The sequence below is a fragment of the Streptomyces sp. NPDC097595 genome (assembly GCF_044761525.1).
Lineage (GTDB): Bacteria > Actinomycetota > Actinomycetes > Streptomycetales > Streptomycetaceae > Streptomyces > Streptomyces drozdowiczii_A.
In genome coordinates, this window is record NZ_JBIWCN010000002.1 from 339440 (window position 1) to 397110 (window position 57671).

The window sequence follows — 57671 nt, forward strand, 5'->3', positions numbered from 1 at the left end:
AGGTCAGGAACCGACGCTCACCGTGAACCGCCTCGGGTTGCCGTCATTGGCGGCGCCCGAGACGTCCGGCTGGCCGTCCGGACGCACGTCGTCGTACGGGAAGGCGTAGCCGATCGGGCTGTTGGCGTGGACGATCCGGGACCAGTGGTTGGTCACCGCGCCCTGGTAGTAGTCGGACACCGAGGTGCCGTTGGGCTGGTCCGGGTGGCTGAGCATGATCGAGCGGTTGAAGCCCGCCGCCAGCCGGGCCAGCAGGGCCTTCTTGTCGTCGTTGTCCGCCGGGTTGTTGGTGAAAGGCCCGTGGTTGCAGGTGAAGATGTCCTTCGACACCGGCTTGCTGAAGGTGTGCCCGCCGTCGAAGGTCAACGTGTCGCCGCTGACCCGGCCCGTGCGCACGCCGCGCCCGCCCTGGAGGTCGATGCGCAGGTCCGTCGAGCGGTACTTCTCCCAGACCTGGTCGATCTGCGCCGTGAACAGGTCCCGGAACGGCATCTGGTCCGGCCGGTCGAAGTAGGGCGCCATCAGGTTCTGCGGGGAGATGACCCGCAGCACGCTGCCGTCCGCGCCGCGGGTCACCAACTGGTCCCAGGGCTGGCCGTCGGAGGCCGCCTGGGCGATGAGGCCGTCGGCGATCTTCTGCACGGCGCCGTCGGGGAGCGGGGCGACGGTGTGCGTGGAGTCGCCCTCCAGGGTCAGGCCGATCGGGAGCGCGGTCACCAGGTCGACGTAGCTGATGTTGGCGTACAGCTGCTGCGGGTTGAACGTGAACTCGCAGAACGACCAGGTCCGCCCGTAGTTCGGGTCCGTCGAGGTGGCGAACGCCGGCTCGACGAGGGAGGGGCCCGGGTTGAGGTAGAAGTCCAGGGTGTCGTCCCGGACGAAGTAGACCCGGGCGCCGTACATCTGAGGCAGGGTCAGCACGACGGGCGCGCCGCCCGCCCCGTTCAGCGGGATCGCGCAGTCGACCGGCAGTGGGGTCTGCGGCGCTCCGGGGGAGTCGGGGTGGTAGACGCTGCCGTCGGCGCGGAGCAGGACCCAGCGGTCGGTGCCCTGCTCGTGGCCGGTGACATAGGCGTTGACGCGGCCGGGCAGCGACTTGTTGACCAGGGCGAGTTCGCAGGTGGCGGCGGAGGCCGACGCGCTCGGGCTCAGCGCGCTGCCCCAGAGGGGGTACGTCAGTGCGGTGGCGGTGGCGGCGGCTCCGCCCGTCAGGAACTTCCGGCGCGAAATCATGAGGCGACTCCGGGGGTACGTGGGGGGCGCGGACGGATGGACCGTGCGGGGGGAGGTGGAGCGGGGGCGTCCGCGGTGCGCACCACTTTCTCGATGCGCGGCACGGGCGTCAAGACTTGTGACTGAGAGCGCTCTCAAAAAGAAGAACTCTTCACAACTCGACGCTGGTGAGGGGCACTTGCCTGGACACCGCTCGACGCCCGCACATCGCGTGATCAGAAACTGAACACGGCGCCCCGGATGTCCCGGTCCTGCCCCACTTGGGCTTACTTGGACTTACGGAAGGCGGTTGTTGGACTGGCGGAGCCCTCGGGGCCGTACGTCGTTGACGGTGCGCGGAGCCGACCACTACGCAGTGCACATGTCACCAAGCCGTATGCCGGTGGGCGTCGCAGCCGCCGCCTCAGCAGCCGTCCTGGCCCTGGTGGGGACCGCCCTCCCCGCCGTGGCCGCCACCCCCTCACCCGCTGCCGCCGTGCCCGCGGGCAGCCCCGTCCTCTCCTCCGCGCAGCTCGCGGTCGCCGTCGCCGCGGACTTCCCGCGCGTCCTCACGTACACCGACCGCGGATCCGGCAAGCAGCTCACCGGCTCCACCCGCCCGGTCACCGCCGTCACCCTGAACGGCACCGCGCACCCGGTGAAGCTCAAGGGCGCCCCGAAGGTCACCGGCTCGGCCGCCCGCTACACGCTGACCTTCACGGACCTGCCCGGGGTCGAGATCGACGCCACGCTCTCCGTGTCCGGCCGCGCCACCACGTTCAAGGTCACCGCCGTCCGGGACACCGCCGCGTTCCGGGTGTCCACGATCGACATACCCGGGCACGACCTGGTCTCCGTGGCCAGCACGGACGCCGGGGCGGCCACGGCCTTCACCAAGCTGGACACCGACTCCACGAAGACCGCCGACGTCTTCGGATCGGTCACCGAGGACACCCCGGCCGAGTCCGCGCCCACCGGCGCCACGTACGCCATCGTCAACACCGGCTCGCTCGCGGCGGCCGTCGAGTCCAACTCCTCGTACGACAAGCCCGCCGGCGCCACCGGCGGGGACGACGCCCGGTTCTGGCACCAGGCCCGCAAGGAGGACGACGGCTCGACCCGGGTCGCCGTCTGGTCCGGTCAGTGGACCTACCGGGGCGAGGGCGCGGCCGAGCCGGAGAGCGGGGACGCCCTGCCCTGGGCCAAGGTCGTCGTCACGCCCGACGCCAACGGCGACAGGACGGTGGACTGGCAGGACGGGGCGGTCGCGTTCCGCTCGATCGGCGTGGTCGCGCCGGGCAGCGAGGACGCGGCGGACCGGGTCATCACCCACATCCCGTTCAACTTCGCCAGCCAGGCCACGCACCCCTTCCTGCGCACCCTGGACGACGTCAAGCGGATCTCCCTCGCGACGGACGGCCTCGGCCAGCTCGCCCTGCTCAAGGGGTACGCCTCCGAGGGCCACGACTCCGCCCACCCCGACTACGGCGGCGACTACAACAAGCGCGCCGGCGGGCTGAAGGACCTCAACGCCCTGCTGAAGGACGGCAAGAAGTGGGGCGCCACCTTCGGCGTCCACGTCAACGCGACGGAGGCGTACCCGGAGGCGAAGGCGTTCGACGAGCAGCTGGTCGACAAGACCAAGCCGGGCTGGAACTGGCTGGGCCAGAGCTACTACATCGACCAGCGCCGCGACATCAACAGCGGGGACCTGGCCAAGCGCTTCCAGCAGCTGCGCGACGAGACCGGCTCCAACCTCTCGATGCTGTACATCGACGTGTACTACACCCACGGCTGGATCGCCGACAAGACCGTCCAGGCCCTCCAGAAGCAGGGCTGGAACGTCTCCAGCGAGTGGGCCGACAAATTCGAGCGGGCCTCGCTCTGGTCGCACTGGGCCAACGACCTGGACTACGGCGGCGCCACCAACAAGGGCCTCAACTCGAAGATCATCCGGTTCATCCGGAACGGCGAGAAGGACGTCTGGAACAACGACCCGGTCCTCGGCCAGAGCGCCATCGACGAATTCGAGGGCTGGACCGGCGAGACCGACTGGAACGCCTTCTACGACAACGTCTGGCAGCGCGACCTGCCCGCCAAGTACCTCCAGCAGCAGAAGATCACCCGCTGGGACGGCAACGACATCGCCTTCACCGGCGGGATCTCCGGCACCGTCGAGGACGGGAAGCGGACGTTCTACGACCACGGCCGCAAGGTCCTCAGCGGCACCGACTACCTCCTGCCGTGGGACGGCGGCAAGAAGCTGTACCACTACAGCCAGAAGGGCGGTACGAGCAGCTGGGCGGTGCCCTCGAAGGGCGCGTACACCGTCTACGAGCTCACCGACAACGGCCGCGTGAAGACCGGCACCGTCCGCCCGGTGAACGGGAAGATCACGCTCAAGGCCGAGGCCGGGCAGCCGTACGTCCTCTACCCGCACCAGGCCCCCAAGGCCGCCGACCCGAAGTGGGGCGAGGACACCCTCGTCGCCGACCCCGGCTTCAACGACGACCGGCTGGGCGACTGGACGAGGACCGGCACCGCCGTCCGCGACACGGACGCCCAGGGCCGCAACAGCGCCGAGCTCTCCGGCAACGGCACCGCCGCGCTCTCCCAGCGCATCGGCGGCCTGAAGCCCGGCGCCCGCTACACCGCCTCCGCGCTCATCGAGGTCGAGCCCGGAAAGACCCGGCACACCACGCTCTCGGCGGGCGGGAAGTCCGTCGCCGTGGACCGCTCCACCGCCAAGGACTACGTCGCCGCGTCCGACTGGCACGGCACGTACTTCCAGCGCGCCAAGGTCAACTTCACCGCCCCGGCCAACGGCCGCACCACCCTGCGCATCGAGGCCGCCGACGGCAGCACGGCCACCGTCCGCGCCGACGACGTCCGCCTCGTCGCCAACGCCCCCGCCACCAAGAAGAACACCGTCGTCCACGAGGACTTCGAGGACGTCGACCAGGGCTGGGGCCCCTTCCTCAAGGGCGACGCGGGCGGCTCCACCGACCCCCGCACCGTCATCTCGCAGCTGCACGCCCCGTACACCCAGGCCGGCTGGAACGGGAAGCCGATCGACGACGTGATCGGCGGCAAGGAGTCCCTGAAGGCCCACGAGGAGAACACCGGCCTTGTCTACCGCACCGCCCCCTGGACCGTCCCGATGACGGCGGGACACCGGTACAAGGTCGAGTACGACTACCAGTCCAGCCACGCCGGGGCCTACGAGTGGGTCGACGGCTACGACCGGATCACCGCCGACGGCAAGCCCGCCTCCGTCGAGACCCGGACCACCGCCATCGGCGCCCAGCACGACACCGGACACTTCACGGAGACCGTCACGGCGGGCTGCGGTGACACCTGGACCGGGCTGCGCAAGCGCGGCGACGCCCCGGAGGGCGCCGACTTCGTGCTCGACGCCTTCACCGTGACCGACCTCGGCGAGGCGCCCGCCGGTGAGCGGGCCGCCTGCGGCACCCTGACCGTCGCCGCCGGCACCGAGACACTTGAACCGGGCACCGCCAACCCCGTCGAGGCGAGCTTCACCAACTACGAGTCCACCGCCGCGACCGGCGTGAAGGTGGCCCTCGCCGTCCCCGAGGGCTGGCAGGCCGAGCCCGCCGGAGCCGTCGCCTTCGACTCCGTCGCACCCGGCGCGAAGGTCACCGCACGCTGGCGGGTCACCCCGCCGGTGGACGCCGCGTACCGCACGTACGCCCTCACCTCCGAAGCCACGTACACGACCGGCGACGGGCCGCGGAAGCTGGGCGCGCAGACCTCCGTACGCACCCTGCCGCCGCCGCCCACCCGGGACAGCTGGGCCAGCGACCTCGACTGGACGGCCACCACCAACGGGTGGGGACCGGTCGAGCGCGACCTGTCCAACGGCGAGACCGGCACCGGCGACGGCACCGCCCTCACCATCGGCGGCACGGTGTACGAGAAGGGGCTCGGCAGCCACGCCCCGGCGACCATCCGCTACTACCTCGGCGGACAGTGCACCTCCTTCACCGCGGAGGTCGGCGTGGACGACGTCCAGAAGACCGCCGGCAGCGTGCAGTTCTCCGTGCGGGCGGACGGCACCGAGAAGGTGAAGTCACCGGTGCTCCGGGCCTCCGACGCCGCCTGGTCGCTCACGGCGGACGTCACCGGCGCCAGGTACGTCGAGCTGATCGCCGGTGACGGCGGCGACGGCAACGGCAACGACCACGCCGACTGGGGCAGCGCCCGCTTCCACTGCGGAGGCTGAGTATCCCCGGGGCCCCGCTCCCTTTGTGTCCGCACTCTGGGAAGCGGGGCCCGTCCGCGCGTACGCTCGTGGACCATGGGGGAGTTGAGAGCGGACTGGCGGCTGCGACTGCGCCGGGACGACCCGAAGGAGCCGGTGTGCGGGGCCGGGGTGCTGATCACCCAGGACCGGGTCCTGACCTGCGCCCACGTCGTCGGGGCACCGGACACCCGGATGTGGGTCGAGTTCGCCGAGAACCCCGGCATCCCGCCCGTCGCCGCCCGGGTCGCCCCGGACGGCTGGTTCCAGGGCCGCGAGGACATCGCCGTCCTCGCCCTGGAGAGCCCTCGCCCCCAGGCCGAACCCGCGCCCCTCTCCCGGCGCCTGGAACGCGGCGCCGAGGTGTGGCTCGGCGGCTACGCGGCGCCCTTCGACGCCGACGGCATGTGGCTCGCCGGACGGATCAGCGGCCTCCACGGCACCTGGGTGCAGCTCGACGCCCGCACCAACGCGGAGGTGGTCCGCCCCGGCTTCAGTGGTGCCGCCGTCCACACCGGGCACGAGGGCGAACGCCCCGAGAGCGTCGTCGGCCTCGTCGTCAGCTGGCGCGGCGACCTGGAAATGGGCCTGCCCATGGAGAACGACCTCGCCTTCTCGTACATGATCCCCGTCGACCGCATCGCGGAACTCGTGCCCCTGGTCGCCGAGTTGAGCGGCCCTGACGGCTGGGACCACGCGCTCACCGCGCGGCTGCGGCGCTGGTTCGCCGGGGCCGACCAGCCCTCGGTGCGCTTCAGCGTCATCCCGGAGGGCGGCGGCCGCGACCGCACCCTGCGCCACCAGCTGCACCGCGCCCACCTCGTCCACCAGGGCGGCCGCGGCACCCCCGACGCACTGGTGGACACCCTGGTCGCCCAGCTGCGCCCCCCGCTCCACCAGCGCAACCGCTACCGCGACTGGCTCCTCGAAGGCGGCGACGAACCCGAACGCTCCCTCGCCGGACGCCCCGCAGCGGGCCCGGTCCTCGCCGTGATCGGCCTGGACGAGGAGCCCGACCCGGCGGCGCTCGTCCGCGTCCTCGCCCGGGTGCGCGCCCTCGGCTTCCGGCTGCTGATCGTCGTACGCGGCACGGAGGGCCCGGCGCCCGGCGCGGTCGAACGCGATCTGCTCGTACCGGCGCTGGACGAGCGCGCCGAGGAGCTGCTGAGGAGGGCGGAACAGATGGAGCGCACCTGGTCCCGCCTGGACGGCCTGACCGACTCCGCCTCGGCGCCCCCGCGCCCCGCCACGGCCCCGGCGGCGCGCCGGCACCGGCTGGGGGAGCTGCGAGGGCTGCGCGAGCCGCACGCCCGGCTGGTGGGGCTGAAGCAGCTGTTACGCGATTTACGCGCCGACGTCGCGGGGGCGCCGGGCCGCCTGCCCGGGCAGCGCCCCGGGCCCGTGGGCCGCCCATGAGGATCCCCTGCCCGCACCGCCGCTTCACCGGCGGCCCCTGCACCGGCGCCGTCCTGCCCACCGGCTACTGCGACACCTGCGGCCGCGACGAGACCGCCCCCGGCCTCCCGCCGCTGCCCGTCGCGCCCGAGGACCACGGCCCCGCCGGACTCCTCGAACTCCCGCTGCTCGACCCGGGCAGCCCGGCGGAACGGCTGGCCGCCGCCGAGCACCCCGTGCGCATCGTGATGACCTGCTCCGTCAAGTCCTGCGACACCGCGTTCGTCCCGCCGCACACCGCCGCGCCGCCGCCGGACGAGGGGTACTGCCCGGTGTGCCGGGCGCCCTACTCGTACCGCCCCGAGCTCACCAAGGACGGCCCGCCGCTCCAGGACCAGTACGTCATCCGGGGCCCCGTCGCGCACGGCGGGCAGGGCTGGGTCTACCTCGCCGAGGACACCCACCTGGAGGACTTCGTCGCCGTCAAGGGCCTCCTCAACCGCTACGCCGAGCGCGGCGCCGCCCAGGCCGGTGAGGAGCGCCGCAGCCTGGTCGCCATCCGGCACGAACGCATCGTCCAGATCCGCGACTTCATCTCCACCGCCAACGCCGACGGCACCGTCTCCGGCGGCTACATCGTCATGGAGGACGTCGGCGACCGCACCCTGTCCGCGCTGGTCGAGTCGGTCCGGCGGGGCGCCTTCGTCCTCGACATCGAACACGTCGTCACCTACGGCTGCCAGATCCTGGAGGCGCTGTCCCATCTGCACGGGATGGGCTTCCTCTACGGGGACATGAAGCCGTCCAACGTGATCCACCACCTCGACGGCATCAAGGTCATCGACCTCGGGGGCGTCCGCAAGGCGGGCAGCGTCGACCCGCCACCCGTGATCACCCCGTACTTCGCGGCCCCCGAGACGGACGGCACCAAGCCCCTCACCGTGGCCCACGACGTGCACACGGTCGGCGTGACCCTCGACGAACTGGCCCGCTGGGCGGTCGGCGACGACGTCCCCGGGCTCGGCACCAGCTCCTTCCGGCTCGTCGTGGCCCGGGCCACCGCCGAGGACCCCGAGGAACGCTTCGGCACCGCCGAGGACATGGCCGGACAACTGCGCGGGGTGCTGCGCGAGATCCGGGCCCTGCGCGGCAAGCGCGACCAGCCCGAACCCTCCGCCTACTTCACGCCCTCCACGGAACTGCTCGGCGCCCGCCTGGGCTCGGTCCCGGATTACGCGCACTGGCTGCGCCGCCCGCTGCACAGCCGCCGCGAAGCGCCCCCGGCGCCCACTCTGGACCCGGGGACCCCGACCCCGACCGAGATCGCCCGCCGCCTGCCGGTGCCCCGGCCCTACCCCGGCGACCCGCAGGCCGCCCGCTTCGGCGTCAGCAGCTACGACCCCGCCCAGCCGCTCGCCCAGCCCGCCGAGGGGGAGCGGTCCGTCGAAATCTGCCTGCACAACGCCCGGTTGCTGCTCGGCCAGGAGGCCCCCGAGGCGCTGGCGGCGGCCCAGGAGCAGGTCGAGGCGGCGGCCGCGATCCCCGGGCCCGGCCCGGTCCGGCAGTGGCGCCTCAGCTGGCACCGCGGCCTGGTCGCGCTCCGCGGCGCGGACGTGCGGGAGAAGGAGCGGCAGGCGCTGCTGCGGGCCGCCCACGGCCACTTCTCGGCCGTGCACCGCGCCCTGCCCGGCGAGTACGCCGCGAAGCTCGCCCTCGCCTACTGCGCGGAGCAGGCCGGGCCCGGCGCGGGCCCGTCCGCGTACGAACTGTTCCGCGCGGTCCACGCCCGCAACCCCTCCCACGTCGGCGCCGCCCTCGGCCTCGCCCGGCTCGCCCTGGCCCGGGGCGACCGGACCGCCGCCGTCCAGGTCCTGGACCTGGTCCCCGACGAGTCCCGCGACCACGCCGTGGCCCGCGTCGCCGCCCTGCGCATCCGGGCCGCCCGGCTGGCCTCGGGCGACCGCCCGCTGCCCGGTCTCGGGGAGATCGACGCGACGCTGGCCGCGCTGGCCGCCCCGGTCGTCGCGGGCGACGAGGCGGCCTGGCTGCTCCGCACGGAACTGTACGAGTGGAAACTCGACGCGGTCCGCTCCACTGCCGACCCCCCGCCCCCGCAACGGACATGGTGGCGCGGCGGCCTCCCGCCCCCGCCCGTCCCCGGCGAACGGGAGGTCCGCGCCGAACTGGAGCAGTGCTACCGCTGGCTCGCCCGCCAACGCCGGAGACCGGCGGAGTACGAACGGCTCATCGACCTGTCCCACGCGGTGCGCCCGCAGACGCGGTTCTGAGGGGGCGGGCCCCACCCCCCGCCCGCGCCCCGACGCCCTACCCCTGGAGATCCGCTCATGGCCGCTCCCGACCCGACGCCGACCGGGCTGCGGTTCGCCGTGTCCGTCGACGTGCGGCGCGACCAGCAGCCGCACCACGACACCCGGATCGACGCCCATGTGCGCGTCAAGGCCACCGGCACCGGGCCCCGCGACCAGCGGCCGGCCACCGAGCTCGCCGTCGTCCTCGCGCTGGACGTCGGCCCGGCGCGCCGCCGCGACGCCGCCGCCGCGCTCGCCGCCGCCCTGCGCGCGCTGCCCGACGGGCTGTCGTTCGCGGTGCTCGGGGGCGCCGGGGACGACGGGCCCGGGCGGTGCTACCCGCTGCGCGGGCCCTGGGCGCTCGCGGACACCGACGAGAAGCGGCGCGCCGCGTTCAGCGTGGGGCGCGTGGCGCCGACCCACGACGACCGGCCGCCGCCGGGGTACGGGGCCTGGCTCGCCGCCGCCCGGGCGCTCTTCGGACAACGCCCCCTGCCCGTACGGCACCTGATCCTCGTCACCGACGGCGGCGGGCACGACCCGGCCGGCGAGGCGGAGTTCGGGGCCGGGATCGCCGCGTGCCGGGGGGAGTTCAGCGCGGACGTGCTCGCGCTCGGCGTGGACTGGGACCCGGCCCCGCTGCTCGCCCTCACCGAGGGGCTGCACGGCACGGCCGACACCGCGCCCGACCGGTTCGCCCCCGCCGTCACGGAGGCGCTGCGGCGGCTGCGCCGGGTCCGCAGCCCCGAGCTGCCCGTCACCGTCACCGGCCGCCCCGCCGTGACCGGGGTCGCGCTCAGCGAGCGGCAGCCCCGGCAGCACGCCCTCGTACCGGCGGCCGCGCCGGAGCACCCGCACCGGTACGACTTCGCCACCCACCAGTGGGAGCCGGGCACCCGGGACTACCTGCTCGCCGTACGGGCGGACGCGAGCGCCGACCCGCTCGGCGTGCTGCTCCAGCTCGCCACGGTGTCCGTCGGCGGGGCCACCGCCCCGCTCGTGGTCCGCTGGCTGCCGCCCGGCGTCGCCGTGGGCGCGGGCGGCGGGGGAGGCACGGTCGACGCGATGAACGCCGCGACCCGGATGCGGACCGCTCTCGAACGGGGCTACGCGGCGCTGGACCCGATGAGCCGCGAGGAGGCCGAGCGGCAGTTCGGGCTCGCGGTCCGGCTGGCCCACGAGATCGGCGCCGACTGGGTCCTCACCAAGGTCCGCACCGTGGCCGACATCGTCGACGGGGCGCAGGGCCTGGTCCGCGTCGGCCCCACCGTCGACCGGGGGACCGTGCGCGAGGGGCGGCTCCAGGTCGCCTCCGGCCCCCTGCTCGACCTGCCCGCGCACGCCGAGGGGACGCCCGGCAAGTGCCCCGGCTGCCGCCACGCCGCCGGGCCGGGCGCCCGGTACTGCATCGCCTGCGGGAGGCGCCTGTGAGGCCCCGGCCCACCCACTGGACGCGCGCCTTCCGGGCCCGCCGGCTCACCGGCTCCCGCACCAGACGGCTGCTCGAACTGCACCTGGCCGTCCTCGTGCTCGCCGCGCTCGTCTCGATGACCGCCCTCCTCGTCTCGTACCGCGAGGTGCAGAACGCGGCCGGTGAGATGCGCACCCACGCCGCCCCCGCCGTCCAGGGCGTCTCCGCGACCCAGCTCGCCCTGCTCCGCGCCCACCAGGAGGCCGAGGTCTCCGTGGACGTCGGGATCGACGAGGTCGTCGGGGCCGGAGCCCGCTACGAGGCCCAGCTCTCCGCCGCCGGCCAGGGCCTGTCCCGGCTCTCCGACGTCCAGATCGACGGCGAGCGCGGCCGGGGCGTCCTCGCGACCGTCACCGGGGTGCTGACCTCGTACGGCGGCTCCATCACACCCGGGACCGTGAAGTATGTGGACGACGAGCTGATGCAGCGGCAGAAGATGAGCGAGGCCGAGCGCCAGCTGGACCGCCCGGGCACCGGGGTCGTGCCCCGCCTGGACGTCCTCCAGGAGCACCAGATGCACCGGATGACCCGGATCAGCACCCTCGGCCCCCTCCAGGTCACCGGCTGGGCCGTCGCCGAACTGGGCCTGCTCGTCCTCACCCTGACCACCCTCAGCGCGCTGCGGCTGCTGCGCCGCCGCTGCGGGCGCAGCCTGGACCCGTGGCTGCTGCCGACGCTCCTGGTGGCCGTCGCCCTCGCCGTCGTACCGCTGTGGGCGACCGCCGCGACGCAGGAACGGCTGGACGCCGCCCGGCACCAGCTGGTCCGGATCGAGGACACCGCGAGCGACCCCCTCGTACGGGCCGGGGACACGGCCCGCGAACCGGACCGCCTCGCCGACGCCCAGCAGTACGTCACCCGCGCCTCCACCGAGCTGCGCGGCGGACTGGCCGCCCGCAGCTGGCAGAGCTGGACCTACTACGGCGCGCTCGGCGCCGGCGCGCTGGTCCTCCTGCTGCCGGCCGCCGGGCTCAGCCGCAGGCTCAACGCCGACTATTACTGGAGGGCCGGATGAGACGGCGGTCCCGGGCGCTCCCGCTCGTCCTCGCCCTGCTCCTGACCGCCGCCGGCTGCGGCCTCGCGGCCCCCGGCGGCAGCGACGCCGAACCCAGGGTGACCATCCTCGGCCCCTGGACCGACGAGCAGGAACGGCAGTTCACGGACGTCCTGGACGGCTTCGGCATCCCGTACACCTACCAGGGCACCGCGGCCACCCGCGAGGTCCTGCTCGCCGAGGTGCAGGCCGGCAACCCTCCGGACATCGCGATCCTGCCCGGCGTCGGCGAACTCGTCGAGTACGCCGCCGACAACCGGCTCAAGCCGCTCACGGGCCTCTACAAGCCCGAGGAGTACGGCAACCCGTGGCTGCCGGAGGCGGAGGGCATAGAGAAGGACCTGTGGGTGCCGCTCAAGGTCGACCTCAAGTCCATCGTCTGGTACCGCGAGGGCGGGACCCCGCCGTCCTCCCCGCCCCCGCTCGCCGCCTGGTGCGCCGCCATGGGCGACGACGGCTCCTCCGGCTGGCCGGGCAGCGACTGGATCGAGGACCTGCTCCTCCAGCAGGCGGGCCCGATGCTGTACGCGCGCTGGGCCACCGGCGACCTGCCCTGGACCGCCCCGCACGTCGTCACCGCCTGGACCACGTGGGCGCACCTGCTCGCCCAGGGCTCGCGCGATGAGCGTGAGGCGATCCTGACCGGGGACCACCGCGGCCCGGCCGGCGGACACGGGCTGCTCTTCGACGGCGGCGCGGGCTGCTCCCTGGAACACCAGGGCTCCTTCGCCCGCTCGTTCTACGGGGACCGCAGGGCCGGGGCGGCCTTCGTGGACTCGGCACGGCTGCTGCCCGGCGGCTCCTCTACCGTGAAGGCCCACGAGGTGTCGGCGGACTTCGCCGCGCTGTTCGGGGACGGTGAGCGGGCCCGGACGATGATCCGGCGCCTCACGTCCGAGAAGGCCCAGGAGGAGTGGGGCCGCGAGGGCGGGGTGTTTTCGGCCAATTCCGCGGTCCCGGCCCGCGAGGGCCCGGTCGAGCGGGAGGTCGGGCGCCGGCTCACGGACCAGCGGGTGCCGTTGTGCCTGGACGCCTCGGACGTCATGCCGGCGGCGGTGCGGGACGCGTTCTACGAGGCGGTGCTGCTGACCGTGGCGCACCCGGACGAGCCGGTGCTCCCGCGCCTGAAGGACATCCAGAAGGTGCAGGACGCCCAGCTCGCCCGCGTCCCCCGGCTGAGAGGCGTGTGCGGCAGGACACAGTGAACCCTTTGTGGAACCTCCACAAGGGGAACCCGGTACCGGCTGGTACTTCGCCTGCATGGGCCCGGGCTTCTGTCAGGCTCCACCAGTAAACCGGGCAGGAGACTGTACGGAGTCGACGGCACGATTTTCTTGGCGGGGTTCGTAGGGTCGTTACATGACCGTTGTGGACGAAACCCAGGGCGAGCCGAGCGACACCCGCGGCCGTGTGGCCGAACTGCTGGCGCTGCGCGAGCAGGCCCGGCGCGGACCCAGTGACCGGGCGACCGAGGCGCAGCACGCCAAGGGCAAGCTGACCGCCCACGAGCGCATCGAGCTCCTCCTCGACCCGGGTTCCTTCCACGAGGTCGAGCAGCTGCGGCGGCACCGGGCGACGGGTTTCGGCCTGGAGGCGAAGAAGCCGTACACCGACGGTGTGATCACCGGCTGGGGCACGGTCGAGGGCCGGACGGTCTTCGTGTACGCGCATGACTTCCGGATCTTCGGCGGGGCGCTGGGCGAGGCCCACGCGACGAAGATCCACAAGATCATGGACATGGCCATCTCGGCCGGTGCGCCGCTGGTGTCCCTGAACGACGGCGCCGGCGCCCGTATCCAGGAGGGCGTCTCGGCGCTCGCCGGGTACGGAGGCATCTTCCAGCGCAACACGCGCGCCTCCGGGGTCATCCCGCAGATCAGTGTGATGCTCGGCCCGTGCGCGGGCGGCGCGGCCTACAGCCCCGCCCTCACCGACTTCGTGTTCATGGTCCGCGAGACCTCGCAGATGTTCATCACCGGTCCGGACGTCGTCAAGGCGGTCACCGGCGAGGAGATCACCCAGAACGGCCTGGGCGGCGCGGACGTCCACGCCGAGACCTCGGGCGTCGCGCACTTCGCGTACGACGACGAGGAGACCTGCATCGCCGAGGTCCGGTACCTCATCGGGATGCTGCCCTCCAACAACCGGGAGAACCCGCCCACCGCGGCGAGCGACGACCCGGCGGACCGGCGCGGCGACGCCCTCCTGGACCTGGTCCCGGCCGACGGCAACCGCCCGTACGACATGCACAAGGTCATCGAGGAGCTCGTCGACGACGGCGACTACCTGGAGATCCACGAGCGCTGGGCCCGCAACATCATCTGCGCCCTGGCCCGGATGGACGGCCAGGTCGTCGGCATCGTCGCCAACCAGCCCCAGGCCCTGGCCGGCGTGCTGGACATCGAGGCGTCCGAGAAGGCCGCGCGATTCGTCCAGATGTGTGACGCCTTCAACATCCCCATCATCACTCTTCTGGACGTACCCGGCTTCCTGCCCGGCGTCGATCAGGAGCACGGTGGGATCATCCGGCACGGCGCGAAGCTGCTCTACGCGTACTGCAACGCGACGGTGCCGCGGATCTCCCTGATCCTGCGCAAGGCGTACGGCGGCGCCTACATCGTCATGGACAGCCAGTCCATCGGTGCGGACCTCACCTACGCCTGGCCCACCAACGAGATCGCCGTGATGGGCGCGGAGGGCGCCGCCAACGTCATCTTCCGCCGGCAGATCGCGGAGGCCGAGGACCCCGAGGCCATGCGGACCCGCATGGTCAAGGAGTACAAGACCGAGCTGATGCACCCCTACTACGCCGCCGAGCGCGGCCTGGTCGACGACGTCATCGACCCGGCCGAGACGCGCGAGGTCCTGATCGCCTCGCTCGCGATGCTCCGCACCAAGCACGCCGACCTGCCGGCCCGCAAGCACGGCAACCCCCCGCAGTAGAAGACGGAGACACCACTCATGACCACTGCCACCGCCGAATCCGTGCTGCGCGTCGAGAAGGGCCTCGCGGACCCCGAGGAACTGGCCGCCATCACCGCGGTCCTCCTCGCCCGCGCCGCCGCCCAGCCCGCCACCACCCCGGTCCGCGTCCGCAACACGGCCGCCTGGCGCCGCCTGGAACGCACCCCGGGCTTCAGGGCCCCGCACAGCTGGCAGGGCTGAACAAGCCCGCAGGCGCACTCCGAGGCCGGGCGGGCCAAATCAAGCCCGTCCGGCGATTGAGGACAAGCAAGGCCGCCAGGCCGAGCGGCAAAACGCCGATGGCCCCGCACTCCCAGGAGTGCGGGGCCATCGGCGTACCGGAGACACCTACCGCAGGCGCGCCATAAGCGCATGCTCCACCAACGTGATCAACGCACTCTTCGCATCCGCCCGATGCCGCGCATCCGTCGTCAGAATCGGCGTGTCCGGCCCGATCTGAAGGGCCTCCCGCACCTCGTCCGGCGTGTACGGCTGGTGCCCGTCGAACCCGTTCAGGGCGATCACGAACGGCAGCCCACTGTTCTCGAAGTAGTCGACGGCCGGGAAGCAGTCGGCGAGGCGGCGGGTGTCCACCAGCACGACGGCGCCGATCGCACCCCGCACCAGGTCGTCCCACATGAACCAGAACCGGTCCTGACCCGGCGTACCGAAGAGGTACAGGATCAGGTCCTGGTCGAGCGTGATGCGGCCGAAGTCCATCGCCACCGTCGTGGTGGTCTTGTCCCCCGTGTGCGTCAGGTCGTCGATGCCCGCCGAGGCGGACGTCATCACGGCTTCGGTGCGCAGCGGATTGATCTCCGACACGGCACCGACAAACGTGGTCTTACCCACGCCGAAGCCCCCTGCCACCACGATCTTCGCCGAGGTAGTGGAGCGGGCCGCTCCGCCGCTAGAGCTTGCGAAGTCCACTGAGCACCCTTTCGAGCAGTGTCACATCTGGCTGGCCGCCGGCGGACTCGTCGCCGCCGGGCTGGTGGATAGCGACGAGTCCCGCCTCGGCCAGGTCGGCAACGAGAATCCGGGCCACGCCGAGGGGGATCGAGAGGAGGGCCGAGATCTCGGCCACCGACTTGATCTCGAAGCACAGCCGGCAGATCCGCTGGTGCTCGGGCAACTGCCCTTGCAGCCGGGACGGATCAGCCGTGGTACTGACCAACGCCTCAATGGCGAGTTGGTAGCGCGGTCGGGTCCGTCCACCTGTCATGGCGTACGGACGGACCAGCGGATTGTGCGCGGCCGGAGCCGCCGGCTCGGGAGCCCGCCGCGGCTGCACCGGCTGGATCCGGGGCTGCTGCGGCCCGTCGAGGCGGTGGGGCCGCCGGGGATGGTGCGGCTGCTGCGCGGGCTGCTGGGGCTCCTGCTGCGGCCAGCCGGGCCCCGACTGGCCGTACTGGCCCTGCCCGTACGGCTGGTAGGGCTGCTGAGGCTGCTGAGCGCCCTGTCTGCCGGGTGCGGAGGGGAAGTTGAAACGATCGTCCCCGTGCCCACCCGGCACGTGCCGGTCACCGTCGTACTGGTGCCCGCCTGGGGGTGTACCCACGATTCCTCCTCCGCCTGCCGGTCCCGATACCAGTGGACCGCGCCACCGCACCCTATGGCGCGGTGACGCGAAACGCACTGTCTGGTTACTGGATAAGACTAGTTAAGAAGACTTCCCTGAAGTTCGGCACGGAGGTCCGGGGTGAGGACGCTGCCCGCGCGGTCGACCAGAAGGGCCATTTCGTACCCGATGAGGCCGATGTCGGCATCCGGGTGCGCGAGAACGGCCAAGGACGACCCGTCGGAAACGGACATGATGAAGAGGAATCCTCGCTCCATCTCCACAACCGTCTGATTCACCGCACCGCCCTCGAAGATCCGGGAGGCGCCGGCGGTCAGCGAGGTCAGACCGGAGGCGACCGCCGCCAGCTGGTCCGCGCGGTCCCGGGGGAATCCCTCGGACATCGCCAGCAGGAGTCCGTCGGCGGAGACCACCACCGTGTGCGACACCCCGGGGGTGTTGTCCACGAAGTTGGTGATCAACCAGTTCAGATTCTGCGCCGCCTGGCTCATCGGGCTCACACTAACGCTCCTGGTTGTAGGTAGTACTTGTGTCCGTACCCGCGTTGCGTCCCCGGAGGACACCGCGCCGCAGGTTGCTCAGCCTGCCGCGCACGTCTTCCGGAGCGCGGGAGACCTGGGGGCCGCCCTGCTGGGTCTGTTCGGCGGTGCCCTCGACCAGGTTGGCCTTGGGCACCCGCCGGGGAAGACCGGACGGGGTTATCCCGCCCGCCTTCGGCTCCCGGAGCTGTTCGGCCCGCTCCCAGCGCTCGTCGTTGGCCGAGCGCCAGTCGTCGGAGCCGTCGTTTCCGGCGTTTCCGTCGGCGGCCTGCTGTGCCGGGACCGGCCGCTGCGGCAGTTCTTGCTGCTGCGGACGCTCCTGCGCTCCACCGGACCGGCCGTTCCCGCGGCCCGTGGGCTGCCAGTGCTGCTGGCCGCCCCGGCGCGGCAGACCGGCTTCGGTCAGATCGTGGCCGGTGTTCGGGACGGGGCCCGAACGCTCGAAGCCTACGCGCTCCTGCGGCTCGGCGGGAGCGCTCACGGCAGATTCCGGTTCCGCCTGGGCGACCGGCTCGAACCCGCCCTGGTACATGCCCTGATCTGCCCACTCTTCCTGCTGGGGCTGGGCGGCGTACTGCTCGTCGTAGCCCTGCACGGGCGCCTCGGGGGCCGCGTAAGCCGCCTCCGGATAGCCGCCCTGGGTGCCGTCGTAGGCGGGCTGGGCGGCATAGCCGGTGGCACCGGCGTACGGGTCGTAGCCGCCCTCGTACTGCTGGGCGGCGTAGCCGTCCTGACCGTTCCCGGCGTAGGCGTCCTGGCCGTACGCGCCCTCGGCGTAGACCTGCTCGGGCTGCGCCTGCTGAGCCGCCGGGTCCGGCTGCTCCGGGAACGCCTGGCGCTCGCCGCCGGTGGCCTGGGCCTCCAGCGCCGCGCGGCGCTCCTCGCGCATCAGGGAGCGGCCCACCGGGTCGAGCTGGGCGGAGTCCGCGGAGCCCTCGTCGTAACGCGAGTCGTCGAAGCCGAGTTCGGCGGCCGTACGCAGCTGCGGCTGGTGCGGCAGCGCGTCGAACGCCTGCTGCTGCGGGATGATCGAGGAGACGGTGAAGTCGTCCTGCTCCGGCGCGTCGCCGCCGCCACCGTGGGTGATCGCGTCCGGCAGCATGACCAGCGAGGTCGTGCCGGCCTGCTCGCCCGAGGGGCGCAGCTGGACGCGGATGCCGTGCCGGTCGGCGAGCCGGCCGACCACGAACAGGCCCATGCGCTGCGAGACGGCGGCGTCCACCGTCGGCGGGTTGGCCAGCTTGTGGTTGATGTCCGCGAAGTCCTCGGCGGTGAGGCCGATGCCCTTGTCGTGGATCTCGATCATCACGCGGCTGTCGGGCAGCCGGGTCGCGGTGACACGGACCTTGGTCTGCGGCGAGGAGAACGTCGTGGCGTTCTCCAGCAGCTCGGCCAGCAGGTGCACGAGGTCGGTGACGGACTGGCCGTGGATCTCGGTCTCCGGGACACCGGAGAGCTCGATGCGCTCGTACGACTCCACCTCGGAGGAGGCGGCGCGCAACACGTCCACCAGCGGCACCGGCTGGTTCCAGCGGCGGCCGGGCTCCTCGCCGGCGAGGACGAGGAGGTTCTCGCCGTTGCGCCGCATGCGGGTCGCCAGGTGGTCGAGCCGGAACAGGCTCTCCAGCTGGTCCGGGTCGGCCTCGTTGTTCTCCAGGTCGGTGATCAGGGTCAGCTGGCCCTCGATGAGCGACTGGTTGCGGCGCGAGAGGTTGGTGAAGATCGCGTTGACGTTGCCCCGGAGCATGGCCTGCTCGGCCGCGAGCCGGACCGCTTCCCGGTGGACCTGGTCGAAGGCGCGTGCGACCTCGCCGATCTCGTCCTGCGAGGTGATCGGGATGGGCTGCACACGGGTGTCGACCCGGCCCGGGTCGGTGCGCGAGAGCTGGTCGACCAGCGAGGGCAGCCGCTGCTCGGCGATCGAGAAGGCGGCGGTACGCAGCCGGCGCATCGAGCGGCTCATCTGGCGGGCCATGAGCCCGGCCAGGAGGAACGCGGCCAGCAGGGCGACGATGACGATCGAGGCGTTGACGATGGCGTCGGTGCGGGCGTCGGAGGAGATCTCCGCCGCCTCGGTCACGGCCTTCTCGACCAGCTCGTTCTCGACCGTGGTGTAGCCGTCGAACTTGGCGGTGGCGGCGGCCATCCAGGTGTCGGCGGTGATCCCCTTGGCCTTCAGCTCGTCCGGGTCCTTGCCGAGGCCGATCTCCTTGGCCATACCGTCGTAGACCGAGCCGTCGATGGAGGGCGGTGCCACGAACGGCGCACCGGCCGCGGCGGCCTTCTCCTTGGCCTCCTTCAGCTCGGCGGCGCCCGCGGCCGCCTTGGCCTCCATGACCTTGCGGAGCCGGGCCGCGTCGGCCTCCGTACCGCCGGAGGTGAACTCGCCGAGGGCGATCTGCTCCAGGTAGTTGTACGAGCCGAACGCCTTGACCTGGTCGTTGAACTTGCCGTCCTCCTTGCTGGGACGGACGAGGAGGTGCATGCCGATGGAGCGCTGAAGCGATTCTGCAGCCTTGGCCAGCTCGATCGCGTAGACGGTACGGCCGTAGCTGGTGATGTTGCCGGTGCCGAGGCCCAGTTCGTTGCAGAACTCCATCAGGGAGTGCTGGACCTGGACGTAGCCCTCTTCGGTCTTCACCGGGTCCATGGCGGCGGTATAGGCCGCCTTGCGCAGCTGCGGGAGCTTCGGCTCCTCCAGCTTGAACAGCTTGAGGCGGCGCTCCAGGCCCTCCTTGGCCGGCATGCCCTTGACGGCCTCGGCGAACTTGGCGGCGGCCGCGTCGGTGGTGGCGCGGGTCTGCGAGACGACCTCGTCCTCGCGCTTGTTCGACAGCAGCGGCTGGGCGGTGAGGTCGCGCTCGTTGAGCAGCGCCTGCCCGTACTCGGCGGCGGCCCGCACGATCAGCGCGGTCTTCTCCGCGTCCTGGGCCTCCTGCCAGGTGTTGACCGAGCCCTTCACCTGGAAGCCGCCCATGACCAGGCCGACCAGCACCGGGATCAGGAGGATCGCGTTCAGCCGGGTGGGCACCCGCCAGTTGCGCGGCGACAGCCGACTGGTGCTTCCACCGGCCGGTGCCCCTTCGGACACGTCGGCGGACGGCGCCGCGGCACGTGACGGCGGGGTGAAGTTGCCCCGCTCCGCCTGCGCCGTGGAGCCCTCGTTGTTACGCCTCACTCGACCAACAACCTCTCGGCGTCGGCACCTACGCTGTGCCGGGTTTTGTTCAGGGCCGTACTACTCGGGAGTTCGTCGAATTGCAGCACGGCTGACGGCCGCGTTCCAAACAGTCGGAATGGGCGATTCCGAGTGGCTCACGCCTCAGATAAAACGGGCATAAAGAACGAGCCCCGCCAAAAGGCGAGGCTCATGTGAGCGCAGCGACACCGCCCGTGCGCATCCGGTGTCGGTCGCGGGGTAATTCTCTTTCGAAACGTTATGAAGGCGGGGGCGGATCGTGTCAAAGGACACAGCCCGCCCCCGTGTGACTACGGTAACTGCCGTATGCCACTTCCGACTTGTGACTACTTGAGCCGGGCCATCAAAGCGTGCTCCACCAGCGTGATCAGCCCGCTCTTCGCGTCCGCGCGGTGCCGCGCGTCCGTGGTGATGATCGGCGTGTCGGGCCCGATCTGAAGCGCTTCGCGCACCTCGTCCGGCGTGTACGGCTGGTGCCCGTCGAACCCGTTCAGGGCGATCACGAACGGCAGCCCACTGTTCTCGAAGTAGTCGACGGCCGGGAAGCAGTCGGCGAGGCGGCGGGTGTCCACCAGGACGACGGCGCCGATCGCGCCGCGTACCAGGTCGTCCCACATGAACCAGAAGCGGTCCTGGCCCGGCGTACCGAAGAGGTACAGGATCAGGTCCTGGTCCAGGGTGATGCGGCCGAAGTCCATCGCCACCGTGGTGGTGGTCTTCCCACCGGTGTGCGTGAGGTCGTCGATGCCCGCCGAGGCGGACGTCATCACGGCTTCGGTGCGCAGCGGATTGATCTCCGAGACGGCACCGACGAACGTGGTCTTGCCCACGCCGAACCCACCGGCCACGACGATCTTCGCCGAGGTGGTGGCCCGGGTCGCCGCGCCGCCGTTAGAGCTTGCGAAGTCCACTGAGCACCCTTTCGAGCAGTGTCACATCCGGCGCGCCGCCGGCCTCTCCATTGCCCGGCTGGTGGATGGCCACCATGCCGGCTTCCGCCAGGTCCGCGACGAGAATCCGCGCCACGCCGAGGGGCATCGACAGCAGGGCCGAGACCTCGGCCACCGACTTGACCTCGCGGCACAGATGGCAGATCCGCTGATGCTCGGGAAGCAGGGTCCCCAGATGCGCGGGATCGGCCGTGGTGCTGACCAGTGCTTCTATCGCTAGCTGATAGCGCGGCCGGGTGCGTCCACCGGTCATGGCGTACGGACGGACCAGGGGCTGGTCGCCCTCACCTTCGTACGACGCGTGGCTGGACGCGCCGTACGGATCGGGTGATGCGGGTGGCGGGGTCATGAATCCTCCGGGCGTGACAGCAGGGTGTCGGCTTGCCGTCTGAAGGGGCCGGTGGGGGGCTGTAAGCGGCCGGACGGTCGAGGGTCGGTTTTCGGGTTGATCGTCTGTGTCACTGGTTCACGGCCGCCTAGTGGAGCAGGCTGCCCTGGAGCTCCGCACGGAGGTCCGGGGTCAGGACGGTGCCCGCCCGGTCCACCAGCAGGGCCATCTCATAGCCGACCAGACCGATGTCGGCGTCCGGGTGGGCCAGCACGGCCAGCGAGGAGCCGTCCGAGATGGACATCAGGAACAGGAAGCCCCGCTCCATCTCCACCACGGTCTGGCTGACGGCGCCGCCCTCGAAGATCCGGGAGGCGCCGGCGGTCAGCGAGGTCAGCCCGGACGCGACGGCCGCGAGCTGGTCGGCGCGGTCGCGCGGGAAACCTTCGGACATCGCCAGCAGCAGCCCGTCCGCCGAGACCACCACCGTGTGCGACACCCCTGGGGTGTTGTCCACGAAGTTGGTGATCAGCCAGTTCAGATTCTGTGCGGCCTGACTCATCGGGCTCAACTAACGCTCCTGCTGGTGAGTGGGGCCGAGGGGGAAACTGTCCGTCTGACCGGTGCCCGCCTGGCGTCCCTGCTGGATGCCGCGGCGGAGGTTGGTCAGACGCCCGCGCACGTCATCGGGCGCTCGCGAGACCTGCGGACCGGACTGGTTGTTCTGCTGCTGGGCGGTACCCGGCACCAGGTTGGCGCGCGGGACCCGGCGCGGCAGACCGGACGTGGTGATACCGCCCGCCGCGGGCTTCTTCACCCGCTCCGCCTGCCGGACGATCTCATCGTTCGGCGACGCCCGCCAGGCGCTCTGCGCACCGCTGTCGCCGAGCGTCCGCTGCGGCGCGGGGGCCACCGGCTCCTGGGCCGCCGGCTGCTGCGGGAAACCCTGCGCCGGGGCGGCCGGAGGCTGCTGCGGCACACCCGGCTGCGGACCGCGGAACCAGTTGGTCTCCAGCGTGTCGTACAGCGGGGTGCGGCCGTCGCCGGGCCCGGCCGGCGGCAGCGCCTCGGGCTGCTGCGGCTGCTGCGGCGGGACCGGGCGGTACGGGGCCTCGGGTGCCTGGCCGCCCATGGGCGGACGCGGCGCGCCGAAGTCCTGGTGGTCGCGCTGCTGGGGCGCCGGCTGCTGCGGTCCGCCGAAGTCCGGGCGGGCGAACTGCGAGGTGCTCGCCACGTCCGGGTTCTGCGGGCCGTTGCCGTACGCGCCGTTGTGCTGGGGGCCGTTCGGCTGCGGTACGCCGCGCTGCGGCAGACCGGGCTGCGGTACGCCGCGCTGCGGCAGACCGGGCTGCGGCGCGTTGTGCTGCGGTCCGTTGTACTGCGGCGCGTTGCCCTGCCCGTTGTACTGCGGCGCGTTGCCCTGCGGCCCGTTGTACTGCGGTGCGTTGCCCTGCGGCAGTCCGGGCTGCTGTCCGTTCGGCGCGGGCGCCGAGAAGTCGGGCCGGGCGAACTCCGCCGTGGAGCCGGGCCCCTGGCGGTCGTCGGCCGGAAGACGCGGCGCCTGCGGCTGCGGGAAGCGGCCCGTGGTCTCCGACTCCTCGTGACCGCGCGGCGCGTCGAGCGGGGTGCGCCGGGGCGCGGCCGGCTCGTCGGTGCCCCAGCTCGTCGTCTGCGGGCGCTGCGGGGCGGGGAAGCCGCCGCCCTGACCCTGGTTCGGGGCCTGGTTCGGGGCCGGGGAGCCACCGGGCAGCTCGGCGCGGGGACCGCTGACCGGCGGCAGCTGACGCTCGCCCCGCCCCGGACCGCGCGGCGGCTCGAAGGCGTTGCGCCCGTCCTGACCGCCCTGGCCGCCCTGGTCGAACCGGGCCTGCTGGGGCTGCGGGGCCTGCGGAGCGGCGGGGCCGTTCTGCTCGGGGCGCCGCTGTTCGAAGAGGCTGGGCCGGTTGCCGTCGGCACCGCCGTCGCCCTGACCGCGGGCGCCGAGCCGGGCACCGCCGAACGCACCGGCCAGGCCGCCGCCCTGACGGGGGCCGTCCTGGGCCGGGCGGCCCTGCGGGTTCTGGAACGCCGAGTCCTGCGCGCCGGGTCCGCCCTGCGGGTTCTGCGGGTTCTGCGGGCGGTTGGCGTCGCGGGCGGGCAGCGCGGCCCGGGGGCCGGCACCGGCGCCGACCTGGCCGCGCTGGGGGCCGGGGCCCGCGGCGGGGCGTCCGCCCTGGGCGTCGTTGCCGCCGGAGAGCAGGCCGCCGGGGGACTGCTGACCGGGCGCCTGCTTCGGGGCCGGCTGCCGGCCACCGTGCGCGACGTCCACCGGGAGCATGACCAGTGCGGTGGTGCCGCCGGAGTCCGAGGGGCGCAGCTGGATGCGGATGCCGTGGCGCAGGGAGAGCCGGCCGACCACGAACAGGCCCATGCGGCGGGAGACCGAGACGTCCACGGTGGGCGGCGAGGCCAGCCGCTCGTTGATCGCGGCCAGGTCCTCCGGGGAGAGCCCGATGCCGGTGTCGTGGATCTCGACCAGCACCCGGCCGTCGGGCAGAGCGTGACCGGTGACCCGGACCTTCGTCTGCGGCGAGGAGAACGAGGTGGCGTTCTCCAGCAGCTCGGCGAGCAGGTGCACGAGGTCGTTGACGACCCGGCCCGCGACCTCGGTGGCGGGCACCGCGGCCAGTTCGATGCGCTCGTACTGCTCCACCTCGGACGCGGCGGCGCGGAGCACGTCGACCAGCGGCACGGGGCGGGTCCACCGGCGGCCCGGCTCCTCACCGGCGAGGACGAGGAGGTTCTCGCCGTTCCGGCGCATACGGGTCGCGAGGTGGTCGAGCTTGAAGAGCGAGGACAGCTGGTCCGGGTCGGCCTCGCGCGACTCCAGCTCGGAGATGAGCGAGAGCTGGCGCTGGATGAGGCCCTGCGAGCGGCGCGAGAGGTTGGTGAACATCGCGTTGACGTTGCCCCGCAGAAGGGCCTGCTCGGCGGCGAGACGGACCGCCTCGCGGTGCACGTCGTCGAAGGCCGCGGCCACCTTGCCGATCTCGTCGCGGGAGTGCACACCGACGGACTCCACCGAGGTGTCGACGTCCTGCGGGTCGGACTCGGAGAGCTGCTTGACGAGCTCGGGCAGACGGTCCTGGGCGACGCGGGTCGCAGTGTCCTGGAGCCGGCGCAGCGAGCGGATCATGGACCGGGCGACGACGAAGGCGCCGACCAGCGAGACACCGAGCACCAGCAGGATCAGCGCACCGGAGATGATCGCCTCGCGCTGGGACTCCTCGCGCAGCTCGCGCGCCTTGCCCTCCATGTCGCTGAGGAGGGTCTCCTCGATGCGCTTCATGGTGTTGATCTTGATGGTGTCCTGGTCGTACCAGTTCATGTACGACCGGCGCGCCTTGGAGCCGCCCATGGCGAGCGGGTTCTCCAGCATCTTCTGCGCGTACGTGTTCGCGGCCTTGATGTCCGGGTTGCCCTCGTCCAGCGTCGAGGTCAGCTCCGCGGCGTCGCCGCCGGTGGAGGTGTAGATCGCCTCGAAGGAGGTGAGGGCCGCCGCCTCCTTGCCCCGCGCGGCCAGGCCGAACTGCTGGTCGTTGCGGTCGAGGTCGGGCTTCTTGTCGTCGCTGGTGGGCAGCGCGGCGGCGATGATCGCGCGCTGGATCGAGGCGTACTCCTTGGCGGAGGAGAACGCCGCCAGCGCACGGGTCCGCTTGATCATCTCGGGGCTGCTGGTCGCCTGGGCCATGTCCTGGGACAGGCTCAGCAGCGAGGTGATCAGCTGGCTGTAGGCGTCGACCGTCTGGAGGGCCGGACTGCCCTTCTCGTACGCGTGCTTGCGGGTGTCGCGGATGGAGCTGAGCCGCGTGGCGATCTGCTGGATGCTGGTGTGGATGCTCTCCAGGGTGTCGTCACCCGTGGTGTCGCCGATCTCGCTCGTGCTCGCGAGGAACGCCAGCTGCGCCTTGTCGGTCTTCTGCCGCGGCGTGGTGATCTTGAAGTCGGTCGCCGGCACGTTGTTCGACAGCGGACCGGCCGTCTGGTCGCGCTCCTCCTGGAGCGCCTGCGCCAGCGAGGTCGCCTGCTTCGTCATCTCGGTCAGCAGCTGCATGTGTTCCAGCTGCTGGATGTCGTTCAGGGAGTCGTTGATGCGCAGACCACCCAGGGTGGTCGCGGCGACCACGGGGAGGGCGAGCAGGGACACCAGGCGCGTGCTGATGCGCCAGTTGCGGAGAGCTACCCGCGAGCCCGTGTTGACGGGGCCCCGGGGCTTGGGCGCGGCGGCCTGCTCGGGCTCGCCGCCGGACGGAGCGGCGCCGGGGCGGCGGTCGCGGTCACCTTGGTCACCGGCCGCGGCCGATCCGGGGTTCTGGGCGTGCTGGGGCGAGGAACCGCGGTCGGTCCCGCCGCGCGGCTCCTGTTCCGCCGCAGCGCTGCCATCCCTCTTGAAACGTCCCTGCACTAGCGTCGCAACCTCTGGACCAGGCGTTCCTCCGTCGTGAACGGAGAAAACGGTGTCGGCGTAGTGGGGCGTAGTCCCGCCCCATGGTGGTCGTGAGTGACCGGCGCTCTTCCCCTTCCCGCCGCCACTCGGCGCTGCGTTGCGCCCCTGCGCGCCGGCTTGAAACCCGCGGCGGTGCGTGGAATTTCAGCACAGTGCTGGATCTCCAACAAGGGCCAGGTACCGGGCTGTGACCTGCGTGACACCGTGTGATGGGTACGTAACAAGCGGTGGAGGCGGTTCGCGGACAATCCGGACCATTGGGGGTGAGTCCGAACGGGGTGAGGGGTGTCCCAGTCGCCATGATCAGGAGCGGAATGGATGGTTCAGGGGTGACATGTCCGTTTCGAAGGCCCCGGCGGTGTGTCCACATTGGGGCGATTGTCCCGGTGCTCGTGAGCAAACTCACATGAAGATCGCCGTCTTTTCCGGGCCACCGGAGGGAATTGCATGTTTAGCCTGACGCTTTACTGGGATGGCAGAACCGACAACCGGCGCCCCCTCTCGTACGGGCGGCGCCCCGACGACAGGGCCGTACGGCAGATGAACACGACTCCGCTCCGCATCCTCGCCAACCCCCGCCGCACCACGCTGGCGCACCTCGCGAACGCCGAGGCGCTGAAGACGGTGGAACTCCCGGAGCACGCGGTCCAGCTGCCGACGCAGACCGCCAACCCGCGCCGCACGATCCTGATGACGGCCCCCGCCGCCGTCCCCGCCGCCGCGGAGTAATCCCGCACGGGAGCGCCCCTCATGCGCGTGGGCGCTTCGCCCGGCGGGTATTGCCCCGTCGCGCCGCCCAGCACGCGCGCTCGCCGCGTTGGCCAAAAGCCCTGGTAGCTCCGCTACAAGGACTTCCGGCCGCCTTGCGATCGCACGCGCCGGACGACGCTCCTTTACGGGCAATACCCGCCGGGCGAAGCGCTAGCCTGGAGCGTCAGTCTTTTCCAGGCACCCAGCAAGCAGTGAGGGGCGACAGCAACCCGTGCGCATCGCCAGGTTCTCCATCGACGGCAATGTCGCCTTCGGCGCGGTCGAGGGCGACGGGCCCGACGGTCTCGTCCTCGACATCATCAAGGGCATCCCGTACTCCGAGTTCGAGCTCTCCGGGACCAAGGTCCCGCTGAACAAGGTGCGGCTGCTGCCGCCCGTGCTCCCCAACAAGGTCGTGGCCATCGGCCGCAACTACGCGGAGCACGCCGCCGAACTCGGCAACGAGGTCCCCGACGTCCCCGTCGCCTTCTTCAAGCCCACCACCTCGGTGATCGGCTCCGGCGACGCCATCGAGTACCCCTCCTTCTCCGACGAGGTCCACCACGAGGCCGAGCTGGCCGTGGTCATCGGCCGGATGTGCCGCGAAGTGCCGCGCGAGCGGGTCAAGGACGTCATCTTCGGCTACACCTGCGCCAACGACGTCACCGCCCGCGACGCCCAGAAGCGGGAGAAGCAGTGGGCCCGGGCCAAGGGCTTCGACACCTCCTGCCCCCTCGGCCCCTGGGTGGAGACCGACCTCGACCCCAGCGACCTCGCCATCCAGGCCACGGTCAACGGCGAGCAGCGCCAGCTCGGCCGGACGAGCGACATGATCCGGTCCATCGAGGACCTGGTCGTCCACATCACGGAAGCCATGACGCTGCTTCCGGGCGACGTGATCCTCACCGGCACTCCCGCGGGGGTCGGACCCCTCCATGTCGGCGACGAGGTCGCCGTCACCATCGAAGGCATCGGCACTCTCACCAACAAGGTGATCAAGCGTGGCTAACGCACCTTTCCCCAAGCTCTCGACTTCGCTCGACCAGGGGAGGCCCCACCGTGTACGTTTCTGTCCCTCCCCGACCGGTAATCCGCACGTCGGCCTGGTCCGGACGGCCCTCTTCAACTGGGCCTTCGCCCGGCACCACCAGGGCACCCTGGTCTTCCGCATCGAGGACACCGACGCGGCGCGCGACTCCGAGGAGTCGTACGAGCAGCTCCTCGACGCGATGCGCTGGCTCGGCCTGGACTGGGACGAGGGCCCCGAGGTGGGCGGCCCGCACGCCCCGTACCGCCAGTCGCAGCGGATGGACATCTACCAGGACGTCGCCGAGAGGCTGCTCGCCGGCGGTTACGCGTACCACTGCTACTGCACCACGGAGGAGCTGGACACCCGCCGCGACGCCGCCCGCGCCGCCGGCCGCCCGTCCGGCTACGACGGCCACTGCCGCGAGCTGACCGCCGAGCGGAAGGCCGCGTACGAGGCCGAGGGCCGCACGTCGATCGTCCGCTTCCGGATGCCCGACGAGGCCATCACCTTCACGGACCTGGTCCGCGGCGACATCACCGTCCAGCCGGAGAACGTCCCGGACTACGGCATCGTCCGCGCCAACGGCGCCCCGCTCTACACGCTGGTCAACCCGGTGGACGACGCGCTGATGGAGATCACCCACGTCCTGCGCGGCGAGGACCTGCTCTCCTCCACCCCGCGCCAGATCGCCCTGTACCGGGCGCTCATCGAGCTGGGCGTCGCCAAGGACACCCCCGCCTTCGGGCACCTGCCGTACGTGATGGGCGAGGGCAACAAGAAGCTGTCCAAGCGCGACCCGCAGGCCTCGCTCAACCTCTACCGCGAGCGCGGCTTCGTCCGCGAGGGGCTTCTCAACTACCTCTCGCTGCTGGGCTGGTCGATCGCCGAGGACCGCGACATCTTCGACATCGACGAGATGGTCGCCGCCTTCGACATCAAGGACGTCAACGCCAACCCGGCCCGCTTCGACCTCAAGAAGTGCGAGCACATCAACGCGGAGCACATCCGCCGGCTCGACGTGAAGACCTTCACCGAGGCGTGCGGCCCGTGGCTCCAGGCGCCGTTCGCCCCCTGGGCCCCGGAGTCCTTCGACGCGGCGGTCTTCGCCGAGATCGCCCCGCACGCCCAGACCCGGGTCACGGTGCTCTCCGAGATCACCGCCAACGTGGACTTCCTGTTCCTCGACGAGCCGGTGCACGACGAGGCGTCCTGGGCCAAGGCGATGAAGGAAGGCTCCGACGCCCTCCTCGTCACCGCCCGCGCCGAGCTCATCGCCGCCGACTGGAACGCGGAGGCCCTCAAGGCCGCCGTCCTCGCCGCCGGCGAGCAGCACGGCCTGAAGCTCGGCAAGGCCCAGGCCCCGGTCCGGGTGGCCGTCACCGGCCGCACGATCGGCCTCCCCCTCTTCGAGTCCCTGGAGATCCTGGGCCGCGAGAAGACGATCGCCCGCATCGACGCGGCCCTGGCCAAGCTGACCGCGTAACGCACGACCGACGCACGGGACGGGCCCGGCAGCCGCACAGCGCGGCCGCCGGGCCCGTCCCGCTGTCCGGGGCTCCGCGTAGAGTCGGGCCATGCCCATCAGAGCCGTCCTCTGGGACATCGACGACACCATCTTCGACCACACGACGGCCGCCGCCACCGGCATGGCCCGGCATCTCGCGGCGGAGGGGCTGCCTCCGGGGCACGCCACGCCCGACGCGGCCGTCGAGGCGTGGCAGGGGGTCTCGCAGCGGCACTGGGCGCGGTATTCCGCCGGGGAGACCGACTGGCAGGGGCAGCGGCGGGGCCGGGCCAGGGAGTTCCTCGGGCGGGAGCTGGATGACGACGAGGCCGACGCCTGGTTCGATCGTCACGCCTCCCACTACGAGTCCGCCTGGGCCCTCTTCCCGGACACCGTCCCGGCGCTCGACGCCCTGGCGGGGACGTACCGGCACGCCGTGCTCTCCAACTCGGCCCAGGAACAGCAGCACCAGAAGCTGACCGTGCTCGGGGTGCGCGACCGGTTCGAGTCCCTGCTGTGCGCGGCGGAGCTGGGCGTCTCGAAGCCGGCCCCCGGGGCCTTCCTCGCCTCCTGCGAGGCGTTGGGACTCGACGCGCACGAGGTGCTGTACGTCGGGGACGAACCCGACATCGACGCCGCCGGGGCGACCGCCGCCGGCCTCGCGGCCGTGTGGCTGGACCGGCGCGGCAGGGGAGGGCGGCCCGAGCTGGTCCGGATCACGGGGCTCGACCAGTTGCCGGGGCTGCTGGCGGGCGATACCCGTTTTGGAGCGTCGGACACCTTCGGGTAATGTTCTTCCTGCGCCGCCCGAGCGGGCCGAAAGATCCGGCCGGGAAGCGCAGACAGGAACAAGGCCCCAAGGGGTTGCGTTTCAGTGGGCTATGGTGTAATTGGCAACACTACGGTTTCTGGTACCGTCATTCTAGGTTCGAGTCCTGGTAGCCCAGCGCAGTACAGAGCAAATCGCAGGACAAGCCCCCGTTGTGTAGCGGCCTAGCACGCTGCCCTCTCACGGCAGTAGCGCCGGTTCGAATCCGGTCGGGGGTACAGATCCTTCCCGCGAGATCACCTGGGTCGCACCCACGGTCTCGATGCAGGATCGCTAGGGCCCCCGTTGTGTAGCGGCCTAGCACGCTGCCCTCTCACGGCAGTAGCGCCGGTTCGAATCCGGTCGGGGGTACTTGCAACACCATGGGCTATGGTGTAATTGGCAACACTACGGTTTCTGGTACCGTCATTCTAGGTTCGAGTCCTGGTAGCCCAGCGCAGTACAGAGCACGTTGTAGAACAAGCCCCCGTTGTGTAGCGGCCTAGCACGCTGCCCTCTCACGGCAGTAGCGCCGGTTCGAATCCGGTCGGGGGTACAACAGGCACGAGGCGAAGGCCCTTCACTCCGGTGAGGGGCCTTTCGCTTGTACGCGGCACGGGGCCTCCTCGTCCGGCTCCGGCCCGTGCGGCAACAGGCCCTCGCGCAGGTAGTACTTGACCGCCGCAGCCGAGGGCGATGTCGTCGTCCTGTTGATCGGCATGCGGATCAACCACTTCAGGGTGGGGCTGTGGCATGAGACCTACATCGTGCCCGAGGGCGGCTACGAGTCCATCTACGCCGACATGCCGGCGTACGGACTGGCCGCGGCGACCGGGTCGCTGCCGATCGGGGGGCGGGGCCGCCGGGCGGCGGACCGGCTCGCGCACCGGTCGGGCGCTTCCGGCGCCGAGTGAAGCGGTGAGGGGCTGAGAAGGGGGCCGCCACGACGCTGGGGCGGCCTCGGGGGAGGGGAGGAGGCGCGGCCGGGGCTCAGCCGCTGCGGCGCAGCGCCTCGCTCAGCCGGGCGGCCGAGTCGATGACCGCCTGGGCGTGCATCCGGCCCGGGTGGCGGGTCAGCCGCTCGATCGGTCCGGAGACCGAGACCGCGGCGACCACGCGGTTCGACGGGCCGCGCACCGGGGCGGAGACCGAGGCCACGCCCGGCTCGCGCTCACCGATCGACTGGGCCCAGCCGCGCCGCCGTACGCCGGAGAGCGCCGTCGCCGTGAAGCGGGCGCCCTGGAGGCCGCGGTGCAGCCGCTCCGGCTCCTCCCAGGCCATCAGGATCTGCGCGGACGAGCCGGCCTTCATGGTGAGCGTGGAGCCGACCGGCACGGTGTCCCGCAGTCCGGACAGCCGCTCCGCCGCAGCCACGCAGATGCGCATGTCGCCCTGGCGCCGGTAGAGCTGGGCGCTCTCGCCGGTGATGTCGCGCAGATGCGTGAGCACCGGCCCCGCCGTGGCCAGCAGGCGGTCCTCACCGGCCGCCGCCGCCAGCTCGGAGAGCCGGGGGCCGAGAATGAACCGGCCCTGCATGTCCCTCGCCACCATCCGGTGGTGTTCCAGTGCCACGGCCAGCCGGTGGGCCGTGGGTCGTGCGAGCCCGGTCGCCGCGACCAGCCCGGCGAGGGTGGCCGGCCCGGACTCCAGGGCGCTCAATACCAGAGCCGCCTTGTCGAGAACGCCGACGCCGCTAGAGTTGTCCATACGACGATACTCGCGTCTCACTCTGTGAAACGCAAGTTCAATTTTCCCGGGAAGTTGCGAACCTGTACCAGCGGCCCCACAACGGCCCGTAGCCACCGCCCCGCACGGGGGTCCGGACGGGGGCGCACCGAATCTCTAGTTGGGCCGGCGATGACGCCGGCCGGAGGGAAAGCGATGGGTAGGACACTCGCGGAGAAGGTTTGGGACGACCATGTCGTCCGGCGCGCCGAGGGCGAGCCCGACCTCCTCTTCATCGATCTGCACCTGCTGCACGAGGTGACCAGTCCCCAGGCGTTCGACGGCCTGCGGCAGGCCGGGCGCCCGGTGCGGCGGCTCGACCTCACCATCGCCACCGAGGACCACAACACCCCGACCCTCGACATCGACAAGCCGATCGCCGACCCGGTCTCCCGCGCCCAGCTGGAGACGCTGCGGAAGAACTGCGCGGAGTTCGGCGTCCGGCTGCACCCGCTGGGCGACGTCGAGCAGGGAGTCGTGCACGTGGTCGGCCCGCAGCTGGGCCTGACCCAGCCCGGCACCACCGTGGTCTGCGGCGACTCCCACACCTCCACGCACGGTGCGTTCGGCGCCCTCGCGTTCGGCATCGGCACCAGCCAGGTCGAGCACGTGCTGGCCACCCAGACGCTGCCGCTGGCCCGCCCGAAGACGATGGCGATCACCGTCGAGGGCGAACTGCCCGACGCCGTCACCGCCAAGGACCTGATCCTGGCGATCATCGCCCGCATCGGCACCGGCGGCGGCCAGGGCTACATCCTCGAATACCGCGGCTCCGCCATCGAGAAGCTCTCGATGGAGGCCCGGATGACCATCTGCAACATGTCGATCGAGGCCGGCGCGCGGGCGGGCATGATCGCCCCCGACCAGACCACCTTCGACTACCTGCGGGGCCGCGACCACGCCCCGCAGGGCGAGGACTGGGACGCCGCCGTCGCGTACTGGAAGACGCTGCGCACCGACGACGACGCGGTCTTCGACGCCGAGGTGGTCATCGAGGCCGCCGAGCTGGCGCCGTTCGTCACCTGGGGCACCAACCCCGGCCAGGGCGCGCCCCTGTCGGCCAACGTCCCCGACCCGGCTTCGTACGAGGACGCCTCGGAGCGCAACGCCGCCGAAAAGGCCCTGGAGTACATGGGGTTGACCGCGGGCCAGCCGCTGCGCGAGATCAGCGTGGACACGGTCTTCGTAGGCTCCTGCACCAACGGCCGCATCGAGGACCTGCGCAACGCCGCCGCGATCCTGGACGGCCGCAAAGTCGCCGACGGCGTACGGATGCTGGTCGTCCCGGGCTCCGTCCGGGTCGCCCTCCAGGCGGTCGACGAGGGCCTGGACAAGGTCTTCACCGCCGCCGGCGCCGAATGGCGGCACGCGGGCTGCTCGATGTGCCTCGGCATGAACCCCGACCAGCTGGCCCCCGGCGAGCGCTCCGCCTCCACCTCGAACCGCAACTTCGAGGGGCGGCAGGGCAAGGGCGGCCGTACCCACCTGGTCTCCCCGCAGGTGGCCGCCGCCACCGCGGTGCTGGGCCATCTGGCCTCGCCCGCCGACCTGACCGACGACCGCACGCCCGCCGGAGTCTGAGAATCATGGAAGCTTTCACCGCACACACCGGCCGGGCCGTCCCGCTGCGCCGCAGCAACGTCGACACCGACCAGATCATCCCCGCCCACTGGCTCAAGAAGGTCACCCGGGACGGCTTCGAGGACGGCCTCTTCGAGGCGTGGCGCAAGGACGAGACCTTCGTCCTCAACCGCCCCGAGCGCCAGGGCGCGTCGGTCCTGGTGGCCGGCCCCGACTTCGGCACCGGCTCCTCCCGCGAGCACGCCGTCTGGGCGCTGCAGAACTACGGCTTCAAGGCCGTCGTCTCCTCCCGGTTCGCCGACATCTTCCGCGGCAACTCGCTGAAGAACGGTCTGCTGACCGTGGTCCTGGACCAGAAGACGGTCGACGCCCTCTGGGAGCTGACGGAGGCGGACCCGACGGCCGAGGTGACGGTCGACCTGGAGGCCCGGCAGGTCCGCGCCGAGGGCATCACCGCCGACTTCGAGCTGGACGAGAACGCCCGCTGGCGGCTGCTGAACGGCCTGGACGACATCAGCCTCACCCTTCAGAACGAAGCCGACATCGCGGCTTACGAGGCGGCCCGGCCGGCCTACAAGCCCCGCACAATTCCGGCCTGATCAGCGCGTTTTCAGGACTGCACCCCCTGCCTTCTGGTAGGGGGTGCAGTCGTTTGTTGGGACCCCGTCGGGCGACAACTCGCCCCAGATGGCACAATCGGTGCATGGAACGCGACAGCCAACTCAAGATTTACGGCCAAGTCGCCGACCAATTGAAGGAAGCGCACTCCCGGGTGCGCGCACTGCAAGTCCCGGACGGCGTAAGGATGGCGTTGAACCGGAAGCTGTTGGTCGTCACGGCCACGGCGAAGCACGATCTCCCGGGCGCGGCAAGGCGTCTGGACCGGTTGATGAAGGACCTCGACGAGGGCCGATTCCCCGAAGGTGACTGACTCCGCAGAACTGCGCGGCGGTCGACTTCGTTGCGGCACTAGGGTGATTAGCCCGTTTCGTGTTTGATTTGCGGTATATATCTGCCTAACGTGCGAAAAAGCCGGACAGATTCGTTCCGGCAATGTCTCCGAAGGGGAAGACGTGAACAAGGCGCAGCTCGTAGAAGCGATTGCCGACAAGGTCGGCGGCCGGCAGCAGGCCGCGGACGCCGTCGACGCGGTGCTCGACGCGATCGTCCGTGCGGTTGTCGCGGGGGACCGGGTCTCGGTCACCGGCTTCGGCTCGTTCGAGAAGGTCGACCGCCCCGCCCGCTACGCGCGCAACCCGCAGACGGGTGAGCGCGTGCGGGTCAAGAAGACCTCGGTGCCCCGCTTCCGCGCGGGCCAGGGCTTCAAGGACCTGGTCAGCGGCTCCAAGAAGCTCCCCAAGAACGACGTGGCCGTGAAGAAGGCCCCCAAGGGCAGCCTCTCGGGCGGTTCTTCCACCCGTACGACGGCCAAGGCCGCCGCCAAGAAGGCCACCGCGAAGAAGGCCGTGGCGAAGAAGGCCACCGCCAAGAAGGCCACCCCGGCGAAGAAGACCACCGCCGCGGCCAAGAAGACCACCGCGACGAAGGCGTCGCCGGCGAAGAAGACGACGACGTCCGCCGCGAAGAAGGCCACCCCGGCGGCCGCGAAGTCGACGGCGGCCAAGAAGACCACCGCCGCCAAGACCGCGCCCGCCAAGAAGACCACGGCGAAGAAGGCGCCCGCGAAGAAGACCACCGCGCGCAAGACCACGGCCAAGAAGGCCACCGCGCGCAAGAAGTGAGACCGGGCCGTACAGGCCCCCACACGCGCCGGGCCGGGCTCCCCTCGGGGAGCCCGGCCCGCGGGCTGTCCGGGGAGCACCCACCCGGAAGGCTCAGAACGTCTGGAGCGTCACCAGGCTGATCCGCAGCCCGGCCCCCTCGCCCTCGCCCTCGATCCGCACCCGCTGTCCCGGCCGCAGCAGCCGCAGGCCGCCCGCGTCGAAGGCCGCCGCGTCGAAGTCCACCGGGGTGCCGTCATCGAGCAGCACACTGCCGCTCCGCGTCTCGGGGTCGTACGTGTACGAGGTCGCCTGCATGGGTGCAGACTATCGGTCCCGCGCGACCGCCCCGGCGGCCCAGCGCCCCGCCGTGAACGGGCCGACGCCCAGGTCCAGCGCCACCCGCAGGTCCTCGCCGGTGTCCACGTCCCGGCGCACCGAATCGATCCCCGGCAGCGTGATTTCCACCGCGCCCGACGCCAGATGGCGCACCCGCGACGGGCCACCGAAAGCCGGCCGCAATTCCACTCCCGGAGCAGCCGACAGAAATGTCGTCCCGATTCCCGCCGCATCGGGAACAAATGCGCGGGGAAAAGCGGCAGAGAATTCGAGGACCCGGGACAATTCCGCCGGGCGCAGTGCGGGCAGATCCGCGTTGAGCGCGGCCAGCGGCGCCCCCGGCCTGCCCGCCCTGACCGCCCGCTCACCGTGCGCGAGGGCCGCGTTGAGCCCCGCCCCCGGGGAATCGGGCACGACCAGGGCGCCGAGCGCGGCCAGCGCCGCCCCCGCCGCCGGGTCGTCCGTGACGACCACCACATCCGCCACATCCGGGCAGGACAGCGCGGCGGCCACCGTGTCCCGGGCGAAGGCGAGGGCGAGCCGGGGGCGCAACAGCGCGCCGGAGGCGGGCGCCAGCCTGCTCTTGGCCCGCGCCAGCGGCTTCAACGGGACGACCAGGGACCAGCGGCCGGCCGGGTCGGTGTTCGTGGCGGTCCCTCCCTCGATACGCATCGCCGCCTATTCTCGCCTGCCGGTGCGCCGACCCGGAGGGTCGCCCCCGGGGGCGAGGCGTACGGTGTTCTCGACAGAGCAGGGGCCTGGGGCGAGACTTGACCCTCGGTAGTCAGACAGCAGACAGCTCCACGGTCTTGTTCACAGAGGAAAGGTGTCCGAGTGTCCCGCCGCAGAATCGGCTTCTGGTACCGCCTGGCGGCGGTCATCGCGAAACCGCCGCTGGTGGTTCTCTTCAAGCGCGACTGGCGGGGAACGGAACACATTCCGGCCGACGGCGGATTCATCACAGCGGTCAACCACAACTCGTACCTGGACCCCCTCTCGTACGGGCACTTCCAGTACAACACCGGCCGCGTGCCGCGCTTTCTGGCCAAGGCGGGGCTCTTCAAGGGCGCCTTCATCGGCACGATGCTGCGCGGCACCGGCCAGATCCCCGTCTACCGCGAGACCACCAACGCGATGGACGCCTTCCGGGCCGCCGTCGGCGCCATCGAACGCGGCGAGTGCGTCTGCTTCTACCCCGAGGGCACCCTCACCCGCGACCCCGACATGTGGCCGATGGCCGGCAAGACCGGCGCCGCCCGCGTCGCGTTGATGACCCGGGCCCCTGTCATCCCGGTCGCGCAGTGGGGCGCCAACGAGGCGATGCCGCCGTACGCCACCGAGAAGAAGCTGCGCCTCCTGCCCCGCAAGACCCTCCGGGTCAAGGCCGGGCCGCCCGTCGACCTCTCCCGGTTCTACGACCGGGAACCGACGCCCGAGGTGCTGCGCGAGGCCACCGAGGTGATCATGCGCGCGGTCACCGCGCAGCTGGAGGAGATCCGCGGGCAGCAGGCACCCGCCGAGCCCTACGATCACCGCAAGGCCCGCGCCGAACAGCGGCGCAAGGCCCAAGGAGAGGGACTCACGTGACGCACCCCGCCAAGGCCGCCGTCTTCGGAACCGGCTCCTGGGGTACCGCCTTCGCCGTCGTCCTCGCGGACGCGGGCTGCGAAGTGACGCTCTGGGGCCGCCGGGCCGAGGTCGCGGAGGCCATCAACACCACCCGTACCAACCCCGAGTACCTGCCGGGCATCGAGCTGCCCGCCTCGGTCCGGGCCACCACGGACGCGGCCGAGGCGCTGCGCGGCGCCGACTACGCGGTGCTCGTCGTGCCCTCCCAGACCCTGCGCGCCAACCTCGCCGACTGGACCCCGCACCTGGAACCGCAGACGGTGCTCGTCTCCCTCATGAAGGGCGTCGAACTCGGCACCGCCAAGCGGATGAGCGAGGTCATCGAGGACGTCACCCAGGTGTCCCCGGACCGCATCGCCGTCATCACCGGGCCCAACCTCGCCAGGCCGATCGCCGAACGTCTTCCCGCGGCGGCCGTCGTCGCCTGCCAGGACGAGTCGGTGGCCAAACGCCTGCAGGCCGCCTGCCACACCCCGTACTTCCGCCCGTACACCAACACCGACGTGGTCGGCTGCGAACTCGGGGGAGCGGTAAAGAACGTCATCGGTCTCGCCGTCGGCATCGCCGACGGCATGGGCCTCGGTGACAACGCCAAGGGCTCGCTCATCACCCGGGGCATTGCCGAGACCACTCGACTCGGCCTGGCCATGGGTGCCGACCCGCTGACGTTCTCCGGCCTGGCGGGCCTGGGCGACCTGGTAGCCACGTGTTCCTCGCCGCTCTCGCGCAATCACACCTTCGGGATGAACCTCGGTCGCGGCATGACACTGGAGGAGACCATCGCCGTGACCAAGCAGACCGCCGAGGGCGTCAAGTCCTGCGAATCGGTGCTCGACCTGGCCCGGCGGCACGGTGTCGAGATGCCCATCGCCGAGACCGTCGTCGGCATCGTCCACGAAGGCAAGTCGCCCAAGGTCGCGGTCAAGGAGCTCATGTCGCGCAGCGCCAAGGCCGAACGGCACTGACGCCACCCGGGGCCCACCCGCCCCGGGCGGCCCGTGCCGCGCTGACTCGGCCGGTACCAGCAGGTACGCTCATCGCGATATGAGCAGCGAGAACCTCCCCCAGAGCCCGGAGCAGCAGCTCCGCAAGCCGCGCGTGGCCGTCGTGTTCGGCGGCCGCAGCTCCGAACACGGCATTTCGGTGGTCACGGCCGGCGCCGTCCTGAACGCCATCGACCGGACCGCGTACGACGTCCTGCCGATCGGCATCACGACGGACGGCCGCTGGGCGCTCACCGCCGACGAACCCGAACGCATGGCCATCGCCGACCGGACCATGCCGGACGTGGCGCAGCTCGCCGAGTCCGAGGAGGGCGGGGTCGTGCTCTCCGTCGACCCCGGCAGCCGCGAAGTGGTCTACACCGAGCCCGGCGCGGTGCCCAAGGCGCTCGGCGAGGTCGATGTCGTCTTCCCCGTCCTGCACGGCCCGTACGGCGAGGACGGCACCCTCCAGGGACTCCTGGAGCTGTCCGGTGTGCCGTACGTGGGTGCCGGCGTCCTCGCCTCGGCCGTCGGCCAGGACAAGGAGTACATGAAGCGTGTCTTCACCTCCTTCGGCCTCCCGGTCGGCCCGTACCTGGTGGTCCGCCCCCGCGAGTGGGAGGGCGACCCGGCCGCCGCCCGCAAGCGCATCACCGGCTTCGCCGACGAGCACGGCTGGCCGCTCTTCATCAAGCCCGCCCGGGCCGGCTCGTCCATCGGCATCACCAAGGTCGAGGACGCCTCCGGACTCGACGCGGCCATCGAGGAGGCCCGCCGCCACGACCCGAAGTTCCTGGTCGAGTCGCTGCTGAGGGGCCGCGAGATCGAGTGCGGCGTCCTGGAGTTCGAGGACGGCCCGCGCGCCAGCGTCCCGGCCGAGATCCCGCCGGTCACCGCCCATGACTTCTACGACTTCGAGGCCAAGTACATCGACGCCGCCTCCGGGATCGTGCCGGCGCCGCTCACCGAGGAGCAGACCGCCGAGGTCCAGCGGCTGGCCGTCGAGGCCTTCGACGCCTGCTCCTGCGAGGGCCTGGTGCGCGCCGACTTCTTCCTCACCGAGGACGGCGGCTTCGTCATCAACGAGATCAACACCCTGCCGGGCTTCACCCCGATCTCCATGTACCCGCGCATGTGGCAGGAGAGCGGCGTCAGCTACCAGCAGCTGGTGGACCGGCTCATCCAGGCCGCGCTGAACCGGCCGACCGGACTGCGCTGACGACACCGGGACACGGCGAAGGGTGTGCGCTCAAGACGCTCCGCGCGAGCGCACACCCTAGAACCGGTTCGGGATCGTCTTCCTCACCGCAGGGGCGAACGCCGCGAGCGGCGTCGTGTCATGCGCGTACGCCTCCGAGAGCGACACCTCGACGTACGTCTTGCGCAGGGTCGTCGTCAGCCGCGGCCCGTCGTTCTCCCGCTGCTCCAGCATCCAGTTGACGCCGCTCGCGGTGATGCCCTTCGACTGGTCGTCGTCCATCTTCGCGGGGCGCACCACACCGCAGCGCAGTACGATCGCCCCGTCCCCCCACCCGGCGGTCAGCACCGAGGCGGGTTCGGGGTCGTTCCGCTCCAGACCGCCGACGGTGTCCGGCAGTTCCTTGTCCAGCGCGCGGCAGTAGGCTGCGGCTTCCGGGGACGGGGAGGGCACCGTGACCGACGCCGTCGCGTCGCCCCCGGAACAGCCCGCCGCCAGCAGCATCAGGGCGGCGGACGGACCGAGGAACACGGGGCGGAGGAGCCGGCGGCCGGAGGATGTCACCGGCCCAGCGTAGACGGGGGCTACAGGTGAACGACCGGGCAGGTCAGGGTTCGGGTGATGCCGTCCACTTGCTGGACCCGCGCCACCACCATGCGCCCGAGCTCGTCCACCGTGTCGGCCTGGGCGCGCACGATCACGTCGTAGGGACCGGTGACGTCTTCTGCCTGGATGACTCCCGGGAGCTTGGAGATGGTCTCGGCGACGATCGACGCCTTGCCCACCTCGGTCTGAATGAGGATGTACGCCTGTACCACGGAACCTCCAGGGCGGCCACGAGGATCATGTGGGGGAAAGGGACGCCACGTTATCGCGTCGCCGCGCGGAGCGGGGAGACCCGCGGGCCGGATGACGTCCTCAGCGTGGCGTACAGAACGCGCAAGTTGACGTAACTCTTGACAGTACCGACAGCAGAGACGGCACGCGACCGCGAGTGGGGCGGCGCGCACGGGGGACAGGCCGGAGTTCCGGCCCGACAGATGAGAGGTGACACTCGGTGAAGGCAACCGTGGGCGAGTTGGGGGAGTTCGGGCTCATCAAGGAGCTCACGTCCCGGCTCACCACCACTCCGGCGGTCCGGCTCGGCCCGGGCGACGACGCCGCGGTCGTGACCGCCCCCGACCGCAGGGTCGTGGCCAGTACGGACATCCTGCTGGAGGGACGGCACTTCCGGCGCGACTGGTCGACGGCGTACGACGTGGGCCGCAAGGCCGCCGCGCAGAACCTCGCCGACATCGCCGCCATGGGCGCCGTGCCGACCGCGCTCCTGCTCGGCCTCGTCGTCCCGGCCGAACTCCCGGTCACCTGGGCCGCCGAGCTGATGGACGGACTGCGCGACGAGTGCCAGGTCGCGGGGGCGGCCGTGGTCGGCGGGGACGTCGTGCGCGGCGACCTCATCACCGTCTCGATCACCGCGCTCGGCGACCTGCGCAACCACGAACCCGTCACCCGGGCCGGTGCGCAGCCCGGGGACGTCGTCGCCGTCACCGGCTGGCTCGGCTGGTCCGCCGCCGGATACGCCGTGCTCTCCCGGGGCTTCCGCTCACCGCGCGCCTTCGTGGAGGCCCACCGCCGCCCCGAACCGCCGTACCACGCGGGCCCCGCGGCGGCCGGGCTCGGCGCCACCGCCATGACCGACGTCAGCGACGGGCTCGTCGCCGACCTCGGACACATCGCCGAAGCCAGCAAGGTCCGCATCGACCTGCGGTCCGGGCTCATCGACGTGCCGTCCCAGATGTCGGACATCGGGCAGGCCGTCGGCGTCGACCCCATGCAGTGGGTGCTCACCGGCGGCGAGGACCACGCCATCGTCGCGACCTTCCCGCCCGACGTGAAGCTCCCGGCCCGCTGGAAGGTCATCGGCGAGGTCCTCAACCCCTCGGCACTGCCCCAGGTCACGGTCGACGGAGCGCCCTGGACCAGCAAGAACGGCTGGGACCACTTCGCCGACATCGAGGACGCCCAGTAGATTGCGGCTATGCCGACCACCACCTCCATACCGCCCCGCGTGCTCACCGTCGCCGGATCCGACTCCGGCGGCGGTGCGGGCATCCAGGCCGACCTCAAGACGATGCTCGCCCTCGGCACACACGGGATGAGCGTGCTCACCGCCGTCACCGCGCAGAACTCGCTCGGCGTCCAGGGCGCCTGGGAACTGCCCCCCGAGGCGGTCCGCGCCCAGTACCGCAGCGTCGTCGACGACATCGGCGTCGACGCCGTCAAGACCGGGATGCTGGCGTCCGCCCCGCTCGTGGAGACCGTCGCGGAACTCCTCGCGGACAGTGCGGCGCCCGTCGTCGTGGACCCCGTCGGCGTCTCCAAGCACGGCGACCCGCTCCTCGCCGCCGACGCCCTGGAATCCGTCCGTACGAAGCTGCTCCCCGTCGCGACCGTGGCGACCCCCAACCTGGACGAGGTGGCGCAGCTCACGGGCATCGCCGTCACCGACGAGGCCGGGATGCGCCGGGCCGCCGGCGCGCTGCTCGCCTTCGGGCCCCGCTGGGTCGTGGTCAAGGGCGGCCACCTGCCCGGCGAACCCGTCGACCTGCTCACCGACGGCAGCGAGGAGCACTGGCTGCGCGCGCCCCGCCACGACAACCGCCACACCCACGGCACCGGCTGCACCCTCGCCTCCGCCATCGCGAGCCACCTGGCACGGGGCGCCGAGGTGCCGGAGGCGGTCCGGGCCGCGAAGGCGTACGTCACCGGGGCGATCGAGGCGGGCTTCCCGCTCGGCACGGGCATCGGCCCGGTCCGCCACGGCTGGCGGCTGCGCGAAGCGGGCTGACCCGCGAGGCGCGCCCCGTACGGGCACAGCAAAAAGCCGGTCCACCGAGGTGGACCGGCTTTTCGGGCAACCGGTAGGGCTGCGCTACGACGGGAACGTCAGCGCGCGACCTTGCCGGCCTTGATGCACGAGGTGCAGACGTTGAGCCGCTTCGGCGTCCGACCGACCACGGCACGCACGCGCTGGATGTTGGGGTTCCAGCGACGGGACGTACGGCGGTGCGAGTGCGAAATGCTGTTGCCGAAGCTCGGCCCCTTGCCACAAACGTCGCAGTTGGCAGCCACGGGTCACTCCAAAACTTCAGGTGCACTTACAGTGAATTCCGGCACGCCGGATTCAAGATCTGAAGTGGCGGTACCGGGGGAATGTCCCGACTCTCGTCGGGCAACCGAAGCAGCATACAACGCCTGCTCCGGAGATACGAAACTACCATGTCTTCCGCCCCCGCCCTCCCCGCCCCCGGACCGCCCGCACCCTCCGACCGGGGCTAACCTGCGGTGCAGCCAGCCGCCCCGCCCCCGTCACGAGCCCCCGTTCCGAGTCCCGTCCGAGGAGGACCCGAGGTGCCGCAGACCGCCGACGAACCGGATGCCGTCGCGGTACGGAGCTGGTGCTCCCTGGCCCTCGAAGCGCTCGGCCGGGAGCGGGAGGCCATCGACGCGATCAACGTCTATCCCGTCGCCGACGGGGACACCGGCACCAACCTCTACCTGACCGTGGAATCCGCGGCGGCCGCCGTCGAAGCGGTCTTCGCCGCCCACGCGACCGGCACCTCGGTCCCCTCCGCCGCCGACGCCGTACGGGCCATGGCCCACGGCGCCCTCATCGGCGCCCGGGGCAACTCCGGCACGATCCTCGCCCAGCTCCTGCGCGGCATGGCCGGCGTCCTCGCGGAGGGCACCGGCGGCGACCGGATGCGCCTCGCCCTCGACCGGGCCGCAGCCTGGGCCCGCGAGGCCGTCGCCCGCCCCGTCGAGGGCACCGTCCTCACCGTCGCGGACCGGGCCGCGGCCGCCGCCGCCCAGGCCGCACCCGGCGCGGACACGGCCGAGGTGGCCCGGGCCGCCTACGAGGGCGCCCGCGCCGCCCTGGACGCGACGCCCGGACAGCTCCCCGCCCTCGCCAGGGCCGGAGTGGTCGACGCCGGCGGGCGCGGCCTGGTCACCCTGCTCGGCGCCCTGGTCGAAGCCGTCTCGGGGCGGGGCCCGGAGCGGCCGTACGAGGCCCCCGTCCCGTTCGTCCCGGTGGGCGGCGAGGACACGGAGTGCCCGGCGGGCGACGACGGGGACGGGGGCGGCCCCGCCTTCGAGGTGATCTACCTCCTGGAAGCGGGCGACGAGGCCGTCGAGCGGCTGCGCGCCCGGCTGGACGCCCTCGGCGACTCCCTGGTGGTGGTCGGCGGCGACGGGCTGTGGAACGTCCACGTCCATGTGGACGACGCAGGCGCCGCCGTCGAGGCGGGCGTCGAGGCCGGCCGCCCGTACCGCATCCGCATCACCCACTTCGCCGCCGACCGCGCCCACGCCCGCCCCGAGCCCGCCCGGCGCGCGGTCGTCGTGGTCGTCCCGGGCGACGGCCTCGCCGCCCTCTGCCGGGAGGCCGGCGCGACGACCGTGCTCGCCCGGCCCGGCGAACCGCCCGCCAGCGGCGAACTGGCCGACGCCGTCCGCCGCGCCCACGCCCGCGAGGTCGTCCTCCTCCCGAACGACGCGGACCTGCGCCACACCGCGGCCGCCGCCGCCGAACAGGCCAGGGCCCAGGGCGTCCGGGTCGCCGTCATCCCGACCCGGGCCGCCGTCCAGGGCATCGCGGCCCTCGCCGTCCATGAGCCGGACCGCAGCTTCGACGAGGACGTGGTCGCGATGACCTCGGCCGCCGGAGCCACCCGCTACGCCGAACTGGCCGTCGCCGAACGGCAGTCCTGGACCACGGCGGGCATCTGCCAGGCCGGGGACGTCCTCGGGCTCATCGACGGCGATGTGGCGGTCATCGGCCAGGACGTCCCCGGCACCGCCCGCAAGGTGCTGGACCGGATGCTCGCGGCCGGCGGCGAACTGGTCACCCTGGTCCTGGGCGAGAACACCCCGCCCACGCTGGCCGAAGCCCTGGAACAGCACGTCCGCGACGGGCACCTGGCGGTGGACACCACCACCTACCGGGGCGGCCACCAGGGCGCGCCGCTGCTCATCGGCGTCGAGTAGCACCCGGCGCGACGACGGGCCCGGGCGGCGCCCGACGGACAACTGTCACTGCCGTGGTGTGCAATGGATCGCGTGTCTGCGTTCGAAGAACCCCTCAAGAAGCTCCTCGGCGGACCCACCGCGAAGGTGATGGCCGAACACCTCGACCTGCACACCGTCGGTGATCTCCTCCATCACTACCCGCGCCGGTACGAGGAGCGCGGCCGGCTCACGGCGCTGACCGACCTCCCGCTGGACGAGCACGTCACGGTGGTCGCCCAGGTCGCCGACGCCCGCGTCCTCACCTTCAACGGCGGACGCGGCAAGCGCCTCGAAGTCACCCTCACCGACGGCCACGGCCGCCTCCAGCTCGTCTTCTTCGGCCACGGCGTCCACAAGCCGCACAAGGACCTGCTGCCCGGCCGGCGCGCGATGTTCGCCGGCAAGGTCTCCGTCTTCAACCGCAAGATGCAGCTCGCCCACCCCACGTACCAGCTGCTCGACGCCGCCTCCGTGGACGACGCCGAGGCGACCGAGGCCGTCGACGCCTTCGCGGGCAAGCTGCTGCCGATCTACCCCGCCTGCAAGCAGCTCGACTCCTGGCGGATCGCCAAGGCGGTCGACGCCGTCCTGCCCAGCGCCCAGGAGGCCGTCGACCCGCTCCCCGAGGCCCTGCGCGAGGGCCGCGGATTCACCTCGCTGCCCGAGGCCCTGCTGAAGATCCACCGCCCGGCCACCAAAGCCGACGTGGCGGCGGCCCGGGACCGGCTGAAGTGGGACGAGGCGTTCGTCCTCCAGGTCGCCCTGGCCCGTCGCAGGTACGCCGACACCCAGCTCCCCGCCGTCGCCCGCAGGCCCGTCCCCGGCGGCCTGCTCGACGCCTTCGACGCGAAGCTGCCGTTCACCCTCACCGACGGCCAGCAGAAGGTCTCCAAGGAGATCTTCGACGACCTCGCCACCGAGCACCCGATGCACCGCCTCCTCCAGGGCGAGGTCGGCTCCGGGAAGACCATGGTGGCCCTGCGCGCCATGCTCGCCGTGGTCGACGCGGGCGGCCAGGCCGCCATGCTCGCGCCCACCGAGGTCCTGGCCCAGCAGCACCACCGGTCGATCACCGAGATGATGGGGGAGCTCGCCGAGGGCGGCATGCTGGGCGGGGCCGACCAGGGCACCAAGGTCGTCCTGCTCACCGGGTCCATGGGCACCGCCGCCCGCCGGCAGGCCCTGCTCGACCTGGTCACCGGTGAGGCCGGCGTCGTCATCGGGACGCACGCCCTGATCGAGGACAAGGTCAAGTTCCACGACCTGGGCCTGGTCGTCGTGGACGAGCAGCACCGCTTCGGGGTCGAGCAGCGCGACGCCCTCCGGTCCAAGGGCAAGCAGCCGCCCCACCTCCTCGTCATGACCGCGACGCCCATTCCCCGTACCGTCGCCATGACCGTCTTCGGGGACCTGGAGACCTCCGTCCTCGACCAGCTCCCGGCCGGCCGCTCGCCCATCGCCAGCCATGTCGTCCCCGCCAAGGACAAGCCGCACTTCCTCAGCCGCGCCTGGGAACGGGTCCGCGAGGAGGTGGAGAACGGCCACCAGGCGTACGTCGTCTGCCCCCGCATCGGCGACGACGAGGACGACCCCGCCAAGAAGAAGGGGAAGAAGGCGGCCGAGGAGGAGGCCGCCACCGCCGACAAGCGCCCGCCGCTCGCCGTCCTGGAGATCGCCGAACAGCTCGCCAAGGGCCCCCTGCACGGACTGCGCGTCGAGGTGCTGCACGGCAGGATGCAGCCCGACGACAAGGACGACGTCATGCGCCGCTTCGCCGCAGGCGACGTCGACGTCCTGGTCGCCACCACCGTCATCGAGGTCGGCGTCAACGTCCCCAACGCCACCGCGATGGTCATCATGGACGCCGACCGCTTCGGCGTCTCCCAGCTGCACCAGCTGCGCGGCCGGGTCGGACGCGGCTCCGCCCCCGGACTCTGCCTGCTGGTCACCGAGGCCCACGAGGCGAGCCCCGCCCGCGCCCGGCTCTCCGCCGTCGCCGCGACCCTGGACGGCTTCGAGCTCTCCCGTATCGACCTCGAAGAGCGCCGCGAGGGCGATGTGCTCGGCCAGGCCCAGTCCGGGGTCCGCTCCTCGCTGCGCGTCCTCAGCGTCATCGACGACGAGGAGGTCATCGCCGCCGCCCGCCAGGAGGCCGTCGCCGTCGTCGCCGCCGACCCCGACCTGGAGCACCTGCCGGAGCTGCGCACCGCGCTGGACGCCCTGCTCGACAAGGAGCGCGAGGAGTACCTGGACAAGGGGTGAGCCGGGCCGCCCCGGGAAGCCCGGCCCTCCCCGACGCCATATCGTGGGAGGTACGGCGCCCACGGCACCCCGCGCGCCGCCCCGACCCGAGGACCAGTCACCCATGACCCGCGTGATCGCAGGCGTGGCCGGCGGACGCCGCCTGGCCGTCCCGCCCGGCACCGGCACCCGGCCCACATCCGACCGCGCGCGCGAGGGCCTGTTCTCCACCTGGCAGGCGCTCCTGGGCACCCTCGACGGCGTCCGGATCGCCGACCTCTACGCCGGCTCCGGCGCCGTCGGCCTCGAAGCGCTCTCCCGGGGCGCCGCCCACGCCCTGCTCGTGGAGGCCGACGCCAAGGCCCTGCGCACCGTCAAGGAGAACGCCCGCACCCTCGGCCTGCCCGGCGCCGAGGTCCGGGGCGGCAAAGCGGAACAGATCGTGACGGGTCCGGCACCCGCGGAGCCGTACGACGTGGTCTTCCTGGATCCGCCGTACGCCGTCACCGACGACGATCTTGGCGAGATCCTCCTCACACTCCGTACTCAGGGGTGGCTCACGGGCGACGCACTCGTCACCGTGGAACGCGGCACCAGAGGCGGAGAATTCAGCTGGCCCAAGGGGTTCGAGCCGTTGCGATCCCGTCGCTACGGCGAGGGAACGCTTTGGTACGGTCGCGCCGCCGCCACGTGCGAAGACGCACGATGACCGGACCGGAGAGCGAGGGAATCAAGTTGCGCCGCGCCGTATGCCCGGGGTCGTTCGACCCCATCACCAACGGACATCTCGACATCATCGGCCGAGCCTCGAAGCTGTACGACGTCGTGCACGTCGCGGTGATGATCAACCAGTCCAAGAAGGGCCTGTTCACGGTCGAGGAGCGGATCGAGCTCATCCGCGAGGTCACCGCCGAGTTCGGCAACGTCGAGGTCGAGTCCTTCCACGGCCTGCTCGTGGACTTCTGCAAGCAGCGCGACATCCCGGCGATCGTGAAGGGCCTGCGGGCCGTCAGCGACTTCGACTACGAGCTCCAGATGGCCCAGATGAACAACGGGCTCTCCGGCGTCGAGACGCTCTTCGTGCCGACCAACCCCACCTACAGCTTCCTGTCGTCCTCCCTGGTCAAGGAGGTCGCGGCCTGGGGCGGCGACGTCTCCCACCTGCTGCCGCCGGTCGTCCAGCGGGCCCTGACCGAACGCCTCCCGCAGCGCTGAGCCACTGACAGCACGTCAGCCGTACGTACCGCAGGTGTCGGGCGGGCGCCGACTGGCCGTACAGTCGTCCCGTCCGTCTCCAACCGGCAGTAGAGAGTGGCGAGCACACGGTGGACGTGCAGAAGAAGCTGGACGAGATCGTCGCGACGGTCGGGAACGCCCGGTCCATGCCCATGTCGGCGTCCTGCGTGGTCAACCGCGCCGACCTGCTCGCGATGCTCGAAGAGGTGCGCGAGGCCCTGCCCGGCTCGCTCGCCCAGGCCGCCGAGGTCATCGGCGGCCACGAGCAGCTGGTGGAGCAGGCCCGCCAGGAGGCCGGCCGCATCATCGAGAGCGCCCACGCCGAGCGCACCGCCCTGATCTCCGACACCGAGATCGCCCGGCGCTCCCAGGCCGAGGCCGACCGCATCCTCGCCGAGGCCCGCAAGGAGGCCGACGAGGTCCGCGCCGAGGCCGACGAGTACGTCGACAGCAAGCTCGCCAACTTCGAGGTCGTCCTCACCAAGACCATCGGCTCCGTCGACCGGGGCCGCGAGAAGCTCCTCGGCCGCGGCCAGGGCTTCGACGCCCAGGGCTACGAGGACCCGGACTTCGCCGAGGCCCCCGAGCGCAGCGCCGACCCGGAGACGCTGCGCCAGCGGGCCGACGAGTACGTGGACACCAAGCTCGGCGCCTTCGAGGCGGTGCTCGCCAAGACCCTGGAGGCCGTCGGCCGGGGCCGGCAGAAGCTGCACGGCCGGGTCGCCACCGACGAGCTGGGCGCGCACATCGCCGCCCAGGACGCGGCCGGCGAGCAGGGGCACACCAGTGACGAGGACCACTGGGCCGGACTGGCCGAGGTCGCGGCCCCGCAGCCGCTCCCGATCCCGCACCAGGCCGAGCCGCAGTACGCCCAGCCGGAACCGCAGTACGCGCAGGGCTACGGCTACCAGGACCAGCAGCAGGACGCGTACCAGGCGCAGCAGGACGTCTACGGCTACCAGCAGCAGCCCGACCCGTACGCGGCCTACCAGCAGCAGCAGGGCTACGACGCCTGGCAGCAGCCCCAGCAGCCCCTTCCGCAGCAGGGTGACGCCGCCCTGGACGAGACCAGCCTCTTCGACACCAGCATGATCGACCTGGAGCAGCTGCGCCGCTACGAACAGGAGCGCTGACCGCCGAAGGGCCCGGATTGGGAGCTGGGCGGTGTGTCCAGTATCCTGGCTCTTCGGTCGCGCGTATGTCCGCGATCCCGGCTGCCCGCTTCGACTCCGGGACGGGCCGGCCCCCTCCCACCAGCGCGTGACGCGTTCGATCCGAAAGCAGGAGAAGCCCTGAACGGCCACCTCGACCACCGAAACCCCCTCGTGTTCGACACGCACGAGCTGGGCCGGCGTCCCGGTGCCATGAAGCGGCTGACCCGCACGGCGGACGCCCCCGCCGACCTCGGTATCGGCGATGTCATCGGAGTGCCGGAAGGCGCGCCGGTGGAGCTGGACCTCCGTCTCGAATCCGTCATGGAGGGCGTGCTCGTCACCGGGACCGCCCGTGCGACGGTCGAGGGGGAGTGCGTAAGGTGTCTGGAGCCGCTGAGCCGAGAGGTCGAGGCGGACTTCCAGGAGATGTTCTCGTACCCTGACGCCGATGACCGGAACCACGGCAAGCCCGCGGATCCGGCCGACGACGCCGAGGACGACGAGGACAGGCTTTTTCTCGAGGACGGCCTGTTCGACCTCGAGCCGGTGCTGCGTGATGCGGTGGTGCTCGCACTGCCGATGCAGCCGGTGTGCAAGGAATCCTGTGCCGGTCTGTGCTCCGAGTGCGGAGTCAGGCTGGACGAGAATCCGGGCCACCACCACGATGCCGTCGACGCTCGTTGGGCGGCACTGCAAGGACTCGCCGAGACCGTTCAGGACGGCGAGAAGGACAACATGGGCGGCGCCGCACCCGGCGTCGACAAGAAGCAGGAGAAGTAGCCGTGGCTGTTCCGAAGCGGAAGATGTCGCGCAGCAACACGCGCCACCGCCGGTCGCAGTGGAAGGCTGCGGTCCCCACCCTGGTTTCGTGCGAGCGCTGCCAGGAGCCGAAGCTGCAGCACATCGCGTGCCCCAGCTGCGGCACGTACAACAAGCGCCAGGTCCTCGAGGTCTGAGCGGCTGGTGAGAGGCCCGATGTCTGAGTTGTCCCACGCCAAGAAGCAGGCAGACAACGTCAACACAGCCTCGTCCCACACGCTTCTGGAAGGGCGGCTCGGGTACCAACTCGAGTCCGCCCTTCTGGTGCGTGCGCTGACCCACCGTTCGTACGCGTACGAGAACGGCGGTCTGCCCACCAACGAGCGGCTGGAGTTCCTCGGGGACTCCGTGCTCGGCCTGGTGGTCACGGACACGCTGTACCGAACCCACCCCGATCTGCCCGAAGGCCAGCTGGCCAAGCTTCGGGCCGCGGTGGTCAACTCGCGTGCGCTTGCTGAGGTGGGCCGCGGCCTCGAACTCGGCTCCTTCATCCGGCTCGGCCGCGGTGAAGAGGGCACGGGAGGCCGGGACAAGGCATCCATCCTCGCCGACACCCTGGAAGCGGTGATCGGCGCGGTCTATCTCGATCAGGGCCTCGACGCGGCGTCCGAGCTGGTCCACCGGCTCTTCGACCCGCTGATCGACAGGTCCTCGAACCTCGGCGCCGGCCTGGACTGGAAGACCAGCCTCCAGGAGCTCACCGCGAGCGAGAGCCTCGGAGTCCCCGAGTACCTCGTCACGGAGACCGGCCCGGACCACGAGAAGACCTTCACTGCTGCCGCCCGCGTCGGTGGTGTCTCGTACGGCACCGGCACCGGCCGTAGCAAGAAGGAAGCGGAGCAGCAGGCGGCCGAGTCCGCCTGGCGGGAGATTACCGCCGCCGCGGAGGCGCGGGTGGCGGAGGCCAAGGCCGCCGCCGACGGAGGGGCCGCCGACACCCCTGCCGACCCGGCGCCGTCCACGGACGCCGCTCCGGCCTGACCCGCGGAGAACCCCCCGGCGCCGCCGCGCACCGGGGGGTTCTCCCTTTTCTCTGTACGTCTTCTCGTCCCAGGAGCCTCCCCGTGCCCGAACTGCCCGAGGTCGAAGTCGTCCGCCGAGGTCTGGAGCGCTGGGTCGCCGGGCGGACGGCCGGTGAGGTCGAGGTCCTGCACCCGCGCGCGGTCCGGCGCCACCTCGCGGGCGGCGTGGACTTCGCGGCCCGGCTCACGGGGGCCCGGTTCGGGACGGCGATGCGCCGGGGCAAGTACCTGTGGGTGCCGCTGGACGAGGCCGCCGGCTCGCTCCTCGGCCACCTGGGCATGAGCGGTCAGCTGCTCGTCCAGCCCGAGGGGGCGCCGGACGAGAAGCATCTGCGGGTCAGGATCAGGTTCGCCGACGCGGTCGGCACCGAGCTGCGCTTCGTGGACCAGCGCACCTTCGGCGGGCTCTCGCTGCACGAGAACACCCCGGACGGGCTGCCCGACATCATCGCGCACATCGCCCGCGACCCCCTGGACCCGGCCTTCGACGACGCCGCCTTCCACACGGCGCTGCGGCTGCGGCGTACGACGGTCAAGCGCGCGCTGCTCGACCAGTCGCTGATCAGCGGGGTCGGCAACATCTACGCGGACGAGGCGCTGTGGCGCGCCCGGCTGCACTACGACCGGCCGACCGCCACGCTCACCCGCCCCAAGTCCGCCGAGCTCCTCGGCCACGTCCGCGACGTGATGAACGCCGCCCTGGCCCAGGGCGGCACCAGCTTCGACAGCCTCTATGTGAACGTGAACGGCGAGTCCGGCTACTTCGACCGCTCGCTCGACGCCTACGGCCGCGAGGACGAGCCCTGCCACCGCTGCGGTACGCCGATGGCGCGGCGGCCCTGGATGAACCGGTCCAGCTACTACTGCCCCCGCTGCCAGCGCCCGCCGCGCGTGACTCCCTAGTCCTCGCGGGCGTCGTAGCGCGCCCGGGCTTCGAGGACCTCGGGCATCCGGCCCTCCACGAAGTGGATCAGGCCGAGCAGCCGCTGTGCGACCTCCCGGCCCAGCGGGGTGAGCTCGTAGTCCACGCGGGGCGGATTGACGAGCTGGGCCTCGCGGTGCACCAGGCCGTCCCGTTCCAGCGCGTGCAGCGTCTGGGACAGCATCTTCTCGCTCACCCCGTCGACCTTGCGGCGCAGCGCGTTGAACCGCAGGCTTTCCTCGTACAGGGCGCCGAGCGTGAGGGCGCCCCAGCGGCCGGTGGCGTGTTCGAGCAGGCCGCGCGAGGGGCATTGCTTCGAGAACACGTCGAAGGGCAGGTCGTCCAACGCCGACGTCTCCGGTGCGGTGCTCTGGTCCATGAAACCAGCGTACGCCCGCACAGCGCTTTCCCTGAGTCAGTGTGATTCGGGGGAGGCGAGTGGGGCGTACGAGGTGGTGGGTGCGGCGGCGATCCGGCTCAGAAGCCGAAGTCCTGGGTCCACCAGGGGCCGCCGGCCCCGTAGTGGACGCCGACGCCGAGCGTCTTGTAATCGCAGTTGAGAATGTTTGCGCGGTGGCCGTCGCTGTTCATCCAGGCGTCCATCACGGCCTGTGCGTCAGCCTGTCCGCGGGCTATGTTCTCGCCGCCGAGGCCCGAGACACCGGCCGCGTCCGCCCGGTCCCAGGGGCTCTTGCCGTCGGGGTCGGTGTGGTCGAAGAAGCCGCGCGCCGCCATGTCGTCGCTGAAGTCCTGGGCGAGCGAGGTGAGCGAGGAACTCGCGGTGACCGGGCTGCATCCGACCTTGCCGCGCTCCTCGTTGACGAGCGCCAGGATCGCGGCCTGGGCCGAGGCGGCGGTGGCCTTCGGGGCGCTGCTCTTCGACGGGGCCGGCGCGGAGGGCTTCGCGGCCTTGGTGGCGGGGGCCTTCGAGGACGAGGAAGAGGAGGAGGGCTTGGCCGACTCCTTCTTGCTCGACGTGGCCTTCGACGGCGACGCGGTCTTGGAGGGCGAGGCGGTCTTCGACGGCGACGCGGACTTGGAGGGCGCGGCCGTCTTCGAGGGCGAGGCGGAAGCGGAAGCCGAAGCGGAGGGCGAGTGGGAAGCGCTGGGCGAGGCCGGATCGGAGGGCTTCGACGTCGCGGAGTGCGACTTCTTGGGCGCGGCGGGGCGGTCGGTGCCCCGGCTCGCCGGTGCGGAAGCGGAGGAGCGGTCGGAGGGCGACGCGGTGATGCCCCCCTGGGTGAGCAGGTCCGGGGCGGCCTGGGAGCGGACCTGGTCGGCGGCCGGACCGCCGCCCACGGTGTAGCTGTCCCCGCCGGGCAGCAGACCCGACGCCACGGCGACGGCGCCGACGGCCACGGCCGCCGAGACGCCTATGAGTCCGGTGCGCACGGGGATGGCGGACCGCTTTCTGCGGCCCGTCCCGCGGTGCCGGGCCGAGGCCCCGTCCGCGTGTTCCTCAGCGGCGGGGGCTGCGGCGCTGCGACGATGGCGTCCCATCTGCTGTGCCCTTCTGACGACGCGGACGCCGTTTTCGGCGCCCGTGCTCACCCGAATGAGTGAAGCTTTTGCGAGGGGACTGTACGCCATGGCGATTCGCCGGGACGTGCTCCGAAAGCAATGTGACCGATAGCGTTCGGGCATGAACGAAGATGCACGGCTCACCGCTTGGGTACGCGGTCGAGTACAGCAAGTAGGCTTCCGCTGGTTCACCAGGGCAAACGCTTTGGAGATCGGCGGCCTCACCGGTTTCGCCCTCAATCTGGACGACGGCCGGGTACAGGTCGTGGCCGAGGGCCCGCGTGAGAATTGCCACCGTCTTCTCGACTGGCTCCGCTCCGACGACACACCCGGCCGCGTTGACGGCGTCACTGAGATATGGGACACGCCGCGCGGCGGATACGAGGGATTCGCGATCCGCTGAGACCGCCCCCGAAAGGCTCCCGAAAGGGGCCCGTGTTCGGCTCGTGTTCGATGCGCGGCGGGCGGTGACGGCGAGCGCCCCCGTCGCGCGTACACATGAAATGACCTGCGGAATGACCCGATGGTTGCCAAGATTCGGTTGGCATGCCAGGCTGCCGCCCTAAGGATGATCTCCGTACCCCTGAGGGCCCCGTCGGAGAGCCGCGCCGCATGATCGTCTCGCCGCGCGCCCCCGGGACGCCCGCCTCTGTGGGGTGTGATCGTGTTGACCGTCAAACTTTTTGGTGAGACTCTGAAATCCCCGCGCACCTCAGCTGTTCGGCAGAGCTGGTAGGCAGCAGGACAGCAGTGACAGCGAGCACTGCCGAACACCGCGGGTGCGATCCCTCACGACCCACACCGCATCGGTCGGTCACTCATTGTGGAGGACCATCCATCATGGCAAAGGCGCTTCTCGGTTACGTCGGCGGTTCCGACCCGCGACTCCTCGCCGAGATGCGACGGCTTCAGCAGCGCGTCCAGGACCTCGAATCCGAGCTTGTACGGATTCAGGAGGAGAACGACGCGCTCAACGCCGCCGCCCAGCACCAGTCGCTGCTCGACAGCATCGACATCGACGTACCCCAGGCGGAGCCGGCACTCACCTGACCCGCACGGCGACCTGATCCGCACCGCACGCCCGCATTTCCGGACAGGCCGCGGGCAGGTGTGCGCTACCGCCTGATCCACAGAATCACAGGGGACGCTTCGGCGTCCCTTCTTTCTTTTCCGCCGCCGCGCGCAGGTCCCGCCCCGGACGTACACCCCTTCCCTTACCGTCTGATGTGCCCTGCACCTTCATCAGCGAAACCGAGAGCGAAAGGTAGAGTCCGGCGGCGTGCACCTCAAGGCCCTGACCCTGCGCGGTTTCAAGTCGTTCGCCTCCGCCACGACGCTGCGGTTCGAACCCGGCATCACCTGCGTCGTCGGGCCCAATGGGTCGGGCAAATCCAATGTGGTGGACGCGCTCTCCTGGGTCATGGGCGAACAGGGCGCGAAATCCCTGCGCGGCGGCAAGATGGAGGACGTGATCTTCGCCGGGACCACCGGCCGGCCGCCGCTGGGCCGGGCCGAGGTCTCGCTGACGATCGACAATTCCGACGGCGCCCTGCCCATCGAATACGCCGAAGTCACCATTACGCGGATCATGTTCCGCAACGGCGGCAGCGAATACCAGATCAACGGCGACACCTGCCGGCTCCTGGACATCCAGGAACTCCTCTCCGACTCCGGCATCGGCCGCGAAATGCACGTCATCGTCGGCCAGGGCCAACTGGACTCCGTCCTGCACGCCGACCCCATGGGCCGCCGCGCCTTCATCGAGGAGGCGGCCGGCGTCCTCAAGCACCGCAAGCGCAAGGAGAAGGCGCTGCGGAAGCTGGACGCGATGGGCGCGAACCTCGCCCGGGTCCAGGACCTCACCGACGAACTGCGCAGACAGCTGAAGCCCCTCGGCCGGCAGGCGGCCGTGGCCCGCCGCGCCGCCGTCATCCAGGCCGACCTGCGCGACGCCCGGCTGCGCCTCCTCGCCGACGACCTCGTGACGCTGCGCACCGCCCTGCGCAGCGAGATCGCCGACGAGGCCGCGCTCAAGCAGCGCCGGGAGGCCGCCGAGGCGGAGCTCAAGGCCGCCCTCGCCCGCGAGGCCGAACTGGAGGACCAGGTACGGCGGCTGACGCCCAGGCTTCAGCGCGCCCAGCAGACCTGGTACGACCTCTCGCAGCTCGCCGAACGGGTCCGCGGCACGATCTCGCTGGCCGACGCCCGGGTGAAGAGCGCCACCGCCCCGCCCGAGGAGGAGCGCCGCGGCCGCGACCCCGATGACATGGAGCGCGAGGCCGCCCGCATCCGCGAGCAGGAGGCCGAGCTCACCGCCGCCCTGGAAGCGGCCGAACACGCGCTGGACGACACCGCCTCCCACCGCGCCGATCTCGAACGCGAGTTGGCGGCCGAGGAGCGCCGCCTCAAGGACGCCGCCCGCGCCCTCGCCGACCGCCGCGAAGGGCTCGCCCGGCTGCACGGCCAGGTCAACGCCGCCCGTAGCCGCGCCGGTTCGGCCCAGGCGGAGATCGACCGGCTCTCCGCCTCGCGCGACGAGGCCCGGGAGCGGGCCGTCGCCGCCCAGGAGGAGTACGAGGAGCTGAAGGCCGAGGTCGACGGCCTGGACGCCGGGGACACCGAGCTCGGCGAACAGCACGAGGCCGCCCGCCGCGCCCTGAAGGAGGCCGAGGCGGCGCACTCCCGGGCGCGCGAGGAGGCCACCGCCGCCGAACGGCAGCGCGCCGCCGTCGCGGCCCGGCACGACGCGCTCGCCCTCGGGCTGCGGCGCAAGGACGGTACGGGGGTGCTGCTCGGGGCCCGCGACCGGCTCACCGGTCTCCTCGGCCCCGCCGCCGAACTGCTGACGGTGGCCCCGGGCCACGAGGTCGCGGTGGCGGCGGCGCTGGGCGCGGCGGCGGACGCGGTCGCGGTCACGGACCCGGCCACCGCGGCCGAGGCGATCCGGCTGCTGCGCAAACAGGACGCGGGGCGCGCGGCGCTGCTCCTGGGCGGGCCCGGGCTCGTCCCCGGCCAGGGCACCTCGGCACACCCGCCGCACCACGGGACCGCCCCGCACGTCTCGCTTCCCGGCCCGAGCACGGAGGGCGGGGGAGCGGCGGAGACCGTACCGGCGACGCGGGCGCCGGACCCCGTGCACACCGTGCGGGCCCTCGCCCCCACCGGCGGCTCCGCCGCCCACGTCGCCGATCTCGTCAGCGGCCCCGCCGAACTGGTGGCCGCCGTCCGCAGGCTGGTGAGGGACATGGTCGTCGTCGCGACCCTGGAGGACGCCGAGGACCTGATCGCCGCGCACCCGGAGCTCACCGCGGTGACCGGCGAGGGCGACCTGCTCTCCGCGCACTTCGCGCACGGCGGTTCCGCCGGGGCGCCCAGCCTCCTCGAAGTGCAGGCGTCCGTGGACGAGGCCGCCGCCGAGCTGGCCGGGCTCGCCGTGCGCTGCACCGAACTGGCCGAGGCCCAGCGGCTCGCGGCCGGGCGGCGGACCGAGGCGGCGGCCCTGGTCGAGGAGCTGGGGGAGCGGCGCCGGGCCGTCGAGCGGGAGCGCTCCGGGGTGGCCCAGCAGCTCGGCCGTCTCGCCGGACAGGCGCGGGGCGCCGCCGGTGAGGCCGAGCGCATGGACGCATCCGCCGCCCGGGCCCAGGAGGCGCTGGAGCGGGCCACCGAGGAGGCGGAGGAGCTGGCCGAACGGCTGCTCGTCGCGGAGGAGGCGGCCGGGGACGGTGCCGACGACGAACCGGACACCGGCGTGCGCGACCGGCTCGCGGCCGACGGTGCCAACGCCCGCCAGACCGAGATGGAGGCCCGCCTCCAGGTCCGTACGCACGAGGAACGCGTCAAGGCCCTCGCCGGGCGCGCCGACTCGCTGGACCGGGCCGCGCGCGCCGAGCGCGAGGCGCGGACCCGGGCCGAGCGGCGGCGGGCCCGGCTGCGCCACGAGGCGGAGGTGGCCGCGGCCGTGGCGTCGGGGGCCCGGCAGCTCCTCGCGCACGTCGAGGTGTCCGTCGTACGGGCGGAGCGGGAGCGGGCGGCGGCCGAGGAGTCCAAGGGGGAGCGGGAGCGCGAGCTGGCGGCGGAGCGGCTGCGCGGCCGGGACCTCAAGGGGGAGCTGGACAAGCTGACGGACTCGGTGCACCGGGGCGAGGTGCTGGGGGCCGAGAAGCGGCTGCGGGTGGAGCAGCTGGAGACCAAGGCGCTGGAGGAGCTGGGCGTCGAGCCGGCCGGTCTGGTCGCGGAGTACGGGCCCGACCAGCCGGTCCCGCCGTCGCCGGCCGCCGAGGGCGAGGAACTGCCGGAGGACCCGGAGCATCCGCGTAACCGGCCGAGGCCGTTCGTCAGGGCCGAGCAGGAGAAGCGGCTCCGGTCGGCCGAACGGGCGTATCAGCAACTCGGGAAGGTGAATCCGCTCGCCCTTGAGGAGTTCTCCGCGCTGGAGGAGCGGCACAAGTTCCTGTCCGAGCAGCTGGAGGACCTGAAGAAGACCCGGGCCGACCTGCTCCAGGTCGTCAAGGAGGTCGACGAGCGGGTCGAGCAGGTGTTCACCGAGGCGTACCGGGACACCGCGCGCGAGTTCGAGGGCGTCTTCTCGCGCCTCTTCCCGGGCGGTGAGGGGCGGCTGATCCTGACCGATCCCGACCACATGCTCACCACCGGGGTGGACGTCGA

The 57671-nt window shown here is 71.9% G+C and carries 51 protein-coding genes and 5 tRNA genes (1 of these 56 cut by a window edge); 39 read left to right on the forward strand and 17 right to left on the reverse strand.

Annotated features, from left to right (window positions below; all coding sequences use genetic code 11):
• Window positions 1-3 precede the first annotated feature (3 nt).
• Window positions 4-1233: a glycoside hydrolase family 64 protein gene (locus tag ACIQZN_RS04150; protein WP_403988190.1), complete on the reverse strand. Its 1230-nt coding sequence runs from the start codon at window positions 1231-1233 to the stop codon at window positions 4-6.
• 376 nt (window positions 1234-1609) lie between these two features.
• Between ACIQZN_RS04150 and ACIQZN_RS04155 the strand changes: the two genes are divergently transcribed.
• From ACIQZN_RS04155 to ACIQZN_RS04190, 8 genes are all read left to right on the forward strand, one after another.
• Window positions 1610-5458: an endo-alpha-N-acetylgalactosaminidase family protein gene (locus tag ACIQZN_RS04155; protein ID WP_403988449.1), complete on the forward strand. Its 3849-nt coding sequence runs from the start codon at window positions 1610-1612 to the stop codon at window positions 5456-5458.
• A gap of 75 nt (window positions 5459-5533) precedes the next feature.
• On the forward strand, window positions 5534-6892 hold the full coding sequence (locus ACIQZN_RS04160) for a serine protease (RefSeq protein ID WP_403988192.1): 1359 nt from the start codon (window positions 5534-5536) through the stop codon (window positions 6890-6892).
• Entirely contained in the window at window positions 6889-9159 is a 2271-nt protein-coding gene (locus ACIQZN_RS04165; protein WP_403988194.1) for a tetratricopeptide repeat protein, read from the forward strand. The genes ACIQZN_RS04160 and ACIQZN_RS04165 overlap by 4 nt, the downstream gene beginning before the upstream one ends.
• A 57-nt stretch (window positions 9160-9216) precedes the next feature.
• The gene (locus ACIQZN_RS04170) at window positions 9217-10611 is read left to right on the forward strand and encodes a hypothetical protein (RefSeq protein ID WP_403988196.1); all 1395 of its coding nucleotides are present in this window, start codon (window positions 9217-9219) and stop codon (window positions 10609-10611) included.
• The gene (locus ACIQZN_RS04175) at window positions 10608-11666 is read left to right on the forward strand and encodes a hypothetical protein (RefSeq protein WP_403988198.1); all 1059 of its coding nucleotides are present in this window, start codon (window positions 10608-10610) and stop codon (window positions 11664-11666) included. The genes ACIQZN_RS04170 and ACIQZN_RS04175 overlap by 4 nt, the downstream gene beginning before the upstream one ends.
• Complete coding sequence (locus ACIQZN_RS04180) at window positions 11663-12910, forward strand: carbohydrate ABC transporter substrate-binding protein (RefSeq protein ID WP_403988200.1); 1248 nt, start codon at window positions 11663-11665, stop codon at window positions 12908-12910. Before ACIQZN_RS04175 ends, ACIQZN_RS04180 begins: the two co-directional genes overlap by 4 nt.
• A gap of 154 nt (window positions 12911-13064) precedes the next feature.
• Window positions 13065-14648: an acyl-CoA carboxylase subunit beta gene (locus ACIQZN_RS04185; protein WP_403988202.1), complete on the forward strand. Its 1584-nt coding sequence runs from the start codon at window positions 13065-13067 to the stop codon at window positions 14646-14648.
• An 18-nt stretch (window positions 14649-14666) separates the two neighbouring features.
• Window positions 14667-14870: an acyl-CoA carboxylase subunit epsilon gene (locus ACIQZN_RS04190; RefSeq protein WP_403988204.1), complete on the forward strand. Its 204-nt coding sequence runs from the start codon at window positions 14667-14669 to the stop codon at window positions 14868-14870.
• Between the two features lie 147 nt (window positions 14871-15017).
• On the opposite strand, the gene ACIQZN_RS04195 is transcribed toward ACIQZN_RS04190, so the two are convergent.
• From ACIQZN_RS04195 to ACIQZN_RS04230, 8 genes are all read right to left on the reverse strand, one after another.
• Complete coding sequence (locus tag ACIQZN_RS04195) at window positions 15018-15599, reverse strand: ATP/GTP-binding protein (RefSeq protein WP_014048542.1); 582 nt, start codon at window positions 15597-15599, stop codon at window positions 15018-15020.
• Complete coding sequence (locus tag ACIQZN_RS04200; RefSeq protein WP_403988206.1) at window positions 15580-16230, reverse strand: DUF742 domain-containing protein; 651 nt, start codon at window positions 16228-16230, stop codon at window positions 15580-15582. Before ACIQZN_RS04200 ends, ACIQZN_RS04195 begins: the two co-directional genes overlap by 20 nt.
• 98 nt (window positions 16231-16328) lie before the next feature.
• Entirely contained in the window at window positions 16329-16742 is a 414-nt protein-coding gene (locus ACIQZN_RS04205; protein WP_018102439.1) for a roadblock/LC7 domain-containing protein, read from the reverse strand.
• A 10-nt stretch (window positions 16743-16752) separates the two neighbouring features.
• Complete coding sequence (locus ACIQZN_RS04210; protein ID WP_403988208.1) at window positions 16753-19968, reverse strand: nitrate- and nitrite sensing domain-containing protein; 3216 nt, start codon at window positions 19966-19968, stop codon at window positions 16753-16755.
• Window positions 19969-20315: 347 nt separating this feature from the next.
• The gene (locus tag ACIQZN_RS04215; RefSeq protein ID WP_028444348.1) at window positions 20316-20900 is read right to left on the reverse strand and encodes an ATP/GTP-binding protein; all 585 of its coding nucleotides are present in this window, start codon (window positions 20898-20900) and stop codon (window positions 20316-20318) included.
• Window positions 20881-21288, reverse strand: a complete 408-nt coding sequence (locus tag ACIQZN_RS04220) for a DUF742 domain-containing protein (protein ID WP_018521347.1) — start codon at window positions 21286-21288, stop codon at window positions 20881-20883. Before ACIQZN_RS04220 ends, ACIQZN_RS04215 begins: the two co-directional genes overlap by 20 nt.
• Before the next feature lie 127 nt (window positions 21289-21415).
• Window positions 21416-21829: a roadblock/LC7 domain-containing protein gene (locus tag ACIQZN_RS04225; RefSeq protein ID WP_006127850.1), complete on the reverse strand. Its 414-nt coding sequence runs from the start codon at window positions 21827-21829 to the stop codon at window positions 21416-21418.
• Window positions 21830-21838: 9 nt separating this feature from the next.
• Window positions 21839-25711, reverse strand: coding sequence for a nitrate- and nitrite sensing domain-containing protein (locus tag ACIQZN_RS04230; RefSeq protein WP_403988211.1), 3873 nt, complete (start codon window positions 25709-25711; stop codon window positions 21839-21841).
• 582 nt (window positions 25712-26293) lie between these two features.
• On the opposite strand from ACIQZN_RS04230, the gene ACIQZN_RS04235 reads away from it, so the two are divergent.
• From ACIQZN_RS04235 to ACIQZN_RS04280, 10 genes are all read left to right on the forward strand, one after another.
• Entirely contained in the window at window positions 26294-26482 is a 189-nt protein-coding gene (locus ACIQZN_RS04235; protein ID WP_403988213.1) for a hypothetical protein, read from the forward strand.
• Between the two features lie 253 nt (window positions 26483-26735).
• Window positions 26736-27512, forward strand: coding sequence for a fumarylacetoacetate hydrolase family protein (locus tag ACIQZN_RS04240; RefSeq protein ID WP_329029144.1), 777 nt, complete (start codon window positions 26736-26738; stop codon window positions 27510-27512).
• Window positions 27505-29016, forward strand: a complete 1512-nt coding sequence (gene gltX, locus ACIQZN_RS04245) for a glutamate--tRNA ligase (protein WP_403988215.1) — start codon at window positions 27505-27507, stop codon at window positions 29014-29016. Before ACIQZN_RS04240 ends, gltX begins: the two co-directional genes overlap by 8 nt.
• 91 nt (window positions 29017-29107) lie before the next feature.
• On the forward strand, window positions 29108-29827 hold the full coding sequence (locus tag ACIQZN_RS04250) for an HAD family hydrolase (RefSeq protein ID WP_403988217.1): 720 nt from the start codon (window positions 29108-29110) through the stop codon (window positions 29825-29827).
• A gap of 85 nt (window positions 29828-29912) precedes the next feature.
• Window positions 29913-29984: transfer RNA gene (locus ACIQZN_RS04255), tRNA-Gln, on the forward strand.
• Window positions 29985-30011: 27 nt separating this feature from the next.
• Window positions 30012-30084: transfer RNA gene (locus tag ACIQZN_RS04260), tRNA-Glu, on the forward strand.
• Window positions 30085-30144: 60 nt separating this feature from the next.
• Window positions 30145-30217: transfer RNA gene (locus ACIQZN_RS04265), tRNA-Glu, on the forward strand.
• 12 nt (window positions 30218-30229) lie between these two features.
• Window positions 30230-30301: transfer RNA gene (locus ACIQZN_RS04270), tRNA-Gln, on the forward strand.
• A 27-nt stretch (window positions 30302-30328) separates the two neighbouring features.
• Window positions 30329-30401: transfer RNA gene (locus ACIQZN_RS04275), tRNA-Glu, on the forward strand.
• 118 nt (window positions 30402-30519) lie between these two features.
• Window positions 30520-30759 (forward strand): monooxygenase family protein, encoded by a 240-nt coding sequence (locus ACIQZN_RS04280; protein WP_403988219.1) that lies wholly within the window; start codon window positions 30520-30522, stop codon window positions 30757-30759.
• Between the two features lie 76 nt (window positions 30760-30835).
• Here the strand turns inward: ACIQZN_RS04280 and ndgR are convergent, their stop codons facing one another.
• A complete protein-coding gene (gene ndgR / locus ACIQZN_RS04285) occupies window positions 30836-31552 on the reverse strand; it encodes an IclR family transcriptional regulator NdgR (protein WP_026237628.1) in 717 nt (238 codons plus the stop codon).
• A gap of 174 nt (window positions 31553-31726) precedes the next feature.
• Between ndgR and leuC the strand changes: the two genes are divergently transcribed.
• The 4 genes from leuC (at window position 31727) to ACIQZN_RS04305 (ending at window position 34893) form a co-directional block, all read left to right on the forward strand.
• Complete coding sequence (leuC, locus tag ACIQZN_RS04290) at window positions 31727-33151, forward strand: 3-isopropylmalate dehydratase large subunit (protein ID WP_403988222.1); 1425 nt, start codon at window positions 31727-31729, stop codon at window positions 33149-33151.
• A gap of 5 nt (window positions 33152-33156) precedes the next feature.
• On the forward strand, window positions 33157-33750 hold the full coding sequence (leuD, locus tag ACIQZN_RS04295; protein ID WP_403988224.1) for a 3-isopropylmalate dehydratase small subunit: 594 nt from the start codon (window positions 33157-33159) through the stop codon (window positions 33748-33750).
• 104 nt (window positions 33751-33854) lie between these two features.
• The gene (locus ACIQZN_RS04300) at window positions 33855-34082 is read left to right on the forward strand and encodes a hypothetical protein (protein WP_018102425.1); all 228 of its coding nucleotides are present in this window, start codon (window positions 33855-33857) and stop codon (window positions 34080-34082) included.
• Between the two features lie 142 nt (window positions 34083-34224).
• The gene (locus ACIQZN_RS04305; RefSeq protein WP_403988226.1) at window positions 34225-34893 is read left to right on the forward strand and encodes an HU family DNA-binding protein; all 669 of its coding nucleotides are present in this window, start codon (window positions 34225-34227) and stop codon (window positions 34891-34893) included.
• A gap of 93 nt (window positions 34894-34986) precedes the next feature.
• Here the strand turns inward: ACIQZN_RS04305 and ACIQZN_RS04310 are convergent, their stop codons facing one another.
• Both ACIQZN_RS04310 and cofC read right to left on the reverse strand, forming a co-directional pair.
• A complete protein-coding gene (locus tag ACIQZN_RS04310) occupies window positions 34987-35190 on the reverse strand; it encodes a hypothetical protein (RefSeq protein ID WP_018102423.1) in 204 nt (67 codons plus the stop codon).
• 9 nt (window positions 35191-35199) lie between these two features.
• Complete coding sequence (cofC, locus tag ACIQZN_RS04315; RefSeq protein WP_403988229.1) at window positions 35200-35883, reverse strand: 2-phospho-L-lactate guanylyltransferase; 684 nt, start codon at window positions 35881-35883, stop codon at window positions 35200-35202.
• Window positions 35884-36045: 162 nt separating this feature from the next.
• On the opposite strand from cofC, the gene ACIQZN_RS04320 reads away from it, so the two are divergent.
• From ACIQZN_RS04320 to ACIQZN_RS04330, 3 genes are all read left to right on the forward strand, one after another.
• Complete coding sequence (locus tag ACIQZN_RS04320; RefSeq protein ID WP_403988231.1) at window positions 36046-36798, forward strand: lysophospholipid acyltransferase family protein; 753 nt, start codon at window positions 36046-36048, stop codon at window positions 36796-36798.
• Entirely contained in the window at window positions 36795-37805 is a 1011-nt protein-coding gene (locus ACIQZN_RS04325) for an NAD(P)H-dependent glycerol-3-phosphate dehydrogenase (protein WP_403988233.1), read from the forward strand. Before ACIQZN_RS04320 ends, ACIQZN_RS04325 begins: the two co-directional genes overlap by 4 nt.
• A 79-nt stretch (window positions 37806-37884) precedes the next feature.
• A complete protein-coding gene (locus ACIQZN_RS04330) occupies window positions 37885-39042 on the forward strand; it encodes a D-alanine--D-alanine ligase family protein (RefSeq protein ID WP_403988235.1) in 1158 nt (385 codons plus the stop codon).
• 57 nt (window positions 39043-39099) lie between these two features.
• Here the strand turns inward: ACIQZN_RS04330 and ACIQZN_RS04335 are convergent, their stop codons facing one another.
• On the reverse strand, window positions 39100-39585 hold the full coding sequence (locus ACIQZN_RS04335; RefSeq protein ID WP_403988237.1) for a DUF3515 domain-containing protein: 486 nt from the start codon (window positions 39583-39585) through the stop codon (window positions 39100-39102).
• 20 nt (window positions 39586-39605) lie between these two features.
• Window positions 39606-39839, reverse strand: coding sequence for an Lrp/AsnC ligand binding domain-containing protein (locus tag ACIQZN_RS04340; protein ID WP_018102417.1), 234 nt, complete (start codon window positions 39837-39839; stop codon window positions 39606-39608).
• A 239-nt stretch (window positions 39840-40078) separates the two neighbouring features.
• Here ACIQZN_RS04340 and ACIQZN_RS04345 point away from each other — a divergent pair, with 239 nt between their 5' ends.
• Window positions 40079-41050, forward strand: a complete 972-nt coding sequence (locus ACIQZN_RS04345; RefSeq protein ID WP_403988239.1) for a thiamine-phosphate kinase — start codon at window positions 40079-40081, stop codon at window positions 41048-41050.
• Window positions 41051-41059: 9 nt separating this feature from the next.
• Complete coding sequence (gene thiD / locus ACIQZN_RS04350) at window positions 41060-41869, forward strand: bifunctional hydroxymethylpyrimidine kinase/phosphomethylpyrimidine kinase (RefSeq protein ID WP_403988241.1); 810 nt, start codon at window positions 41060-41062, stop codon at window positions 41867-41869.
• A gap of 98 nt (window positions 41870-41967) precedes the next feature.
• Here the strand turns inward: thiD and rpmB are convergent, their stop codons facing one another.
• Entirely contained in the window at window positions 41968-42153 is a 186-nt protein-coding gene (gene rpmB / locus ACIQZN_RS04355; protein WP_003965989.1) for a 50S ribosomal protein L28, read from the reverse strand.
• A gap of 279 nt (window positions 42154-42432) precedes the next feature.
• Here rpmB and ACIQZN_RS04360 point away from each other — a divergent pair, with 279 nt between their 5' ends.
• From ACIQZN_RS04360 to mutM, 9 genes are all read left to right on the forward strand, one after another.
• Window positions 42433-44070, forward strand: coding sequence for a DAK2 domain-containing protein (locus ACIQZN_RS04360; RefSeq protein ID WP_403988244.1), 1638 nt, complete (start codon window positions 42433-42435; stop codon window positions 44068-44070).
• Between the two features lie 63 nt (window positions 44071-44133).
• Window positions 44134-46353 carry an ATP-dependent DNA helicase RecG gene (gene recG / locus ACIQZN_RS04365; RefSeq protein ID WP_403988246.1) on the forward strand — a complete coding sequence of 740 codons (2220 nt, stop codon included), beginning with the start codon at window positions 44134-44136 and terminating at the stop codon, window positions 46351-46353.
• 103 nt (window positions 46354-46456) lie between these two features.
• A complete protein-coding gene (rsmD, locus tag ACIQZN_RS04370; protein ID WP_403988248.1) occupies window positions 46457-47041 on the forward strand; it encodes a 16S rRNA (guanine(966)-N(2))-methyltransferase RsmD in 585 nt (194 codons plus the stop codon).
• A gap of 26 nt (window positions 47042-47067) precedes the next feature.
• A complete protein-coding gene (coaD, locus tag ACIQZN_RS04375) occupies window positions 47068-47547 on the forward strand; it encodes a pantetheine-phosphate adenylyltransferase (protein ID WP_403988451.1) in 480 nt (159 codons plus the stop codon).
• Between the two features lie 110 nt (window positions 47548-47657).
• Window positions 47658-48701: a cell division initiation protein gene (locus ACIQZN_RS04380; protein WP_403988250.1), complete on the forward strand. Its 1044-nt coding sequence runs from the start codon at window positions 47658-47660 to the stop codon at window positions 48699-48701.
• Between the two features lie 192 nt (window positions 48702-48893).
• A complete protein-coding gene (locus ACIQZN_RS04385) occupies window positions 48894-49502 on the forward strand; it encodes a YceD family protein (protein WP_403988252.1) in 609 nt (202 codons plus the stop codon).
• Between the two features lie 2 nt (window positions 49503-49504).
• Window positions 49505-49678 (forward strand): 50S ribosomal protein L32, encoded by a 174-nt coding sequence (gene rpmF / locus ACIQZN_RS04390; protein WP_003965982.1) that lies wholly within the window; start codon window positions 49505-49507, stop codon window positions 49676-49678.
• A gap of 19 nt (window positions 49679-49697) precedes the next feature.
• Window positions 49698-50522 (forward strand): ribonuclease III, encoded by an 825-nt coding sequence (gene rnc, locus ACIQZN_RS04395; RefSeq protein WP_403988254.1) that lies wholly within the window; start codon window positions 49698-49700, stop codon window positions 50520-50522.
• A gap of 83 nt (window positions 50523-50605) precedes the next feature.
• Complete coding sequence (gene mutM / locus ACIQZN_RS04400) at window positions 50606-51466, forward strand: bifunctional DNA-formamidopyrimidine glycosylase/DNA-(apurinic or apyrimidinic site) lyase (protein ID WP_403988256.1); 861 nt, start codon at window positions 50606-50608, stop codon at window positions 51464-51466.
• Here mutM and ACIQZN_RS04405 read toward each other — a convergent pair.
• A complete protein-coding gene (locus ACIQZN_RS04405; protein ID WP_403988258.1) occupies window positions 51463-51864 on the reverse strand; it encodes a winged helix-turn-helix transcriptional regulator in 402 nt (133 codons plus the stop codon). The genes mutM and ACIQZN_RS04405 overlap by 4 nt on opposite strands.
• A 98-nt stretch (window positions 51865-51962) precedes the next feature.
• Window positions 51963-52985 (reverse strand): CAP domain-containing protein, encoded by a 1023-nt coding sequence (locus tag ACIQZN_RS04410; RefSeq protein WP_403988260.1) that lies wholly within the window; start codon window positions 52983-52985, stop codon window positions 51963-51965.
• 142 nt (window positions 52986-53127) lie between these two features.
• On the opposite strand from ACIQZN_RS04410, the gene ACIQZN_RS04415 reads away from it, so the two are divergent.
• The 3 genes from ACIQZN_RS04415 to ACIQZN_RS04425 all read left to right on the forward strand — a co-directional run.
• Window positions 53128-53409: an acylphosphatase gene (locus tag ACIQZN_RS04415; protein WP_051093064.1), complete on the forward strand. Its 282-nt coding sequence runs from the start codon at window positions 53128-53130 to the stop codon at window positions 53407-53409.
• A 437-nt stretch (window positions 53410-53846) separates the two neighbouring features.
• Window positions 53847-54056, forward strand: a complete 210-nt coding sequence (locus ACIQZN_RS04420; RefSeq protein WP_018102403.1) for a hypothetical protein — start codon at window positions 53847-53849, stop codon at window positions 54054-54056.
• A 229-nt stretch (window positions 54057-54285) separates the two neighbouring features.
• A protein-coding gene (locus ACIQZN_RS04425; RefSeq protein WP_403988263.1) for an AAA family ATPase crosses the window boundary here: on the forward strand, window positions 54286-57671 show its 5' portion. 316 nt of this gene lie beyond the right edge of the window; the window shows 3386 of its 3702 coding nt (coding positions 1-3386); it begins with the start codon at window positions 54286-54288; its stop codon lies beyond the right edge, outside the window.

Excerpts from the sequence above, each read along its gene's own strand:
- ACIQZN_RS04150 (WP_403988190.1), bottom strand. The coding sequence starts at position 1,233 with ATGATTTCGCGCCGGAAGTTCCTGACGGGCGGAGCCGCCGCCACCGCC.
- ACIQZN_RS04155 (WP_403988449.1), top strand. The coding sequence starts at position 1,610 with ATGCCGGTGGGCGTCGCAGCCGCCGCCTCAGCAGCCGTCCTGGCCCTG.
- ACIQZN_RS04160 (WP_403988192.1), top strand. The coding sequence starts at position 5,534 with ATGGGGGAGTTGAGAGCGGACTGGCGGCTGCGACTGCGCCGGGACGAC.
- ACIQZN_RS04165 (WP_403988194.1), top strand. The coding sequence starts at position 6,889 with ATGAGGATCCCCTGCCCGCACCGCCGCTTCACCGGCGGCCCCTGCACC.
- ACIQZN_RS04170 (WP_403988196.1), top strand. The coding sequence starts at position 9,217 with ATGGCCGCTCCCGACCCGACGCCGACCGGGCTGCGGTTCGCCGTGTCC.
- ACIQZN_RS04180 (WP_403988200.1), top strand. The coding sequence starts at position 11,663 with ATGAGACGGCGGTCCCGGGCGCTCCCGCTCGTCCTCGCCCTGCTCCTG.
- ACIQZN_RS04185 (WP_403988202.1), top strand. The coding sequence starts at position 13,065 with ATGACCGTTGTGGACGAAACCCAGGGCGAGCCGAGCGACACCCGCGGC.
- ACIQZN_RS04190 (WP_403988204.1), top strand. The coding sequence starts at position 14,667 with ATGACCACTGCCACCGCCGAATCCGTGCTGCGCGTCGAGAAGGGCCTC.
- ACIQZN_RS04205 (WP_018102439.1), bottom strand. The coding sequence starts at position 16,742 with ATGAGCCAGGCGGCGCAGAATCTGAACTGGTTGATCACCAACTTCGTG.
- ACIQZN_RS04220 (WP_018521347.1), bottom strand. The coding sequence starts at position 21,288 with ATGACCCCGCCACCCGCATCACCCGATCCGTACGGCGCGTCCAGCCAC.
- ACIQZN_RS04225 (WP_006127850.1), bottom strand. The coding sequence starts at position 21,829 with ATGAGTCAGGCCGCACAGAATCTGAACTGGCTGATCACCAACTTCGTG.
- ACIQZN_RS04235 (WP_403988213.1), top strand. The coding sequence starts at position 26,294 with ATGAACACGACTCCGCTCCGCATCCTCGCCAACCCCCGCCGCACCACG.
- ACIQZN_RS04250 (WP_403988217.1), top strand. The coding sequence starts at position 29,108 with ATGCCCATCAGAGCCGTCCTCTGGGACATCGACGACACCATCTTCGAC.
- ndgR (WP_026237628.1), bottom strand. The coding sequence starts at position 31,552 with ATGGACAACTCTAGCGGCGTCGGCGTTCTCGACAAGGCGGCTCTGGTA.
- leuC (WP_403988222.1), top strand. The coding sequence starts at position 31,727 with ATGGGTAGGACACTCGCGGAGAAGGTTTGGGACGACCATGTCGTCCGG.
- leuD (WP_403988224.1), top strand. The coding sequence starts at position 33,157 with ATGGAAGCTTTCACCGCACACACCGGCCGGGCCGTCCCGCTGCGCCGC.
- ACIQZN_RS04300 (WP_018102425.1), top strand. The coding sequence starts at position 33,855 with ATGGAACGCGACAGCCAACTCAAGATTTACGGCCAAGTCGCCGACCAA.
- ACIQZN_RS04310 (WP_018102423.1), bottom strand. The coding sequence starts at position 35,190 with ATGCAGGCGACCTCGTACACGTACGACCCCGAGACGCGGAGCGGCAGT.
- cofC (WP_403988229.1), bottom strand. The coding sequence starts at position 35,883 with ATGCGTATCGAGGGAGGGACCGCCACGAACACCGACCCGGCCGGCCGC.
- ACIQZN_RS04330 (WP_403988235.1), top strand. The coding sequence starts at position 37,885 with ATGAGCAGCGAGAACCTCCCCCAGAGCCCGGAGCAGCAGCTCCGCAAG.
- thiD (WP_403988241.1), top strand. The coding sequence starts at position 41,060 with ATGCCGACCACCACCTCCATACCGCCCCGCGTGCTCACCGTCGCCGGA.
- recG (WP_403988246.1), top strand. The coding sequence starts at position 44,134 with ATGGATCGCGTGTCTGCGTTCGAAGAACCCCTCAAGAAGCTCCTCGGC.
- rsmD (WP_403988248.1), top strand. The coding sequence starts at position 46,457 with ATGACCCGCGTGATCGCAGGCGTGGCCGGCGGACGCCGCCTGGCCGTC.
- rnc (WP_403988254.1), top strand. The coding sequence starts at position 49,698 with ATGTCTGAGTTGTCCCACGCCAAGAAGCAGGCAGACAACGTCAACACA.
- ACIQZN_RS04405 (WP_403988258.1), bottom strand. The coding sequence starts at position 51,864 with ATGGACCAGAGCACCGCACCGGAGACGTCGGCGTTGGACGACCTGCCC.
- ACIQZN_RS04410 (WP_403988260.1), bottom strand. The coding sequence starts at position 52,985 with ATGGGACGCCATCGTCGCAGCGCCGCAGCCCCCGCCGCTGAGGAACAC.
- ACIQZN_RS04415 (WP_051093064.1), top strand. The coding sequence starts at position 53,128 with ATGAACGAAGATGCACGGCTCACCGCTTGGGTACGCGGTCGAGTACAG.
- ACIQZN_RS04420 (WP_018102403.1), top strand. The coding sequence starts at position 53,847 with ATGGCAAAGGCGCTTCTCGGTTACGTCGGCGGTTCCGACCCGCGACTC.